This is a genomic window from Sedimenticola selenatireducens DSM 17993 (assembly GCF_000428045.1).
Classification (GTDB): Bacteria; Pseudomonadota; Gammaproteobacteria; order Chromatiales; family Chromatiaceae; genus Sedimenticola; species Sedimenticola selenatireducens.
Window position 1 is genome coordinate 115,344 of sequence record NZ_ATZE01000012.1, and the last position, 57,671, is coordinate 173,014.

At 58.4% G+C, this 57,671-nt stretch carries 48 protein-coding genes (2 of these 48 cut by a window edge); 33 read left to right on the top strand and 15 right to left on the bottom strand.

Annotation, left to right across the window (positions count from 1 at the left end):
- From A3GO_RS0111325 to A3GO_RS0111340, 4 genes are all read left to right on the top strand, one after another.
- Nucleotides 1-912 carry the 3' portion of a sigma-54-dependent transcriptional regulator gene (locus A3GO_RS0111325; RefSeq protein ID WP_029133497.1) on the top strand. 444 nt of this gene lie to the left of the window's left edge, so only the last 912 of its 1,356 coding nucleotides appear in the window; the start codon falls outside the window, past its left edge; its stop codon occupies nt 910-912.
- A gap of 231 nt (nt 913-1,143) precedes the next feature.
- Entirely contained in the window at nt 1,144-3,129 is a 1,986-nt protein-coding gene (locus A3GO_RS0111330) for a sodium:solute symporter family protein (protein WP_029133498.1), read from the top strand.
- Nucleotides 3,130-3,346: 217 nt separating this feature from the next.
- On the top strand, nt 3,347-3,580 hold the full coding sequence (locus A3GO_RS0111335) for a hypothetical protein (RefSeq protein WP_029133499.1): 234 nt from the start codon (nt 3,347-3,349) through the stop codon (nt 3,578-3,580).
- Nucleotides 3,573-4,268, top strand: a complete 696-nt coding sequence (locus A3GO_RS0111340; RefSeq protein WP_029133500.1) for a tetratricopeptide repeat protein — start codon at nt 3,573-3,575, stop codon at nt 4,266-4,268. Before A3GO_RS0111335 ends, A3GO_RS0111340 begins: the two co-directional genes overlap by 8 nt.
- 68 nt (nt 4,269-4,336) lie before the next feature.
- Here the strand turns inward: A3GO_RS0111340 and A3GO_RS26355 are convergent, their stop codons facing one another.
- Nucleotides 4,337-4,501, bottom strand: a complete 165-nt coding sequence (locus tag A3GO_RS26355; RefSeq protein WP_169720399.1) for a hypothetical protein — start codon at nt 4,499-4,501, stop codon at nt 4,337-4,339.
- Nucleotides 4,502-4,621: 120 nt separating this feature from the next.
- Here A3GO_RS26355 and A3GO_RS23645 point away from each other — a divergent pair, with 120 nt between their 5' ends.
- The 5 genes from A3GO_RS23645 (at nt 4,622) to A3GO_RS0111370 (ending at nt 13,033) form a co-directional block, all read left to right on the top strand.
- Entirely contained in the window at nt 4,622-6,502 is a 1,881-nt protein-coding gene (locus tag A3GO_RS23645) for a putative nucleotidyltransferase substrate binding domain-containing protein (protein ID WP_051302220.1), read from the top strand.
- A gap of 221 nt (nt 6,503-6,723) precedes the next feature.
- Nucleotides 6,724-7,359 carry a 3'-5' exonuclease gene (locus A3GO_RS0111355; RefSeq protein ID WP_470406612.1) on the top strand — a complete coding sequence of 212 codons (636 nt, stop codon included), beginning with the start codon at nt 6,724-6,726 and terminating at the stop codon, nt 7,357-7,359.
- Between the two features lie 119 nt (nt 7,360-7,478).
- On the top strand, nt 7,479-9,419 hold the full coding sequence (acs, locus tag A3GO_RS0111360) for an acetate--CoA ligase (RefSeq protein ID WP_029133502.1): 1,941 nt from the start codon (nt 7,479-7,481) through the stop codon (nt 9,417-9,419).
- 325 nt (nt 9,420-9,744) lie between these two features.
- Nucleotides 9,745-12,084 (top strand): alpha/beta hydrolase, encoded by a 2,340-nt coding sequence (locus tag A3GO_RS0111365; protein WP_029133503.1) that lies wholly within the window; start codon nt 9,745-9,747, stop codon nt 12,082-12,084.
- A gap of 130 nt (nt 12,085-12,214) precedes the next feature.
- On the top strand, nt 12,215-13,033 hold the full coding sequence (locus A3GO_RS0111370) for a LabA-like NYN domain-containing protein (RefSeq protein ID WP_037375220.1): 819 nt from the start codon (nt 12,215-12,217) through the stop codon (nt 13,031-13,033).
- A gap of 6 nt (nt 13,034-13,039) precedes the next feature.
- On the opposite strand, the gene A3GO_RS0111375 is transcribed toward A3GO_RS0111370, so the two are convergent.
- Entirely contained in the window at nt 13,040-13,612 is a 573-nt protein-coding gene (locus A3GO_RS0111375; protein ID WP_029133505.1) for an NUDIX hydrolase, read from the bottom strand.
- 166 nt (nt 13,613-13,778) lie between these two features.
- On the opposite strand from A3GO_RS0111375, the gene A3GO_RS0111380 reads away from it, so the two are divergent.
- The 9 genes from A3GO_RS0111380 to A3GO_RS23650 all read left to right on the top strand — a co-directional run bounded on the left by A3GO_RS0111380 (nt 13,779) and on the right by A3GO_RS23650 (nt 24,143).
- The gene (locus A3GO_RS0111380; protein WP_029133506.1) at nt 13,779-14,291 is read left to right on the top strand and encodes a SixA phosphatase family protein; all 513 of its coding nucleotides are present in this window, start codon (nt 13,779-13,781) and stop codon (nt 14,289-14,291) included.
- A 152-nt stretch (nt 14,292-14,443) separates the two neighbouring features.
- Nucleotides 14,444-15,964, top strand: coding sequence for an exopolyphosphatase (gene ppx / locus A3GO_RS0111385; protein ID WP_029133507.1), 1,521 nt, complete (start codon nt 14,444-14,446; stop codon nt 15,962-15,964).
- 178 nt (nt 15,965-16,142) lie between these two features.
- On the top strand, nt 16,143-16,685 hold the full coding sequence (locus A3GO_RS0111390) for a LemA family protein (protein ID WP_029133508.1): 543 nt from the start codon (nt 16,143-16,145) through the stop codon (nt 16,683-16,685).
- Complete coding sequence (locus tag A3GO_RS0111395; RefSeq protein ID WP_029133509.1) at nt 16,685-18,604, top strand: DUF2207 domain-containing protein; 1,920 nt, start codon at nt 16,685-16,687, stop codon at nt 18,602-18,604. Before A3GO_RS0111390 ends, A3GO_RS0111395 begins: the two co-directional genes overlap by 1 nt.
- Before the next feature lie 67 nt (nt 18,605-18,671).
- On the top strand, nt 18,672-20,138 hold the full coding sequence (locus A3GO_RS0111400; RefSeq protein WP_037375246.1) for a helicase HerA-like domain-containing protein: 1,467 nt from the start codon (nt 18,672-18,674) through the stop codon (nt 20,136-20,138).
- A gap of 290 nt (nt 20,139-20,428) precedes the next feature.
- Entirely contained in the window at nt 20,429-21,061 is a 633-nt protein-coding gene (locus A3GO_RS0111405) for a tellurite resistance TerB family protein (RefSeq protein ID WP_029133511.1), read from the top strand.
- A 227-nt stretch (nt 21,062-21,288) separates the two neighbouring features.
- The gene (locus A3GO_RS0111410) at nt 21,289-22,206 is read left to right on the top strand and encodes an AEC family transporter (protein ID WP_029133512.1); all 918 of its coding nucleotides are present in this window, start codon (nt 21,289-21,291) and stop codon (nt 22,204-22,206) included.
- Nucleotides 22,207-22,458: 252 nt separating this feature from the next.
- Nucleotides 22,459-23,064 (top strand): hypothetical protein, encoded by a 606-nt coding sequence (locus A3GO_RS0111415; protein ID WP_029133513.1) that lies wholly within the window; start codon nt 22,459-22,461, stop codon nt 23,062-23,064.
- Nucleotides 23,065-23,456: 392 nt separating this feature from the next.
- Nucleotides 23,457-24,143: a PRC-barrel domain-containing protein gene (locus A3GO_RS23650; protein WP_037375223.1), complete on the top strand. Its 687-nt coding sequence runs from the start codon at nt 23,457-23,459 to the stop codon at nt 24,141-24,143.
- 354 nt (nt 24,144-24,497) lie between these two features.
- Here the strand turns inward: A3GO_RS23650 and A3GO_RS23655 are convergent, their stop codons facing one another.
- Entirely contained in the window at nt 24,498-24,782 is a 285-nt protein-coding gene (locus tag A3GO_RS23655; protein ID WP_037375225.1) for a hypothetical protein, read from the bottom strand.
- On the opposite strand from A3GO_RS23655, the gene A3GO_RS0111430 reads away from it, so the two are divergent.
- The 3 genes from A3GO_RS0111430 (at nt 24,781) to A3GO_RS23660 (ending at nt 27,504) form a co-directional block, all read left to right on the top strand.
- Nucleotides 24,781-26,256 carry a hypothetical protein gene (locus A3GO_RS0111430; protein ID WP_037375227.1) on the top strand — a complete coding sequence of 492 codons (1,476 nt, stop codon included), beginning with the start codon at nt 24,781-24,783 and terminating at the stop codon, nt 26,254-26,256. The two genes, A3GO_RS23655 and A3GO_RS0111430, sit on opposite strands and share 2 nt — an antisense overlap.
- 61 nt (nt 26,257-26,317) lie before the next feature.
- Entirely contained in the window at nt 26,318-26,572 is a 255-nt protein-coding gene (locus A3GO_RS0111435; protein ID WP_029133515.1) for a Rho-binding antiterminator, read from the top strand.
- Between the two features lie 326 nt (nt 26,573-26,898).
- On the top strand, nt 26,899-27,504 hold the full coding sequence (locus A3GO_RS23660; protein WP_037375228.1) for an NUDIX domain-containing protein: 606 nt from the start codon (nt 26,899-26,901) through the stop codon (nt 27,502-27,504).
- A 161-nt stretch (nt 27,505-27,665) separates the two neighbouring features.
- Here the strand turns inward: A3GO_RS23660 and A3GO_RS0111445 are convergent, their stop codons facing one another.
- From A3GO_RS0111445 to fdhD, 10 genes are all read right to left on the bottom strand, one after another.
- Nucleotides 27,666-28,070, bottom strand: a complete 405-nt coding sequence (locus tag A3GO_RS0111445) for a DoxX family protein (RefSeq protein ID WP_029133516.1) — start codon at nt 28,068-28,070, stop codon at nt 27,666-27,668.
- A 139-nt stretch (nt 28,071-28,209) separates the two neighbouring features.
- Entirely contained in the window at nt 28,210-28,722 is a 513-nt protein-coding gene (locus tag A3GO_RS0111450; protein ID WP_029133517.1) for a gamma-glutamylcyclotransferase family protein, read from the bottom strand.
- A gap of 5 nt (nt 28,723-28,727) precedes the next feature.
- Nucleotides 28,728-29,342, bottom strand: a complete 615-nt coding sequence (locus tag A3GO_RS0111455) for a LysE family translocator (protein ID WP_029133518.1) — start codon at nt 29,340-29,342, stop codon at nt 28,728-28,730.
- A 180-nt stretch (nt 29,343-29,522) separates the two neighbouring features.
- Complete coding sequence (gene cspE, locus A3GO_RS0111460; protein ID WP_029133519.1) at nt 29,523-29,726, bottom strand: transcription antiterminator/RNA stability regulator CspE; 204 nt, start codon at nt 29,724-29,726, stop codon at nt 29,523-29,525.
- Nucleotides 29,727-30,023: 297 nt separating this feature from the next.
- Complete coding sequence (locus A3GO_RS0111465) at nt 30,024-31,019, bottom strand: aldo/keto reductase (RefSeq protein WP_029133520.1); 996 nt, start codon at nt 31,017-31,019, stop codon at nt 30,024-30,026.
- A 225-nt stretch (nt 31,020-31,244) separates the two neighbouring features.
- Nucleotides 31,245-34,952, bottom strand: coding sequence for a DUF1631 family protein (locus A3GO_RS25365; protein ID WP_169720400.1), 3,708 nt, complete (start codon nt 34,950-34,952; stop codon nt 31,245-31,247).
- A gap of 254 nt (nt 34,953-35,206) precedes the next feature.
- On the bottom strand, nt 35,207-36,082 hold the full coding sequence (locus A3GO_RS0111475; RefSeq protein WP_051302224.1) for a DmsC/YnfH family molybdoenzyme membrane anchor subunit: 876 nt from the start codon (nt 36,080-36,082) through the stop codon (nt 35,207-35,209).
- The gene (locus A3GO_RS0111480; protein WP_029133522.1) at nt 36,079-36,726 is read right to left on the bottom strand and encodes a 4Fe-4S dicluster domain-containing protein; all 648 of its coding nucleotides are present in this window, start codon (nt 36,724-36,726) and stop codon (nt 36,079-36,081) included. Before A3GO_RS0111480 ends, A3GO_RS0111475 begins: the two co-directional genes overlap by 4 nt.
- Complete coding sequence (locus A3GO_RS0111485; protein ID WP_029133523.1) at nt 36,723-39,485, bottom strand: molybdopterin-dependent oxidoreductase; 2,763 nt, start codon at nt 39,483-39,485, stop codon at nt 36,723-36,725. The genes A3GO_RS0111480 and A3GO_RS0111485 overlap by 4 nt, the downstream gene beginning before the upstream one ends.
- Entirely contained in the window at nt 39,485-40,297 is an 813-nt protein-coding gene (gene fdhD / locus A3GO_RS0111490; RefSeq protein WP_245621728.1) for a formate dehydrogenase accessory sulfurtransferase FdhD, read from the bottom strand. Before fdhD ends, A3GO_RS0111485 begins: the two co-directional genes overlap by 1 nt.
- Before the next feature lie 564 nt (nt 40,298-40,861).
- On the opposite strand from fdhD, the gene hcrC reads away from it, so the two are divergent.
- The 10 genes from hcrC (at nt 40,862) to A3GO_RS0111540 (ending at nt 55,078) form a co-directional block, all read left to right on the top strand.
- Nucleotides 40,862-41,341 carry a 4-hydroxybenzoyl-CoA reductase subunit gamma gene (gene hcrC, locus A3GO_RS0111495; RefSeq protein ID WP_029133525.1) on the top strand — a complete coding sequence of 160 codons (480 nt, stop codon included), beginning with the start codon at nt 40,862-40,864 and terminating at the stop codon, nt 41,339-41,341.
- Nucleotides 41,338-43,650, top strand: a complete 2,313-nt coding sequence (gene hcrA, locus A3GO_RS0111500; protein ID WP_029133526.1) for a 4-hydroxybenzoyl-CoA reductase subunit alpha — start codon at nt 41,338-41,340, stop codon at nt 43,648-43,650. The genes hcrC and hcrA overlap by 4 nt, the downstream gene beginning before the upstream one ends.
- Nucleotides 43,647-44,624: a 4-hydroxybenzoyl-CoA reductase subunit beta gene (gene hcrB, locus A3GO_RS0111505; RefSeq protein ID WP_029133527.1), complete on the top strand. Its 978-nt coding sequence runs from the start codon at nt 43,647-43,649 to the stop codon at nt 44,622-44,624. The genes hcrA and hcrB overlap by 4 nt, the downstream gene beginning before the upstream one ends.
- Before the next feature lie 10 nt (nt 44,625-44,634).
- Nucleotides 44,635-45,666 carry an XdhC family protein gene (locus tag A3GO_RS23670; protein ID WP_051302226.1) on the top strand — a complete coding sequence of 344 codons (1,032 nt, stop codon included), beginning with the start codon at nt 44,635-44,637 and terminating at the stop codon, nt 45,664-45,666.
- Nucleotides 45,653-47,293, top strand: coding sequence for an NTP transferase domain-containing protein (locus tag A3GO_RS0111515; RefSeq protein WP_029133528.1), 1,641 nt, complete (start codon nt 45,653-45,655; stop codon nt 47,291-47,293). Before A3GO_RS23670 ends, A3GO_RS0111515 begins: the two co-directional genes overlap by 14 nt.
- Entirely contained in the window at nt 47,281-47,748 is a 468-nt protein-coding gene (locus A3GO_RS23675; RefSeq protein WP_051302228.1) for an iron-sulfur cluster assembly scaffold protein, read from the top strand. The genes A3GO_RS0111515 and A3GO_RS23675 overlap by 13 nt, the downstream gene beginning before the upstream one ends.
- Nucleotides 47,749-47,879: 131 nt before the next feature.
- Nucleotides 47,880-49,781 (top strand): PHA/PHB synthase family protein, encoded by a 1,902-nt coding sequence (locus A3GO_RS0111525; protein WP_335340037.1) that lies wholly within the window; start codon nt 47,880-47,882, stop codon nt 49,779-49,781.
- A 443-nt stretch (nt 49,782-50,224) separates the two neighbouring features.
- On the top strand, nt 50,225-51,214 hold the full coding sequence (locus A3GO_RS0111530; RefSeq protein ID WP_037375252.1) for an HlyD family secretion protein: 990 nt from the start codon (nt 50,225-50,227) through the stop codon (nt 51,212-51,214).
- A 2-nt stretch (nt 51,215-51,216) separates the two neighbouring features.
- Nucleotides 51,217-53,955: a ribosome-associated ATPase/putative transporter RbbA gene (gene rbbA, locus A3GO_RS0111535; RefSeq protein WP_037375229.1), complete on the top strand. Its 2,739-nt coding sequence runs from the start codon at nt 51,217-51,219 to the stop codon at nt 53,953-53,955.
- A 1-nt stretch (nt 53,956) separates the two neighbouring features.
- A complete protein-coding gene (locus A3GO_RS0111540; RefSeq protein ID WP_029133532.1) occupies nt 53,957-55,078 on the top strand; it encodes an ABC transporter permease in 1,122 nt (373 codons plus the stop codon).
- A gap of 45 nt (nt 55,079-55,123) precedes the next feature.
- Here A3GO_RS0111540 and A3GO_RS0111545 read toward each other — a convergent pair whose 3' ends face one another.
- Both A3GO_RS0111545 and ald read right to left on the bottom strand, forming a co-directional pair.
- Nucleotides 55,124-55,588, bottom strand: coding sequence for a MarR family winged helix-turn-helix transcriptional regulator (locus A3GO_RS0111545; protein ID WP_037375230.1), 465 nt, complete (start codon nt 55,586-55,588; stop codon nt 55,124-55,126).
- Nucleotides 55,589-55,715: 127 nt separating this feature from the next.
- Nucleotides 55,716-56,834: an alanine dehydrogenase gene (gene ald, locus A3GO_RS0111550; RefSeq protein WP_029133534.1), complete on the bottom strand. Its 1,119-nt coding sequence runs from the start codon at nt 56,832-56,834 to the stop codon at nt 55,716-55,718.
- 348 nt (nt 56,835-57,182) lie between these two features.
- Between ald and A3GO_RS0111555 the strand changes: the two genes are divergently transcribed.
- On the top strand, nt 57,183-57,452 hold the full coding sequence (locus A3GO_RS0111555; protein ID WP_029133535.1) for a DUF211 domain-containing protein: 270 nt from the start codon (nt 57,183-57,185) through the stop codon (nt 57,450-57,452).
- Between the two features lie 24 nt (nt 57,453-57,476).
- Nucleotides 57,477-57,671, top strand: partial view of a VIT1/CCC1 transporter family protein gene (locus tag A3GO_RS0111560; RefSeq protein ID WP_029133536.1) — the 5' end (the start) only. 384 nt of this gene lie beyond the right edge of the window; 195 of the gene's 579 nt are visible here — the first part of the coding sequence; the start codon lies at nt 57,477-57,479; the stop codon falls past the right edge of the window.

Sequence of the window (57,671 nt, forward strand, 5' to 3'; positions counted from 1 at the left end):
TGTCGGCGGGTCACCAAGGTAGCCCCCACCGACACCACCGTGCTGATCCTCGGTGAGTCCGGTACCGGTAAGGAGCTGGTGGCGCGCGCCCTGCACGAGCAGAGTCTGCGCAAGGACGCGCCAATCGTCACCGTCAACTGCGCCGCCATTCCGGAAACCCTGATCGAATCGGAGCTGTTCGGCCACGAGAAAGGCGCCTTCACCGGGGCCGACGCCTCCAGAACCGGACTGATCGAAGCCGCAGAGGGGGGCACCCTGTTTCTGGATGAGATCGGTGAACTGCCCCTGGCGGCCCAGGCGCGATTGCTGCGGGTGTTGCAGAACGGCGAGATCCGCCGGGTCGGTTCCGAGCAGTCACGACTGGTGGATGTGCGCCTGATCGCCGCTACCCATCGGGACCTGAAACAGCGCGTCCAGGAGGGCGAATTCCGCAGTGACCTCTACTTCCGCCTGCGGGTGGTGGAGCTCAACCTGCCGCCCCTCAGAGAGCGGGGGCACGATGTGGTGGAACTGGCCATATTTCTGCTGGAGAAGACCCGCAAACAGCTCAACCGCTCCCCCATGACCCTGAATCAGTCCGCCATTGAAACCATCACCACCTACGGCTGGCCGGGCAACGTGCGGGAACTGGAAAACGCCCTGGAGCGGGCGGTCATCCTGTGCGAAGAGGATGTCATCACCCCGGACCTGCTGGCCATCGAGAGCGCCCATTCAGCCGCCAGTCAAACGGCCAGCCTGAATCCGGCAAGCGCTGACCTGTCGCTGGAGGAGTATTTCCGCCAGTTCGTGCTGGAGAATCAGGAACAGCTGACCGAAACAGAACTGGCCAAACGGCTCGGCATCAGCCGCAAGGCGCTGTGGGAGAGAAGGCAGCGGTTCGACATCCCTAGAAGCAAGAAGGGCGGCGGCTGAGACTGTCTGTTACCGAACCACACAGAATTGTCACTTATGGTAACGGGCAGGGGTAACACAGGCGTCATGAAATTGGCCAAGTCATTGAGCTCAATAGCTTTAATTACCGGCACATTTCTCGCATAATACCGACTGTTTTGAATCCCGGACAAGCGTTCCACGCCGAAGCAGATTCAAAGAACAGAAATAATAACACCACTTGATTTTTACTACTGAGGGGGAATACGACCAATGGACGCAAAGGTTGTCTGGTTGTTTGTATTCGTTGCGCTTTACTGGTCCTACTGCATATTCTGGGGTATCAAAGGCGCGCTGTCGGCCAAGACCGCCAGCGATTATTTCGTCGCCGGACGACAGATATCGCTCTGGGTGTTCATCCTCGCCGCCACCGCCACGTCGTTTTCCGGGTGGACCTTCATGGGACACCCCGGCCTGATCTACCGGGACGGTTTTCAGTACGCCTACGCTTCCTTCTATGCCATCACCATCCCATTCACCGGCGTGCTCTTTCTCAAGCGCCAATGGATGCTGGGCAAACGCTTCGGATTCATCACTCCAGGCGAAATGATGGCCTACTACTTCCGTTCCGACATGATCCGCATCCTGGTGGTACTGGTGGCGCTGATCTTCTCGGTGCCCTATCTCGGTATCCAGTTGCGCGCCTCCGGCTTCCTGTTCAACGTGCTCACCGATGACATGCTGAGCACCACGGTCGGCATGTGGTTGCTCTCTATCGTGGTGATCATCTATGTCGCCTCCGGTGGCCTGCGGGCGGTAGCCTATGTCGATTCCGCCCAGGCGATCCTGCTGGGGGGCGGTATTGCGGTGATCGGCATTATCGCCCTGCACGATATCGGCGGATTCACCCGCCTCAATCAGGGTATTGCCGCGCTGACCCAGATCGACCCGGCCACCGGCAAGGCCATGTTCGGCAAGACCACGCCGGACGGCTACAGCGCCTACATCGCCATCCCCGGCGTTATCCAGTTCAGTGCGGGCCTCGGCACCGACAGCGCGCCGATCGGCGGAGCCTGGACCGGCGTGATGATACTGACCTACATGTTCGGCCTGATGGGCATACAGTCGGCACCGGCCTTCTCGATGTGGGCCTTTGGCAACAAGAGTCCGGAACCATTCGCTCCACAGCAGGTATGGGCCTCCTCCCTGGTGATCGGCTTTATCCTCATGTTTTTCACTGCCATTCAGGGTATCGGCGCCCACTTCCTTGGCGCCGATACCGAATTCATGACCCGCTTCCCCGACCTGGTCAACAATGTCATGGGCGCCGGTCTGGGCGGGATCGACCTGATGCAATCCGAGGGCAGGGGCGACATGCTGGTACCACAACTGGTCTATCTGATGTCCGAGACCGCCCCCTGGATGGTGGGCCTGCTGTCGGTCTGCGCCCTGGCCGCCATGCAGTCCACCGGCGCCGCCTATATGTCCACCGCAGGCGGCATGCTGACCCGCGACCTGCTGAAGCGCTTTATCATCCCCAATGCCAGCCATGCCCAGCAGAAGCTGTACGGCCGCCTCGGCGTTATCCTGATTGTCATCGCCGCGCTGGTGGTCGCCACGACCTCGACCGACGCACTGGTGCTGCTGGGCGGACTGGCCGTGGCCTACGGCTTCCAGATGTGGCCGGCCCTGATCGCCGTCTGCTGGTGGCCCTATCTGACCCGGCAGGGCGTCACCGTCGGTCTGATCGCCGGACTGATCGCGGTCACCCTGACCGAGAGCATCGGCGCTGAATTCATGCCCTGGGGCCGCTGGCCGATGACCCTGCACTCCGCCTTCTGGGGCATCCTGTTCAATTTCAGCCTGACAATCATCATCTCTGCCATGACCCAGAACAGCAGCGAGCGCGAGCACCGAATGGTGTTCCACAACTTTCTGCACGACCACGCTTCGCTCGCTCCCGAGAAGCGCGGTCTCATCCCGGCCGCCTGGATTCTCACCCTGGTCTGGTTTTTCTTCGGCATCGGACCCGGCGCGGTGATCGGCAACTGGATATTCGGCGACCCGACCAATGCCGCTACCTGGACCTTCGGCATGCCCTCGATCTGGGCCTGGCAACTGCTCTGGTGGCTACTCGGGGTCGCCATGATGTGGTTTCTCGCCTATCACATGGAACTCTCCACCGTGCCGCACAAGGAGGTGGTGGCACTGCATGAGGATATCGGCGATATCCAGCTGGACCTGGACAAACCGGGCTGAGACAGGCCGCTCACCGACGCCATCACCGCCCGCGGCGTCAGGCGGGAATGAAGATTTAAATCATCAGTTTCGTAGGGTGGATAAGCCGGTAGGCGCATCCACCAAGGCAATGGTGAATGCGCTGTCGCCTCTCCACCCTACGAAAGTACTTTATCAAACTAAGGTAGTACCAGATTGGAGCGGAAGCCCCGGCAGGGGCCAAGAGCTGAATCAGACAATGAATCCGATGTTCTATCTCTGGGTCGCACTGCTGGCAGTGCTGCTGTTCTTTCCGGTCAGCAACATCATCTGGGTCACCAGTGTGCGCCGGCTGCAGCGAAAACTGGGCAGGGAACTGGCCACGGAAGAGCTGCGCGGACAAAAAAACCGGGCGCGTTTTATCAGTCTCCCTCTGGTGACACTGTTTTCCTGGTTTTTCAATCTGTCGATTTCCGGTGCGGCCCATGGGTGAGAAGACCTACCGGGTACTGCGCTACACGGCAATTGTTCTCACGGTTGGGTGGATAGGCTGGACACTCTACGACAGCGGCCCGGGTGAATCGACAGCGCTGGGACGGGAGCTGGCGGCGGCCGGCAGATATCTGGAGGATGGCGAACTCGAGCAGGCACTGGGCCTCTTCAGCAGGATCTCCACGGAGCAGCCGGACAATATCGGCGCACTGCGGGGCAAGGCACAGGCACTGATGCGTATCGGCATACGCCAGTCCGTCGATGCCGGACGACTGAACCCGGCCAAGCAAGCATTTGAGATCAACAGACTGCAACGGGAATCAAACCAGCAGCTGCGGCTGGCCCTGGCTCTTTATGACCAATCGATTGATCGCGAGACTGCACGGGGAACAACCGAATCGAATCGGCGCGCACTGGGCGTCGCCTTCGCCAATCGCGGCATCCTCAAGGATCAGTTGGGTGACTATGCCGGGGCACTGTCCGATTACCGGGAGGGTTTGCGCCTGGAACCCGAGCTGGCGGAAGGACCGGGATTTCTCACCCGGTTTCTACGCAATCAGTCCGAGCGGCCGCCCAGCATAGCAGATCGCGCCCGCTACCTGGCCGAGCAGCTGGCGAAGCCGCCAGCGGAGCGGTTGATGCGGGTCCCGGAACAGGACCACCAGCAACGCGCGTATCTTCTTGAATAGCGCTGCTGCTCCGGATGGTGGTCAGGCCAGGCCCGCCCTCGGGCCGATTCGCGGCGAGGGCGCCGCTCCTACAATAACATGAGGATATCGACAAACAGGACACGGATAAAAAACAGCAGGGCAATCGCACCGAACAGCAGATGGCCGATATCGTTTCCGCCATCTTCATTGCGATGGGTCAGGGCGTGCCAGGCAATCACGGCGGTAACCAGCAGGAAGATCCAATCGATCAATTGTGCACCTTCATCGACGGAGGTCGAAAATCAACGGGAAGGGAAAAATAGCAGTTTTCGCTCACCGGTAACAGCGCCGGCGAGGGCCGACAGTAAGGATTAAAGACAAAAAACCAACGCATGAAACAGCAGAGAGAAACAGTCACCACCGAGCAGATACTTGCCGCCACCCGCACCTTCAGGGATGTCCCGATGGAGACCCTGCGAGCACTGGTGGCCTGTGCGAGCCGGCGCGTCCTGCCCGGCGGGGTGGCCCTGTTTCGTCCCGGCGAAGCGTACAAGAAGGAGATCTACATCCTGTTGGACGGCAGTGTGGTGATGCACCGCCCCACCGGGCGCCAGGACACGGTGCTGCCGGGCGATCTGATCGGTCTGGCCAACTATCTCGACAAGAACGATTACACCACCAAGACCATAGCCACCAGCCAGTCGGAGATCCTGGCGATTCCGGAAGATCGCTTCAAGACACTCGAAGAGACACAGCCGGAGCTGTTCAATGCACTCAACCGGGTAATCGCCACCAAACTCCGGGAGCGCAGCCCGGACCGCTCCATATCCACCGGCGTGCTGGCCCAGCCGGTCACCCGGGTGATGCACTCACCCGTCGCCTCCTGCACCCCGGAAACCACCCTGCAGGAAGCCTTCGGCATCATGAAGGCGCGCAAAATCGGCAGCCTGGTGGTCACCGACCACCAGGGCCTGCTGCGCGGCGTACTCACCTATGCCGGACTGGCTGAAGCGGTGATGCTCAATGGCGCGGAACCGGAGAACCGGGTAACCCAGGTGGCAGCAGAGACCCCCCGCGTGATCGACCCCGAAACCGCCCTCTGGGAGGCGGAGGAGATCATGAAGCGGCACAGCGCCAAGTATCTGATCGTACTGGAGGATCAGTGCCCCATCGGCATCGTCTCCCAGACCGATATCCTGCGCATCCTTATCTCGCGCCCCAGCACCCTGACCAACCGGTTCCGCGAAGCCGACAGCATCAAGGAGCTGGCGGGTCTGACACCGTTGCTGGTGGACGCCGCCATCGATATCCAGGAGACCAACCACCGTCCCAGCAGCGCGGTCCGACTGCTCAGCGAGTACCACCTGATCGCCCAGCGCAGGGCGGTGGAACTAACCCTGCGCTGGATGGAGACCAGGGATCTGGGCAAGGCGCCGGTCGGTTTCAGTGTGCTGATCATGGGCTCCGGCGGGCGGCTGGAGATGTTGCTCAATCCGGACCAGGATAACGGCATTATCATTGAAGACACCCCAATCAGTGAAAGCAAGGCGGTCAAGGAGTGGTTCGATCATTTCTGTAACCGACTGAATCTGAACCTGGATCGCATCGGCTACCCGCTCTGCCCTGGCGCCATCATGGCGCGCAATTCGCTCTATAACAAAACCCTGTCGAAATGGAAGCAACAGATCAGCCATATCGCGGACCATCCCACCGAGAAGGCGGCACGCTGGTCCAATGTGGTATTTGATTTCGACACCCTGTACGGCGACGACTCCCTGACCACGGAACTGCGCCGCCATGCGTTGACCGAACTGAAGGAGAAACCGCGGCTATTGAAGATGATGTCGGATCATGACGCCGAGGGAAAACCCGCTATCGGCTTCTTTAATCAATTGGTTACCATGAAGGACGATCAGGGTGAATATATCGATATCAAGCGCAACGGCTTGCGGATTATTGCCGACGCCGCGCGCATTTTCTCCCTGCAGAATGGTATCGCAGCACAGAACACCACCGATCGGCTGAATGCATTGATGCGCGTGGGAAAGCTATCCACCGATTTCAAGGACTCTGTGCAGGAGGCGTTCGAGGAGCTGCTGGACCTGCTGCTGACGCACCAGATCGAACAGGGAAAATCGGGCAGGGAATTGAACAAGCTGATCAATCCGGAGCGCCTCTCCCCACAGTCACGCAGCACCCTGCGCATGGCGATGCGGGCGGTTAAACGATTTCAGGAGCGACTGCAGGACGACTACGCAACAGATATATTCTAAAAACATGAGGAGTGGCGGAAACAGCCGACCAGCGGTTTTGCTGACATCAATCCGTTCCGGCCTATGGCCTGAAACACTGTAAAAAATACGGATATTGTGTCGCATCGGACAGGGGATGCCGAATAGATATGGCAAGTGAACAACTTGGTGAGTTATTTGGAAGAATACATGCGGGATTCCGGCGCACCCTGAGCAAGGGCGCACTGCTGTCCGATCCGGGGATGCTGGCATTGCATAGACGCCTGCTGTCAGTCGATCCGAAAAAGCTGGTAACCCGGCCGCTGGAGGAGACCCGGTTTGTCGTGCTGGACACCGAGACCACCGGGCTGCAGGCCTATGCCGGAGACGAGATCTGTTCCATTGCCCTGATCGAGATGCAGGGTTTTGAACTGACCGGCCGGGAGTTCAATACATTGATATTTCCAGGGCGCAAGATTCCGGCCGCCTCGACCCGGATTCATCATCTGACCGATGCGGATGTGAAGGACGCGCCGCTGATCGAAGAGGTGATGCTGGAGATTGCCGATTTTATCGGCGAGAGTGTGCTGGTCGGGCATCATATCNGATTCGATATCCGGTTTCTGAACAGGATTCTGCAGCGGGAGTTGCTTTGCCATTTGAAACATCCATGGTTAGATACCATGCTACTCTATCTGGTTCATACCGGCCGGGTTGGACACTACACACTGGAAGAGGTCGCCGACTACGCGAAAGTAGAGGTACAGGGAAGGCACACTGCGCGGGGTGACGCCATCACCACCGCCGAAGTATTCAGAAGAATCGCAGCAGTATTGACGGAATACAACAATCCGGTGGACAAGTTGATTCACCGGCAATATGAATTGGGACATTTTTAATATTTCCGATAACCGGATGATCCATGGATCATCCCAAGCAGTTCAGCAGAGCAACTACACTAAATGAGAGAAGCGACCGAACCGTCGGTCAATGTAATTTAAAGAAAAGGAGACAAGCCATGTCCGAAGAGAAAGTCTATCCGGTAAGTGCTGAGACAGCTGCGCATGCCCACATTAATGCGGCCAAATACCAGGAGATGTATCAGCGCTCAGTGAAAGACCCGGATGGTTTCTGGGGCGATGCCGCGGAGGAGTTTCTTACCTGGTCGAAAAAGTGGGACAAGGTGAGTGATTGGGATTTCAATGAGGCCAACATCAAGTGGTTTCAAGGCGGCAAGCTGAATGTCTCCTACAACTGCCTGGACCGCCATCTGGAGACCCGTGGCGACCAGACCGCCCTCATCTGGGAGAGTGACAATCCCAATGAGGACAAAAAGATCAGCTACCGCGAACTGCATACTGAAGTGTGCAAATTCGCCAATGTGCTGAAGGATCGTGGGGTCAAGAAAGGCGATCGCGTCTGTATCTACATGCCCATGATCCTGGAGGCAGCTGTGGCGATGCTGGCCTGTACCCGTATCGGTGCGGTGCACTCCATTGTATTCGGCGGCTTCTCACCCGATGCCCTCTCCAGCCGCATCCTGGACTCCGACTGCCAGACCCTGATCACCTCGGATGAGTCGGTGCGTGGCGGCAAGAATGTCCCGCTCAAGGCCAACGCCGACATCGCCCTGGAAGATTGCCCCAATGTTCGGACCTGCGTGGTGGTCAAGCGCACCGGCGGCAAGGTAGCCTGGAAAGAGGGCCGGGACATCTACTATCACGACGCCATGGCCAACGCCTCCGCCACTTGCGAGCCTGAGGAGATGGACGCGGAAGATCCCCTGTTCATCCTCTACACCTCCGGCTCCACCGGACAACCCAAGGGGGTACTTCACACCACCGGCGGTTATCTGCTGTTCGCCGCCATGACCCACAAGTACACCTTCGATTACAAGGAGGGGGAGGTCTACTGGTGTACCGCGGATGTAGGCTGGGTCACCGGTCACACCTATATCGTCTATGGACCACTGGCCAACGGTGCCATCAGCCTGATGTTTGAAGGTATTCCCACCTATCCCGATGCCGGACGCTTCTGGGCAGTATGCGAAAAACACAAGGTCAACACCTTCTACACCGCACCCACCGCCATCCGCGCCCTGATGCGGGTTGGTGAAGAGCCGGTGAAAAAGCATGACCTCTCCTCGTTGCGCCTGCTCGGTTCCGTGGGTGAGCCGATCAACCCGGAAGCCTGGGAGTGGTACTACCGTGTGGTTGGCGGCGAGCGCTGCCCGATCGTCGACACCTGGTGGCAGACCGAGACCGGCGGACATCTGATCACCCCGCTGCCCGGCGCCACCGACCTGAAACCGGGCTCTGCCTCCATGCCGTTCTTCGGGGTGGTGCCGGCAATTGTTGATGCCACCACCGGAGAGGTACTGGAAGGTGAGTGCGAAGGTGCCCTGATCATGACACGTCCCTGGCCCGGCATGATGCGTTCGGTCTATGGCGATCATCAGCGCTTCAAGGATACCTACTTCTCCCAGTACCCCGGCAACTACTTCACCGGGGACGGTGCACGCCGCGACAAGGATGGCTACTACTGGATCACCGGCCGTATCGACGATGTGCTGAACGTCTCCGGCCACCGCCTGGGTACCGCCGAAATCGAGTCAGCCCTGGTCCTGCACGAAAAGGTGGCCGAGGCTGCAGTGGTGGGCTATCCCCATGACATCACCGGTCAGGGGATCTATGCCTACGTCACGCCGATGGCCGGTGTTGAACCGACCGACGAACTGAAGGCCGAACTGGTCAAACTGGTGCGCGACGAGATCGGGCCGATCGCCAAGATCAACCTGATCCAGTGGGCACCCGGCCTGCCCAAAACCCGCTCCGGAAAGATCATGCGTCGCATTCTGCGCAAGGTAGCCTGCAACGAGATCGACACCCTGGGCGACACCTCTACCCTGGCCGATCCCGGTGTGGTGGATGATCTGATCGAGAATCGCGCCAACAAGTAATTCCGGCGCGCATGACCGAGACAGGGCGGCCCCGGCAACGGGGCCGCCTTTTTTGGGTTTCAGCCAGTCAACAAAGAGCCATAAGGCGCCCCGTGGTCGCCGGGGATCGTTTCACCGACCACCCTGGTCAACCGGGACCGGGCTTGTTCGATCAAACCTTTCTCTCCTCCCCCATTAGCGCACTCCCTCCGCCACGACAGCAGACACGGCACTCATCAAGGCCTATACTTTTTGCTATAAAACAATCGGGAGAGTCAGCCTTGAGCGGTATCACTTTGTTTACAGGAACTCAGCGGCCAAGGCATCCGTGTCAGGGGGGACCGGTTTGACGGATCGGCAGGACGAAGTAAAAATCAATATCTCCACCTACCAATGGTCGGTGCGCATCTTTTCCACCATCAAGCGGCTGTTAAGCGTCAATATCAAGATGCATCACGACCGGGGGCAGGTGGCCGAGGGCGAGATCTTTCTGTTCAATCACTTCGCCCGATTTGAAACCTTCATCCCCCAGTATCTGATCTATCAGGAAACCGGAGCCTATTGCCGCGCAATTGCTTCCAGCGAGTTTTTCGCCGGGGATGACACGCTGGCCAACTATCTGCTCAACGTGGGCGCCGTACCACACAACCATCCGCGGCTGATACCCTATCTGGCGGAAGAGATCCTGCGCGGGTACAAGGTGATTATTTTCCCCGAAGGCGGCATGGTAAAGGACCGACGATCCCAGGATAAACGGGGCGGTTACAGCATCTATTCGCGCACCGCCCTGGAACGCAGAAAACACCATACCGGCGCAGCGGTATTGTCACTGGCGGTGGATATTCTTAAACAGTCGATACAGCTCGCCTTTGAACAGGACAATCAGTCACTCATCAGCCACTGGATGAACAAGCTGGAGTTTGCGACACCAGAGGCTCTGCAGTCGGCGGTAGAGCGGCCCTCCACCATTGTGCCGGCAAACATCACATTCTATCCGATGCGGGTCAGCGACAATCTGCTGCACAGCGGATTTGAACTGATCAATCGCGGCATCAGTCGCCGCCTCTCGGAAGAACTGCTGATCGAAGGCAACATACTGCTGAAAAACACCGACATGGATATCCACCTGGGGGATATGCTGTACAGCCGGGATTACTGGAGCTGGTGGGTCCGGCCGATCGTTAAACAGTTAGCCCCGAACATGGAATCGCTGGATGAACTGCTGAGCCGTGAGGCATCCCAGCGGACGTTGAAACATCGCCTGCTCACCAGTCGTCTGCGCCAGAATGCCCTGCGCCTGCGCAACGACTACATGAAAGCGATCTACAGCGAGGTGACCATCAACCTGAGTCATCTGGCGGCACTGATCATCTACCGGCTGCTGGAGCAGGGACAGCAGGCGGTTGATGTGAACCTGTTCCATCGTATGCTCTATCTGGCCGTCAAGTCCGTGCAGAGGCTGCCCCGGATCAATCTGCAGCGCAGTCTCAAAAACCCCGACTGTTATAGCGAGCTGATGATGGGCCAGTGTGCCGGCCTCGATCAGTTCTTCCTTACGGCCGCACAACTGGAGTTGATCGAGCAGGAAGGCGGCCACTACCTGTTTATGCCCAAGTTGTGCCAGGAGCATGAATTCGATCAGATCCGGCTTGAGAACATGATCGAGGTCTATGCCAACGAAGCGCGCCCGGTTGCCGGCATGAACGAGGCGATCGACAGGGTAATCAGCCGCGCGGAAACGACCGGTCCGGTGCAGCTTGCCGAGCTCTATTTTGATGATGAGCGAATGGCCTATCAATGGGATAAAGCCAGCTTTTCCAAGCCGCGGCACCAGGAGGTGAACAGCCGGGAGACGGCCACCCGGAGCGCCGATCCATTCCTGATTCTGCCGGAAAAGCCCAACCGCCTGGGTGTTGTACTGGTACACGGGTTCCTTGCCTCACCGGCCGAGGTCAGGCTGTTTGCCGAAAAGCTGGGACATCTGGGATTCGCCGTCATAGGTCCACGGCTGAAGGGGCACGGCACCTCACCCTGGGATCTGCGCGAACGCAGCTGGGAAGATTGGCTCACTTCGGTACAGCGGGCCTACCGCATCATGCAGAGCTATTGTGACGATATCTGTCTAGTCGGCTTCTCCACCGGCGGTGCCCTTGCACTGCTGCAGGCGGCCGAACAGCCGGACGGACTGGCCGGTGTGGTGGCCATCTCCACACCGGTCAAGTTCCGCAACAAAAATATGATATTCGTGCCACTGGTGCATCATGCCAACAAGCTGGTGAGCTGGCTGCGCGCCTATGAAGGGATCATGCCGTTTCGTCCAAACGACACCGAACACCCGGACATCAACTACAGCACCATGCCAGTACACTCCCTGTTCGAGTTGCGCCTGATGGTCAACCAGCTGGTAAAGCGCCTGCAGGATGTACACTGCCCTGCCCTGATCATCCAGGGTGACGAGGACCCCGTGGTGGTACCAGACAGTGCAAACCGGGTTTATGACAAAATCAGCAGCAAGCTGAAACGGCTAGAGTTCGTGCACTCACAGCGGCACGGCATTCTTAACGAGAATATTGACAATACCCAGGGAGTCGTTATCCAGTATCTGAAAATTCTGGAAGAGAGTCTGGTCAGCGCATCCACAGAACAGGAGGCATTGCCGGCGATTGAGCCGCCCCTGACCATTTGATGTATTATGGGTTTCCCTCGAGAATGGATGATCTTGGTGCGTAGAGTGGGCACGTCGTCTATGCACACCCTGGTTGCTTGTCGAAGACCGAATCGTTACTCCCAAAAAAATAAAACAATGGATTCAAGAGATGCTTAAAGTTGGTGTTTTTGTCGACGCGGAAAACGTCAAGTTCAACGGCGGCTACCAGCTGCGTTACGACATCCTGCGTCGTTTCGCGGCGCGCGATAACGGTACCCTGCTACGCCTGAACACCTACCTCGCGTTTGACCAGGAGCGCGCCAGGGACGACAACGAATACGCAAAAAAATCCAATATTTATCAGCAGATGGTGCGCGACTACGGCTGGAAAATTATTGTCAAGCACGTTAAGCGCTACACCGACGAAGAGGGCAATATCACCACCAAGGCCAATGCCGACCTGGATCTGGCGGTGGACGCCATGCTGCAGGCGGAGAACCTGGACCTGATTCTGCTGGTGACCGGCGACGGAGACTTTCTCCAGGTGGTCACCGCTCTACAGAATCGCGGCTGTCGGGTGGAACTGCTGGGCTTCAATAACGTCTCCAAGCAGCTACAGCGTCAGGCCGACGCCTTCTATCGCGGCTATCTGATACCGGATCTGCTGCCGTTCTCTCATGAGCCGCGGAATGAATGGGGCAAACCCGGCTCCTGCGTGCGCGGTGTCTGCACCAAATGGTTTCAGGACAAGGGGTACGGCTTCCTGCGCTTTATCCGTGAAATATCTCCCAACCTCTGGATCACCGATCCACGCGCCTCGGAGTCTCCCTACGAGAGTGTCTTCTGTCATATCAATGAACTGGCGGACGAAGTCACCGCGGAACTACTGATGAACCGGGAGACCATTGTCGAGTTCTATCTCAAGGAGAGTGATGTGGATGAAGGCCTGATCGCCACCAACGTGCGGCTGGTCTACGCGCCTACCTGATTTTGACTATTCGTGCAGGGTGGTGCGGTAGCGCCGCTGCTCGCCAGGCAGACGTTCTATCACCCCGGAGCGCAGACGGAAAACCCCGCTGCGCTGGTCCATGAAGTAGTACTTGAGGGTCTCCACCATCACTTGAAACGCCAGCTCTTCCCAGGGGATCTCGGCCTCCCCGAACAGCCGCACCTCCAGGCTCTCGTCGCCGGGTGAAAAATCCAGATCTAGCAATGGCCCGCGAAACAGCATATAGACCTGACTGATACTCGGCAGGCTGAACAAAGTATAGAGCGGCCCGACCGCGACCCGGGCATTGGCCTCTTCCAGGGTCTCACGCAGCGCCCCCTGCTGGGTCGACTCACCGTTTTCCAGAAATCCGGCCGGCAGGGTCCAGTAACCCTTACGCGGTTCAATCGCGCGCCGGCAGAGCAGCACCTTACCCTCCCACTCGGGAATACAACCGGTCACCACATTGGGGTTCTGGTAATGGATCACCCCGCAACTGCTGCAGACATGACGCTCCCGGCTGTCGCCTTCAGGTATCCTGATTTCGATGCTGTTGCCGCACTGGCTGCAATAATTCATGCTGTTATCCGTATAACCAAGGGGTCATGACTACATGTTATAAATATACACTGACAATACAGTGACAAATGCCCCCGACAAACAGGTGCCATATCATGAAAAACCAGTGTAGTCTTATATTTTAACCTGTTTTCTCTGTTCAACCGGACTGACCGACCCAGCAGATATGAAAATTATCTTCATCAGACACGCCATCGCCGAAGACCGGACCGCGTTTGCCAAAATCAGTAAGAATGATGGACTCCGACCGCTGACGGAAAAAGGCATCAAGCGTATTGAACAGTCACGTCAGGGACTCAAGCGGGTCGAACCCATCGCCGATTATATCTTCAGCAGCACGCTTGTTCGGGCCATTCAGACCGCCGATCTCATCGGTGAACTCTACCCGGAGGCCACCCGCAAGGCGATTACCCAACTGAACCCGGGATCAGATCCCGCCAAGCTGAACAGCTTGCTGGCGGATCTGCCTCCGCAGAGTACGGCGCTGCTGATCGGCCATGAGCCGGACCTGTCCGAACTCATCTCCTGGTATACCAACGGATCCCATTTCAACTTCCTGCAACTCAAGCGTGGCGCGGCCTGTCTGCTGCAGTTCAAGGACACCCCCAAACCCGCTTCGGCTGAAATGATCTGGCTGCTGCCCCCCAGACAACTGCGTAGTCTGGGGCAGAAAAAATGATCCGGCCGATCCGCAGGCCTGCCAAACCCAGGCACAGCGAGGCTCCAGCAGACAGGCCCGACAGGCAGTGCAGCGGCAATCAATACCGCGGTTTCAATCGACTAGATCCGGTGGTAGCATGCCGGTCCCGTTTGTCATAAAGCTCCAATCCCATGCTGCGTTATATTGCCAACATCGCCAACTTGTCAGACACCGTTGCGGCGGTGGATCTCGGCTCCAACAGCTTTCATATGATTGTGGCCAAGGTGGACAACGGTAACTTCCAGGTAATCGACCGGCTGCGGGAAATGGTACGCCTGGGGGCCGGTCTGCAGGAGAACAAGGAGCTGACCCCGGAGACCGAAGCGCGCGCCCTGGACTGCCTGGAACGTTTTGGCCAGCGCCTCAAATCACTCCCCCACGGCAGTGTCCGGGCGGTCGGCACCAGTGCCCTGCGCCAGGTACGTAACTCCACCCGCTTTCTGGCAGAAGCCGAAGCGGTCCTGGGCCATCCAATCGAGATCATTGCCGGACGTGAGGAGGCGCGTCTGGTCTACCTGGGCGTGGCCCACGGGCTGGCCGCCGGCAACGAACGCCGGCTGGTCATCGATATCGGCGGCGGCAGTACCGAACTGATTGTCGGTGACGGCTTCCAGCCACGCCGCACGGAAAGTATCCACATGGGCTGCGTCAACATGACCCGCTGGCACTTCAGCGACGGCAATATCAGCGCCGAGGCCATGCGCTCGGCCGAATTGAACGGTGCGCTGGAGATGCTGCCGGTGAAGAACGAATACCGCAGCGCCGGCTGGGAAGTGGCGGTCGGCGCCTCCGGCACCATCCGGGCCATTAACAAAGTAGTCCAGGCCGCCGGATGGGCCGGTGAGCAGGAAGGTATTACCTATCAGGCGCTGAAAAAACTGCGCAACGTGCTGATTGAAACGGGCCATGTGGACAATATCCAGCTGGAGGGTCTGAGCGGTGAGCGCAAGGCGGTATTTGCCGGCGGCGTCGCGGTATTGCGCGCCGTGTTCAAGGCGCTGAACATCAGCCAGCTCAAGGTTTCCGACAAGGCACTGCGAGAGGGCCTGATCTATGAAATGCTGGGCCGCACCCAGTACGAGGATGTGCGGGAAAGCACCGTGCGCGCCCTGTGCCGCCGCTATGACGTGGATATGGAACACGCCAACCGCGTCGAATCCACCGCCCAGTCCCTGTTCAACCAGGCGGCAGATGCCTGGCAACTGCGTGAAGGCGAATATATCGATATGCTCTGCTGGGCCACCCGCCTGCATGAGATCGGCCTGACCGTGTCGCACAGTCAGTACCACAAACACGGCGCCTACCTGATTGCCAACTCCGACATGCAAGGCTTCTCACGCCAGGAACAGCGGGTGCTGTCGGCCCTGATCCGCGGCCACCGTCGCAAATTCCCCTTCGATGTCTTTAATGAACTGCCGCAGGATATCTCCCTCACCACCCTGCGCCTCTGCATCCTGTTACGCCTTTCCGTACTGCTGCACCGGGCACGCTCTGCCGCCACCCTGGTTAAGGTGGCAATCGAGGTCGCCGACAACCACCTGAAGCTGACTTTTCCCCATCACTGGCTCACCACCCATACCCTGCCCCGTGCCGAGCTGGAACAGGAGGCGAGGCAGCTGATGGGACGCGGTTTCGAATTGCAGTTCAGCTGATTACCGGCACGCACGCACACCCGCGAATTCCGCCCGGGGCGGGCCTCCTACAGGGACCGTGCAGCGTTAAACCGCCCCCCAAAAGAAAAATTTGAAATCCCGTCGGCGAGCACGCACACTGGAATCAGTCACCGGTTACACCGGATAGAACAAGATAACAAACAGGATCACGGGCGCGATGGAAATCATGCTGTTGCTGCTGTTGCCCCTCGTTGTCTGGGCAATCATCATCTACAACAAACTGGTCAGGGATAAAAACCGGGTACTGGCGTCCTGGAGCGATATCGACGTACAGTTGAAACGGCGCCACGACCTGATCCCCAAGCTGGTGGACGCGGTGCAAGCCTACAGTCACTACGAGCAGTCCACCCTTGATCATATCACCCATCTGCGCAGTGCGGCCGCGGCCACCACCACGCCGGGCGAACGGGAACGCCTGGAGGGCGGCCTCAGTGAACAGGTCCACTCCCTGCTGCTGATTGCCGAGGCCTATCCCGATCTCAAGGCCGGCGATCAATACCTGGATCTGCTACGGCAACTCAGCGACGTGGAAAACCACATCCAGTATGCACGCCGTTACTACAACGGTGCGGTGCGCAATCTGAACGTGCGCATCGACTCCTTCCCTGACCTGCTGATAGCCCGCTTTTTCCGCTTCCATCCTGCCGCCTTTTTTGAGTTGGAGAGTACCGTGGAAGTCGACCCACCGGAGGTACGTTAGTGGCCAGGATCATCCTGCGATTGTGCCTGCCGTTGCTGCTGGCCCTGTCCAACCCTGGTATGGCTCGGGAACGCATACTCGACTACTTCAGTGACATTCAGGTACAGCGCGACGGCAGCATGGTGGTGGAAGAGGCCATCGAGGTGCGCGCCGAGGGCAACAAGATCCGACGCGGTATCTTTCGTGATTTTCCCACCGACTACAAAGACCGGCTGGGCAAGCGTTACCGGGTCGGCTTCGAACTGCTGGAGGTACGGCGTGACGGTCACACCGAGCCCTACCACACGGAAGCCCAAAGCAATGGTATCCGCATCTACATCGGCAACAAGAACGTCATCCTGAAACCGGGTGTCTATCGCTATACCCTGCGCTACCGCACCAACCGGCAACTCGGCTTCTTCGATGACCATGACGAACTCTACTGGAACGTCACCGGCAACGGCTGGGACTTCCCCATCGAGCGGGCCGCCGCCCGGGTCACCCTGCCGCCGGGTATACCTGTCGATGCTATTCAGGTGGAGGGTTATACCGGCGCCAAGGGCGACCGGGGCAAACAGTATAGTGCCCGGGTGGACGGAAACGGGGATGCCCTGTTCGAGACCACTACCCCCCTGCCCGTGCACCATGGCCTGACCCTGGTCACCAGCTGGCCCAAAGGCCATGTGATTGAGCCGGACACACAACAGCGCCTGACCTGGTTTCTCTCCGACAACCAGGGCTTTCTGATCACGGGTGGCGGCATTCTGTTACTGCTGGGCTACTTCACGGCAATCTGGTACCGGGTCGGGCGCGACCCGGATATCGGCGTCATCATCCCACTCTACACCCCACCCAAAGGCTACTCTCCCGCCGCCATGCGCTACATAAAGCAGATGGGCTATGACCACCAGGCCTTCGGTGCGGCCGTGGTCAACATGGCGGTCAGCGGTTACCTGAGAATCAAGGAAGACAAGGCGGGAAAATTCACCCTGGAGAAGACCGGCAAGACGCCGACCCTGGCCCCCGGTGAGGGTGCCATTGCCAGCGCCCTGTTTGGCGGCGGCAACCACAAGATCAGACTGCACCACACCAATCACCAGAAAATGTCCAAGGCGCTGGAGGCCCACAAGACCTCACTGAAGCGGGACTACGAAAAGACCTACTTCGTCACCAACAGCGGTTTTATCGTACCGGGCCTGCTGATCACCCTGGCCCTGCTCGGCGCCGGATTGTGGAACGTCGGGTCGGAAGAGAAGCTGATCATGGGCGCCTTCATGATGGTCTGGCTCTCGATCTGGAGCGTGGCGGTGTTCAAGATGGCGGTGGGCATCTACCAGTCCTGGCGCGATGCGCGCAGTTCCGGTATCGGCAGCTATGCCAAGGCGATTGGCAGCACCCTGTTTGCCCTTCCCTTCTTTGCCGGTGAAGTGTTCGGCATCGGCATGCTCACCTTCGCCATCTCACTCCCCTTCACCCTGATGCTGCTGCTCGCCATCGCCATCAATGTGCTGTTCTATGAATGGCTCAAGGCCCCGACCCGGGCCGGCCAGCAACTGCTGCAGAAGGTGGAAGGGTTCAAGCAGTATCTTGGCGTTGCCGAACGGGACGAACTGAATTTCAAACATCCGCCGGACAAGACACCGGCGCTGTTCGAGGCGTATCTGCCCTATGCCCTGGCACTGGGAGTCGAGCAGCAGTGGGCGGAGCGCTTCAGTCAGGTGCTGGCCGCCGCCGGACAGGATGGTCACGCTTATCATCCAGCCTGGTACAGCGGCAAAAGCTGGAACAGCCACAACCTGACCGGCTTCAGCGGTGCCGTGGGCAGCGCCATGAGCTCGGCCATCTCATCATCCTCCCACGCGCCAGGCTCATCATCCGGCAGTGGCGGCGGTGGCTCCTCCGGCGGCGGCGGAGGCGGTGGCGGTGGTGGCGGCTGGTAGTCACTCCAGATCCGGAATATAGGGGTCCCGACTTATTTGATCAAAGGAGAGGTTCACAGTGGAACAGATGATCTACGTGGGTTGCAGTGATAAAGATGTCGGGCTGCTGCCGAAAATGGCCAACCGTCACGGCCTGATTGCCGGCGCCACCGGCACCGGCAAGACCGTCACCCTGCAGGGGCTGGCCGAATCCTTCAGCCGCATCGGAGTGCCGGTATTCCTGGCCGATGTGAAGGGCGACCTGTCCGGTCTCAGCCAGCCAGGCAAACCCCATCCCAAGGTCCAGGAGCGGCTTGATCGCATGCCGCTGGATGACTTCACTTTCAAAGGCTTCCCGGTCACCTTCTGGGATATCTACGGCAAACAGGGCCACCCGGTACGCACCACCATCTCGGAGATGGGCCCACTGCTGCTGGCGCGTCTGCTCAATCTCAACGATACCCAGCAGGGGGTGCTGGCGCTGGTGTTCCGGGTCGCCGACGAGAACGGCTGGCTGCTGCTGGACATCAAGGACCTGCGTGCCATCCTGCAGTTCGTGGCCGAGAACGCCGCAGAATTTCGCACCCTCTACGGCAATGTATCCGCCGCCAGCGTCGGCGCCATCCAGCGTCGCCTGATCAGCCTGGAGGACCAGGGCGGCACCCTGCTGTTCGGAGAACCGGCACTCAATCTTCCGGACCTGCTGCAGACCGACGAGAACGGGCTGGGAGTGATCAATATCCTGGCCGCTGACCAGTTGATGAACGCCCCGCAACTCTACAGCACCTTCCTGTTCTGGCTGCTCTCGGAGCTGTTCGAACAGATGCCAGAGGTGGGCGACCCGGAAAAACCGAAACTGGTGCTGTTCTTCGACGAGGCCCACCTGATGTTCGACGACGCCCCGGAGGCGCTGCTCGACAAGATCGAACAGGTGGTCCGGCTGATCCGTTCCAAGGGGGTCGGGGTCTACTTCGTCACCCAGAATCCGCTGGACATCCCGGACAGCGTGCTCGGGCAACTCGGCAACCGCATCCAGCACGCCCTGCGTGCCTACACCGCCAAGGACCAGAAGGCGTTGCGCGCCGCCGCCCAGACCTTCCGCGACAACCCGGCGCTGGATACCGAACAGGTGATCAGTGAACTGGGACTGGGCGAAGCGCTGGTCTCCACCCTGGACGCCAAGGGCCGCCCGCAGATGGTCGAGCGCACCCTGATCAGGCCACCCGAGAGCCAGATCGGTCCCATCACCAAACCGCTGCGCCAGACCATCATGGCCGGCTCACTGGTCGCCGGCATCTACGACAAGGGCGTGGATCGTCAGTCGGCCCATGAGATCCTCACCGAACGCGCCGCCAAACTGGCCGAAGAGCAGAAAGCCGCCGACGTGGAACAGGCCCGCCAGAAAGAGCTTGCCAAGGAGAAAAAGAGCAGCGGCGGTCGCGGTCGACAGTCGGTGATGGAGTCCTTCTTCAAAAGCGCCGCCCGCGCCGTGGGCAGCAGCATCGGCCGGCAGATCATTCGCGGGGTACTGGGGTCGATCATGGGGAAGCGATAACGGGCAGACAGCAACAAGTGATCGATTGATATGACCGATTGGAGATTCGGGTTAAAAACGAATCCCAACACCCTGATAACGGCTACTGCGAGAACTGTAACTGCAAACCGTTGGGGTTCGCAGGCTCACTCCAACCTACGGACCTACGAATTCGACTCACCAAAAACACCGCGGCGAATCCACGAAATCCTTACCGCCCCGCATGATCCACCAGGGATAAAAATTCAGCTTCAGTTCAGTCGTTCGAGTAATAATTGGTCATTTCAACCTATCCCTGTAAGGAGTTAAACATGGATACCCGAGGTTTGCTTGATCAACTGCTTGGTGCCGGAAAGTCGTTTCTCAACGATTCCGGAATAACCACATCGCAAGGAGGTATCACGGACTATGGCAAGGGCGCAGCCACCGGCGGTCTGGTCGGTCTGCTGTTGGGCAGCGAGACCGGCCGCAAGCTGGCGACATACGGCGGCCTGGCTGCGCTGGGAGTCATGGCATGGCGCGCCTACAACCAGAATAACTCCGCAGCATCCGACAGTAGCCCACCGGCGCCCGTGGCAAACGCGGCCACCGAGAGCCGCGTCGTACTGCGCGCCGTGCTGGCCGCGGCGCGGGTTGACGGTCATATTGACGAACGTGAACGCGCCCTGATCGATCAGGAGATCGCACGCCACGGCGGCGAAGGGTCACTACGCACCTGGGTGGAGGCGGAACTGCACACCCCGCTCGATCCACAGGCGATCGCCGCGGAAGTCGCGGGTGACAAACTGCTGGCCAGCGAGGTCTATCTCGCCAGCGCACTGGTGATTGGCGAAAGCGGGTTTCTCGAACGGACCTATCTCGACCATCTGGCCGAACATCTTGGCCTGGATACCGAGCTGAAACAGCGCCTGGAGCGGGAGGCGTTGGGCAATCCATCGAATTGAACCGCAGAATTAGAGTACGTTGGGCAACGCGACAGCCAGGGTCGATGAGCCCAGGCTGGATTTCGGGGTCGTTCACCCAAACGTCAAGAACGACCGACCCCGTTGCATAAAATATCGTTAAAGAATGGACCAGCCGGATACAGTATAGCCTCTCTGCCAACTGGACGACCCGACTAATAACCGGAATAATCCCACCCCTGGCGTAACCAACGAGTGACGATGGCCCGATGAGCGATATCGCAATGGCCCTGGCCCCTATCCTGGTTCTGATTCTGATCGGATACAGCCTGAAGCGGAGCCATTTTTTACCCGACGACGCCTGGTCCGGGATGGAGAAGCTGACCTACTTCGTCCTCTTCCCCGCACTGCTTGTCCGCACCCTGGGCAATCAGAGCCTCGCGGGAGCCCCTTGGTCGGCCATGCTGCTGGTGGTAGTGGGGACTCTGCTATTGGCCGCGGCACTGCTCATCGCCTGGCGGCAATTTGGCGCGGCGGTGGATGGCGCAACCTTCACGTCGATCTTCCAGGGCGGTGTCCGCTTCAACACCTATATCGCGCTGGCGGTGGCCCAGGCCTTTTTTGGTGTGGACGGGCTGGCGATGGGTGCGGTGACGGCCGGATTCATGATCGTTCTGATCAACCTGCTTTGCATCTCCGCCTTTGCCGTCTGGGGCACGCGCTCACGCAAGGGGTGGAAACTCATCATTCGTGACGTAATAGGAAACCCTTTAATCCTTGCCTGTGCGTTGGGTTGGCTCCTGAGCCTGAGCGGTATCGGGGTGCCCGGTATAGCAGAAGATATCCTGGAGATCATCGGCCGGGCTGCCCTGCCCTTCGGCCTGCTCGCGGTGGGCGCCGCCCTGAAACCGGAAGCAGTACGCGGACATATCGGCCCTATCCTGGTTTCCTCAATTATCCAGTTCGGATTGAAACCCACCGCGACGGCGTTGCTCATTGTTGTCACAGAACTCTCTGGCGTACCCGCTGGTGCCCTGGTTATCTGTTTCATGGTACCGACCGCCCCATCGGCCTATATTCTGGCTCGGCAATTGGGCGGAGATACCGCTACCATGGCATCCATAATCACTTTTCAGACACTTCTGGCCTTCCTGGTCATGCCGTTTATTGCGCGGCTACTACTGTGATCAGTCCCGGTCATCCCATTCACAGAGCTAGACTGTATTGAGTCTACACCTGGTAAGGTGTAGTGCATTTTGAAACAGGCTTGTCGTGGCCATGCACATGACTGAAGTTGTAGATGAATGGAATATATTCTATAAACCGGCATCAAACTTAAAAATATTTTAAGTACGACATATACAATTAAGACAGACGCCCACATCTCAAGCTGTTTTTTAGGACGTTACAAAGCCAACCAATTGTAGGAGCCTGATGAGATGTCAAAAACAGAGACTTCTGAAGCGGACAGCGACCCGAAAACACCACAATCCTCAGCACTACTCATCACAATCCTACTGGTTATAAGCATTGTCTTATCGCTCCTGTTCATTGCCTTTGCCGTGGGCTCCATTCTGTTATCAGCAGGGACAGTCGGCTTGTGGCCTCTGGTTAAGGACTGGGTTGAAAACCCCATCATCAAACTGGGAATAGCTTTGTCGTTCCTGTCATTCGGCGTCGTACTTTTTCATATCAAATCCGGCTACCCAAGGTTTTTTATATTCCTGGAAATTGTGTTTGCCGTCACTTTGGCATGGGTCGCCTTGGGTGAGTCAGATGCAAGCCGACTGACCGTGAGCCTGGCAATCGCCGCCACAGCCTTTGCCACCGCAGACATAGTCAAAGGATTACAATCGCTGGGAGGCTCCAGTACTGAAACCACATCTTTCAATCCGAGTTTTGGTTTTGACCGGAACAATATCCGTGTATACCAGGGAGAAAAACTTATTTGTACCATCCCAAAAGGCATTAACAATGCTGCATATAAAATTGACCTGGAAAAACTTCAACAGCGCATTAAAGTCCTCGAGGATCGTCCCGGTTAAACTGGCAAGCCGCCTGGTTTCCCAGGCTCGCCCCAACCTATAGGCTGAAAGCAACTAAGGGGTTGGTCAGGGAATGAAAAAGGCACACTGAACAGTAATTTTTTCACTATTCCTGTTGACCATCACCCGTTAGATATGCCCCAACGCCGGGTTAAATCCCCCACTGTATTGATAGCGCGCGCATAATTTCCCCATAGTCGGTCATCTTCCTGTTCTGATCTGGTCCGCCTGAATTCCCCACCATTACCCCGTACTTAGAGTATGGAATGACCAAGCCAAAAAAAATGGCATCTGAATTGCTCACTTCAAAATATCAGTAAAATGTCACACGGTATTGATCCGGGTGCCATATCTTGAACCACATCGAAACAGGGAAACCACGGAGAAGACAGATGAAAACATCTTTTCGAAAACAGTTGATCTTTGCGGCAGTTTCACTGGTATTGAGCTCAGGGGTTCTTGCCGCCGGTAATGATACCCCGGAAGCAAGTGCGCTCGATCGGCGTGAGCCGGATAAAATCATGGACTATACCCGCCCGGTGGTAAGCGGTGCGCTGTTGAATCGACAGGTTGGCCAACTGAAAGGCATGGATCTGTATAACATGAAGGGCGAGGAGATCGGCGAAGTGAATAAAGTCGTGCTGGACTCAAAGACGAACAAGTTATACGCCATCATTTCAGTGGGCGGTCTGTTTGGAATTGGTGACACACTGACTCCGGTAGCGTTGGATCGAGTGGATTATCGCGACGATAAACTGTACATCGCGACATCGATGAACGAATACGACCCCCAAAATGCCAAGCCCTACAATGATGCGAAATACCTGGATCTGGAAGATGACCAGTTGCTGAGCGATCTGGATATCCGCTCGGACAATTTTGCCCTGCTGGATGAAAACATGGATGGAGCCATCACCAAGGATGAGGCGCTGAAATACAATGAACCCATGATTAAAGATTGGGAGAATCTCGATACTGATGGCGATCATCGGCTCAGCCGTTCAGAGTTCAGTGCCTTTGAGCAGATGGAGGATAATAAGCCGACTGAGCATCAGGAACAGAAGGACAAGGCTTATTGAGTTGATATTCCCACAACTCTGCAAGCGGTCCGGCACACCCTTGCATAGCCTTTGTTATCGCGAAAACTGATCCTGTGTTGACAGGGGGAGACTTGCGGTCTGGAGCATTTAAGTGAGGTATGCCATGTATAAACTTGGTCTGGTTATTTTATTAGCAGTGTCGACCCTCTCTCTTGGACCAACAGCGTGCTCAACGAGAGAGGTGGCAGCTGGTGCGATTGTCGGTGGTGCCGCCTACGAATACTCCAACAAACGCGCCATGGATTCACTGCGGGAAGATTATCGTGAAGGTCGCATAAACGAGTAGGAATATGAACGACGCAAACAGGAAATCGAGGATCGTTCCCTGGTTTATTAAGTCATTGTGATTACCGGCGGTTGTTGCCCGGGCGTGACACGGAGGGCCGCCTGAGGTAGCACCACCGGTAGCCATGGCAACCGGAACCGGCAGGCTTTCATCAATGGTGGTGGCACAGTCATTCCTCTCGCCAGCCGAAAAACGCTTGCAATGCCATTTCCGTACAAAGTGATTTTTATATCTATAATGACGGAATGTGGTAGAAATTCTTCAAGGTTGAAGAGGCGTTCGATGTATATAAGATCAAAAACCTGTGCAATCACCATCGCTTTATTGTTCATGCCAACCACTAATGCGGGCACCATCAATATGGGGACACCCGAGTCGGGGGTCGAGTTGGGTCTGGGCTGGGACTCACAACGCGCCGAGATCATTCCCAACCGCTGCATCCGATTTGCCCCGGTCAAGGAAGAGGGTCAAACCATTCGCATGCAATTAAAAGAGGTATCCGACACATCTGAACTGATGGAGCAGCTTAGTGTTTCGGCGGGCATGTCGATCAAGTCTGCTGTTGGCTCCGCCAGCGCGCAGGGAAAATTTGCCTCAAACACCAAAGTGACCAGCTCCTCCAATACTCTGCTGATTCATGCGACCGTGGATAATGGGGTATTGTTTGTCGGACCATCGCAGCCGTTGGATCCGGTCCGGTCAGCCTTCCCATTGCACGGAAACAGCAGCACCAAGGCGCCCTGGTGGGTGAATAGCAGTGAGGTGTCTCCCGTAATTCACCTCACCGAAGAGGCACGGGATATTCTGGGTGACGGCAGTGCCAGGAATATTCGAGAATTTGAACGTCTCTGCGGTGACTCCTTCGTATCGGCGATATACAGCGGTGCGGAATTGATTGCTGTCATGACCGTGAAGTCGAAGAGCCGATCCAAGGCCCAGTCGGCGCAAGGCTGCGTGAAAGCAAAGTTATCTGCATGGGGTGCCAAGGGGGAGACCAGCGCCTGTGCTACTGCGGCGACAGACCAGAAAAATGGCTCAACCGAAGTGGCCGTGGATTTTACCCAGATCGGTGGAGCCGGAGGCAAGATACCCATGAATCAGGAGGGGTTTCTCAACAAGCTCAATGAACTCCCCTCTGAAGCACAAGCCGGTCCCCAGTTTCACAGCATGAACCTGACTGCTTACAGCGATCTGCCTCACTGGCCTCACGCCATTGCCATGAATACCGCGGATGATCCGGAAGACGCCCTGCTGGTCAATTTCTATTACACCCTCACATCCGTTCAGCACACCCTTCAGGACGCACTCGATAATCCGGACCAATATGTGGGTGAAGATGAAGAGCAGCTGAAAACGCTACAAGATCAGGTGATTCAGTACCGCCGGGACATTTTTGGCACCCTGCAGGATATTCAGCGCCTGGCTGGCATACCAACCGAAGTGCCTGTTTTCTTCGGACTGATTTCCAGAACTGATCCTGACGCCGTGCATCAGAAAGAGCAACTGGAGGCCATGGTGCAGGAGCAAAAAAAACGTCTTATCAGTTTCAATGGCGGCAGCGAAAATCCTAACCTGATCAAGTTAAAACTACCCTTTCCCTGTGTTGCGGTTGAGAATTGCACCCAGGTCAACTGTGACATAACCGGCAAGGATATTGTCGAATACTATGTGGGTCGCCAATCCCGGCGCACCTGCCAGACTGACTCCGCCTCAATGGAGTGCCTGAATAATATGCAGCTGGACAGTTTGGCCGAAAGCCTGGACTCAATATCCGCAAAACAAGACGAGTGCAATAGCGAAACCTGACCGCAATCAGTTCCATCACGAAAAGGGATATTTAAAGCTGAAGTAAAAAAGGTAATCTCAAATGATTTCTTGTGCCCAACATGATTATGTTGAAATTGCTTGTATGTACAAGTTGCCAGTGATCCTGACGCTGAGTTCGGGTGAAGAACTGGCTGGTGTAGCTATAGATACAGTGAGCAATCAGGATCGAGCGGAGTGCCTCAAACTCAAAACAGGAAACAATGAGCAACTGGTGGTTTTGGACCAGATACTCCGCATGGTCGCCACTAAGCCCAATTCGCATTTCGAGAAGGTGGATTTTGATAAACGGCTTTAAGCCTTATAAAAAGGCGACTGTCACTATCTGTAATGGCGGGTTTTTCACAGACTCGCTAGCCACTAAATGCAATTCTCTATTTGCAAACACTCCCTGATTGGTGTGATTTTTTGCCATGATTGATTTCAAATACGACAAGAACTACTAAACCCTCTTCAATTTAACAAGCGTGGGATTAATTTTATTGCTGTACGGCAGCTATCGGATAATCCTGATATGTTGGAAAATCCGATATGGAGCATAGCACCTGTGTCATTCGGGTCAGAATCCCTGAACAATAGCGGACAGCATGTGACAAAGGGGATGGAAGGAATAATAATTACCCAATGGCAGACAAAAAACTAAAGGCAAATATTCTCGACACCCGCGCAGCCTACACGGGTTTTTTTGAATTGCGCCGTCTTACCATAGTGCATGACCGCTTTGACGGCGGCACCATCGGTCCGTTGGTGCGTGAAGTGCTGCATCGGGGTGACGTGGTCGCCGCCCTGCTCTACGATCCGTCCGCCGACAAGGTTGTGTTGGTGGAGCAGTATCGTGCGGGCGCACACGTCGCCGGTGTTTCCCCCTGGCTGATCGACATCGTGGCCGGGCGCATCGAGCCCGGACAGACACCACTCGAGGCGATAACACGCGAAATCACCGAAGAGTCCGGGTTGACGCCCGACTCGATTGAATTGATCGGCACCTATCTCACGGCTCCGCATTTGTCGAGCGAGCAAGTATATATCTATTGCGCCACAGTAGATGCGTCATCGGCTGCCGGATTTCATGGGTTAGGGCATGAGGGGGAAGATATACGTCCACTGGCACTGGACCGAACAGAGGCGCTCGACTTGCCACAGACACATCCACTTTCCCTGTGGGCCGGCCTGGCGCTTGGGTGGCTGAGTAATACTCATATCGATCAGATGAAAGGAAACCCCTCCTGATAATTTCTTTACAACGGCATGTCTGCCTCACGCAGTCCCCTGAACAAACCAGGTAGCCGGTTCGTAACATCACAGCCTGTAAAACAGGGCGGCGTTCCCTGCCTTGCGCATGCCGCACATCATAACCGCTGCATACGGGGCACGCCCACTTGAGCATCTGCTCAGTCTGGCTTGAGCGCGATGCGCCCGCTGCCCAAAAAGAGCACCGCCAGCGCAGCAAACAGAAACATGCCTTGCAGCTCCAGTTGCCAGCCTCCGTTCTCCGTGAGCATAAAAACTTCACCGGTATGGACCAGGAGAAATGCGACCAGCATATTGCCCGCCATCAGCAGGCCGGCCAGGCGGGTATGCCAGCCGATGATGGCCATCAGGGGGGCGATAACCTCGCCAATGAGCACGCCATAGGCCAGAAACGCCGGAAGACCATAGCCGGCAATCATGTCACTAATCCAACCCAGGGAGCCCGGGTTCAGCAGCTTCGAGACACCATGAAACAGTATCAGGACCGCGACAGACAGGCGCAGGATTAACTTGCCGAGGGCATCGTTATGCAGTGCTCGAAACATCGGTTTTTCCTCTTTGCAGGGGGTACATGATGACGTAGTACCTTTTTCTTCCCAAGTAAAGGAATAGTAGCTCAAAGTGAAACAATGGTGAGTCAATCAAAACCGGCGCAAACGCCCACCAGCCCAGTAGGCGTTTAGATCAGCGAAAGAACCTCTCTTCAGGATCATAGATCAGCAACTCCCGCCGGTGGCGTTCCCGGTCAGGGTCGTCCAGCGCCGGAATCGCCTCCAGTTGCGCGATGTAGTCATCAGGCAGTCCATGCTCATAGGCACCTTGCAGCACGTGGGTCTTGTACCAGAGAAAAGGTAATGCGGAGGCATCTATCTGTGTCGCCTGATAGGTGAAGGCCTGTACGAACTCGCCTGAACGGAGCATCAGCCGCACATTGATCACCTCATACCCGGCCCCTACCCCTTCAATCCGGTCGAGCAGTGGCCGCTCCTCCGGCGCCATTTCGTACAGCACTCCCATCACCGCAAGGGCGTCATCACCGGCATGGGCGGCATCGCACTTGCCTGAACCATCCCGCCCCTGCTTGTGCCAGCACAAACGGTGCCTCGGCAGGGTCGCGACCGATACCGGGCGGGCCGTACTGAGCCGTTGCTTCAACCGTCGGGTCGACATGTTGGATCCATAGGCGAAGTAGTACATGTTAACTACCGTTCAGCCATCGCCAGTCGGGCCCCCAGGGCGGCAAAGGCCACGGCGAAGCTGCGCTGCAGGTGGTTGAGAATACGGGGAGAGTTAATGACATAATCCCGAACCGTTCCGGCAAACAGACCATAGAGCAGGAACACACCCAGGGTGATGAGCATAAAGATGCCACTCAACAGGATCAGGTGAAGTACTGGCGAAACCGAACCGACCGGCACGAACTGCGGCAGAAAAGCGATAAAGAACATGGAGAGCTTGGGATTGAGAATATTGATCAGAAAACCCTTGACGGCAATCGCCCGCATACCCCGTTGGCAGCGCTTTTCCTCGATGTTCAGACGACCGGTGTCCCGCCACATGGTCCAAGCGACATAGAGCAGATAGGCCGCGCCCAGATACTTTAGCACCACAAACGCCTGCGCACTCAAATGGAGAATCGCCGACAATCCCAGAATGCTCACCAGCAGATGCGGGATGCTGCCAAAGGTGCAACCCACTGCGGCCGCAGTGCTGGCGCGTCGGCCAACAAACAGACCGGTAGAGATGGTGTAAATAACCCCGGTGCCCGGCAGCATGACGATAATCAGTGAAGTGATGAGAAATTCCGTTGTGAACATGGTGACTCCATCCGATTCGTGCTGAGTTCTGCATCTACCATCCTGAGTGTAACAGAGCTTATTGGATCGGCTTTTTGTGCCCAACCTTTTTGACTATGGCTTGTCCGTGGAAAACAGGCAAAAAAAAAGCCCCGCCATCCGGCGGGGCTTTTCAAGGATGCCAGGCATCCTGATCCCGTTTTACTGGGCGACGACGTTGGTCGCGCTGGGGCCTTTCTGACCCTGCTCGACGTCGAAGGAGACGGTCTGGCCTTCAGCCAGTGACTTGAAGCCACCGCCCTGAATGGCGCTGTGATGAACAAATACGTCCTTGGAGCCATCGGTCGGGGTAATGAATCCGAAGCCTTTTTCGTCGCTGAACCACTTAACTGTGCCTGTAGCCATGTTGCTAAACCTCTGTAAAAATTAATCGTTGATATGCAGACGCTTGCCAAGCGCTTACGGAAGAATCTGCCACGAACTGCGAGAGGATAACTGCCGAAAAACTACAAGTACACTGCAATGTAGCGCACTCTATTGAAAACTCAATAAAAAAACAAGCGACTTTTTCTATTATAGGACAACCGGGACCAATAATCGCCCTTGCGACGGAATTGGGCAGTCGGCGCCCGCAAGCATCATCCTTTAGTAGATCAGCGCTGACCGGGTGTGAGGCAGGGCATCCCCTGGAGCCGACTGACCTCAATCTTTCTCAGAATCGATCGATGCCATCAACTGGGCGTTATAGCGCGCACCCTTGACGGTCCGGTCATTGATCAGCCCATCCAGCCGCTCCACCACTGCTGGCTCCAGGCGGATATCCCCCGCGGCGGCATTCTCCCGCATGTACTCGATATGCTTGGTACCGGGAATCGGAACCAGCGTCCCATCCTCACGCGCCAGCACCCAGGCAATGGCAAGCTGGGCCATGCTGCAGCCCTGCTCCCGGGCAATCTCGCCAAAGGGTTCCAGCAACTGCTGATTGGCGGCGAAGTTTTCCGGCTCAAAACGTGGACGGGCCACATTGGTGCGAATATCCCCCTCTTCCAGATTGGTCACATCCCGGGCGCAACCGGTCAGAAAACCGCGGCCGAGCGGAGAAAAGGGGACAAAACTGACCCCCAACTCCCGGCAGGTCGCCAGCATCCGGCGTTCCGGGGTTCTGACCCAGAGAGAGTATTCCGACTGCACCGCGGTGATGGGGTGCACCGCATGGGCCCGGCACAGGGTCTCGCTGGAGACTTCGGAGAGTCCAAGGCTGCGCACCTTGCCCTCGGCCACCAGTTCCGCCAGTGCCCCGACGCTCTCCTCTACCGGCACCCTGGGGTCCAGTCGATGCAGATAATAGAGGTCGATCACGTCGGTCTGCAGCAGTTGCAGACTTTTTTCACAGGTCTGTTTGAGTATTTCCGGCCGGCCGTCCACACTGAGGTTACCGTCTTCGCCCCGGGCGATACCGCATTTGCTGGCCAGGACAAACTCGTCGCGCCGATGGCTGAGGGTACGACCGATCAGTGCTTCATTGTGTCCCATGCCGTACATAGCGGCCGTATCCAGGAAGGAATAGCCCGCATCCAGCGCCTCCTGCAGCAGCTGTTCAGAGGTAACATCGTCGGCTGCGCCGTAGCCCCAGGACATGCTCATGCAGCCAAGTCCGACGGCTGAGACCGTGAAAGGCCCCAGTTTTCTTGTGTGCATATTGTCGCCTCCCTGTAGGCATCGTGCTGCTAATATCCGGGACTATACCAGATAGCTCCGGTAGCAAGATCAGGTCGCCTGAACGATAAATAAACTAACTGATTGTCAATCTGACCGGGCTGTATATGGAAAAAGCATGGAAGCGAAAGATGGGTCGTGGCAACTGCCTCAACAGGGCGGCCGGCCTGCATCGACACCTCGGCGATGCCCCGGTTACCGGTTGAATCAGATTACCGGCTGGTAACGGGAAAGCAGTTTCAACGCCCCCGGCCGTCCGATACAAAAACCCTGGGCATAATCCACTTCCAGCCTGCGCAGCGCGTTCAATATCGCCTCGGTATGGACAAATTCGGCCACTACCAGTTTGCCCATGTGATGGGCAACCTCGGTGATCGATTTCACCATGGCATAGCTCACCTCATCCTCGTGAATATCCTTGACGAAGATACCGTCAATCTTCACCACATCCACCGGAAACTCCTTGAGATAGGAGTAGGACGCATAGCCGGTACCGAAATCATCCAGAAAGAATTGACATCCCAGTGCCCTGATCTCCTGCATCAGCGCCCTCACCTGCCCCATCTGGCTGACCATGGCCGTCTCGGTAATCTCGAAAGCCAGTTTTTCGGGAGGGATGGAGGAATGCTGTACCTGTTCCTTCAGGAACGGGATAAAGCTCTCATCCGCCATGGACTGTCCGGAGAGATTGATACTGAAGCCGCCCAGCTCGGTGGCGCTGCCTCTGGCCAGTTCGCTGTTGGCCCAGTTGAAAAAGCGCTGTACCACCCAGCGGTCAACCGCCTGCATCCGTTCATAGCGTTCCGCAGCCTCGATAAACTGATCCGGACTGGCCGGTTGATTCTGTTCATCCATCCGCCGCAGCAGCACTTCATGGTGGTCCGACAGGCCATCGCCGACAAACACCGGCTGGATCAACTGCGCGAACAGCTCCAGTTGATCATTTTCCAGCGCCTTCTCTATCAGGGGGACCGACTGCACCAGAAGCTTTTTCTGCGCATACACCTCGCCCTCATGCTGATAGCAGCGGCAGCGGTTCCTGCCTTCGTGCTTGGCTTCCTCACAAGCCGACTGGGCGGCCTGGCCCAGCTCATCGGCCGGCCCGCTGTCACTATTGATCTCGGCCAGACCGACACTGACCGTGACCGAAATCCGCTCGCCACTCCACTGAAAATGGTAATGCTGAATCGTCTTGCGCAGGTTTTCCGCGAAGCTGAACCCCTCATCCAGACGACACTGTTTCAGAAGGACACTGAACTCGTTGTCACCGGTACGGGAAAGCGTGCTGTCCCCACTCAGGAAGTTTTGACAGATACCCGCAAGATTCGCCAGGAACTGATCACCGCCATCGGTACCACAGAGCTCGTTCACCAGGGTGAACTTGTCCACATCGAAACAGATCAGGGTGTGGCGGTTTTTTGTCTGACGGCTGTTTTTCAACAACCGCTCCAGTGCCCGCCTGAAGGCCCGGCGATTCATCAGGCCGGTGACAGGGTCCAGGTCGCTCTGTTCACGCAACTGATCAAAACTCTGCCTGAGCGCCCGCTCCACCGCCCGCTCCACCATTGGCAGCCCTGCATTCTCCACCAGCGAAAGCTGTCCCGACTGGAGTCGGCGCAGCAACTCCGGCGAGTTGCAATCCAGTGCCTTGACGCCAAAACTGTCAACAAACAGATAGCGTCCGTCGGACGCCTCATGCAACGCCAGGTTGAGCATGCGCACATGCCCCTGCAGCCGCTGCTCGGCAATCCAGTCACCTACCCGAATTTGCTCCAACTGACGCACCGATTGCGGATCCAACACTATCGTCTGGTCGGCTGTAGCATCGGTTTGGGCGGTAACCGGCAACAACTGATCAAAATAGTCGTCATCAATCTCAATACGACGTTCGTTGTACAGACTGTAACTTTCGCTGCCCTTTTCAAGGCACTCGCCAAACTGTGTTATCAGCGCATGGGATTGTTCACGATAGAGCGGATAGGCCTCAAAACCCTTGTTCAGCACCCGACTCACATCACGCCACTTTTCCGTCTTCAGATAGGCGTTTCGTGAACCCGGCTGCAAAGCCTGATTAAGCAGCATCAGGACACTCTTGTAGCTCTGCAGATGCTTGGCCCTTTTCTCCCCCTCGGTCGCGGTCTGGATCAATAGCCCGACCCACCCCAGGTGCAGCAACTGGTCCACCAGCACCGAGATTGACCCGGTCAACTCCTGTTGCAGAAACTCTCTGATCTGTTGGCTGATTGCCGCCGTTTTTTGCTCCTGGGCACAGGCCGTCAACACCTGTTCAAGATTGGCGCTGAAGGCCGACTTTTGCTCGGTCAAAAGCTCTGCCACCTTCCGCGATACGGCGTCCAGGTCGGCCTTTCCACCCGCCACCTCCAGCGACCCCAATACCGATTCCAGACGCTCGTTGACACCCCTGGAGATTGCAGAATCACCACTCGAGGGCGTGAACAGCGCCAGTTGGTCAAGGTCATTCAGCAACTGGTGTGCGGGATGAGATGCATCATTCAGAACGGCCGGATCATCAATCGCCGCCCGGGCCAGCGGTAGCTGTACCTGACGCAGAATCCGCCGCATGGTGCTGTTATGGCGCGGGTCCTGCTGCGCCATCCGCAGAAGCTGTTCCGTGGCATCTATAATCTGTCGGCTCTCAAGTGACAACTCCACCCCGCCACCCGCACCGGTATGACCACCCAGTGACTGTTCGACCCTATCCGCAAGGTTGCGCTGATCACCCTGGACCATGTCATCCAGGGCATGAGCGACCGCCGTTTTGCTGGAGACTCTGTGAGCAACCGTCGCCGATTCATCGGGTGCTTTTTTTCTGCCGATATAGGACGACAGTGTCTCGATCAGGGAGCGAGGTTTCGGTCGAGTCTGCCGGCCCGCTGATTCTTGCTCAGCCGCTTCCGGCAGCGCCGGTGACTGTGGATGCAGTTTTTCATTGCGCGTGAAACCGTGCTGTTCAAGCAATTGATAGATCTGGTGATAGAGCGGATCCAGTGTCGCCAGTATCTGTTCCGCAAATACCCGGTAGGCGGTACGCCTGGCAGGCACACTCAACTGCATTTCATCCTGCGCTTTTTTGAATGCCCAGAGCAGGCAATAGGGGGAGAGGGGATTGTTTTCATTATTGACCGGCGACTTGATCATATAAGCGATCGCCTGGGAAAGACTGAACAGGGTTTGCGACAACCGGCCCTCCAGGCGCCGGGCGGTAGCCACCACGGCGGCCCACTCGTCAAACTCGTCCTGATCCACCAACTCCAGACTCTGGTTGTCAGTCATTGGCAGATTCGTGCCGACATCCGCATATTCAAGCTGCTGCCAGTTGCCGGCAACCTCGGCGATGAAACGCTGCCGCAGCCCAGTCGCATCCGTCTCCATGGCCTGTCGCCCATGGCGCAGATCGGGCTGCTCCTGTTGCGACGCCTGGTCCTCCAGTTCCAGAAAAGTCTCCGTCAGAATTTTGATGAAACCGTCATAGCGGTTGATCAGGGCTTGCTGCAGCAGCGACTGGATCTGCCGCAGTATCCTGAATGAAGCAGGATCGGTTGAACGATGTCCTTCGGCCAGAGAGGTCCGCGACAGATAACCGAGTACCCGTTGATCCGGTCGCATGAAGACGGCACCGACACCCTGGTCCGAAGCGAATACGATACGCACCGGTATCCGGTGCTCCTCGGTACCCTGATCCGACCTCAACAGCACCTCGGCGTCCACCGCATGCGATGCATCGAGCCGGCCTTCACGTCTGACGGCACGCAGCAACTCGCTATCGATGGCGAGCGAGAGCCCACCCCGGGAAAAATTGTTAATCAGGCAGTCGGTGACTGCTGAGCCATGGAATATCAGCTGCGCGGGGTGGCTGGTTTTGAAGCGTGGATATTTACGTCGATCCTGAGTCAAAAGGCGCTCCATTGCAGGTTTTTTTTATTCCGGATCAGGGAGAAGCCGTGGCTAACTGTCCCGGTGATCTAAAACAAGCGGGATAGAAAAATTTGCTTGTCTAGCAGAATATCACAAAACCATGCCGGGTCACCCACCTGCAACCGGTGACCCGTTTACAGCCTGACATCTATATTTTTGTCACAGACGGGGTGTAGCGGAGCGGTGAAATTCACCCGAAGCGCGCTGTGTCCACCGATACGGCCACCGGGCCATCAGGCGACCCGCTTACGCACCGCGGCATTGGCTGACGGCTGACCACGCACCGGCAAATGCTGCATAGTAAAGCCCTGGGTAAAGGCCGCTCTGGTGATCAGGATGTATTTCATCCAGGCACCGGTCAGCAGCACGATGGCCCCGGCAACCGTTGCCACTACCGGCACAACCAGCGCAAGACCAAGCAGCAGCCCCGGCAGCAGATGGCCACCCCAGAAAAAACCTGTGTCGATGGCCGCCAGTCTTTTCTGGCTGGCGAGCGGCGCCTTCGCCTCGGCCAGTCCGTCGCGGTAGTGACGCCAGGCAAAGGCACGCAGAGCCAGCAGAATCAGCAGCGCACCCCAGGCCAGGGGCTGCGGTTGATCAAACAGCGGCAGCAGCAACACCAGCAGGCCGGCTCCTTCGGTGAGGCCGGTCACCACCACCAACAGTCCTGCCCGTGGATGACGCCAGGCGGGTATGCCCTTGTCGGCGCGCAGGATACGCGACTGACTGTAGAGAAACGCCCCCGCCAGCAAGGCGGTCGGCCAGAGCAACAACGGAGTGAATAACCAAGCGGCCAGACCAGAGAGAAACAGCAGCGGAGCAACCCAGGCCTCGCGTGACATCCAGGAGCTGGAGACGTGCTTGAGCACATTGAGCGCGCGCCAGGGGCGGCCAATCTCCAGCCAGACGCAGAACAGGCCGCCGGCCACCAAGGCCAGGCCGGTCACTAACAATGGGATGACATCATAGCCCAGCGGGCTCAATAGCGCGGCCCATAGGATCAAGCCGCTGCCGCTGCCACCCCCGACGAAATTACCGGCGGCGCGCCAGTCCCAGTTGCGTTGTACACGGGAGGAGATCGGATTCGTTGAGGTGATGCCGTTCATCATGCTTTATCCCATAGGTAGTAGACGCCGGGTCCGGTGCCCAGTTCTTCGTTCTGAAGGAAGCTTTTGGTCTCCTTGAGCAGCCGCGACAGGTTGCTGTCGGGATCGTCCAGATCACCAAACACCATTGCCCCGGAGATACAGGAGTTTACGCAGGCCGGGGTCACCTCATGATCCACACCCGGGATCTGGCCGGTCTCTGCTGCCAGATCGATACGCTCGATACAGAAGGTGCACTTGGTCGCCACATTGATACGTTCCGGATCAAACATCGCCTGTTCATTCGCCATCGGTTGGTCGCCATAGGCGAAGCGCGCCTCATGCACGATGGAACGCGCCTCATAGGGACAGGCCATGATGCAGTTGGCGCAGCCGATACAGAGATCGTACTTGATCTCCACCAGGCCATCCGCACGCTTGCGGGTGGCCGTGGTCGGGCACACCTCTTCGCAGGGTGGCTCATCGCAATGCATACAGGCGACCGGCATGAAGCTGCGCCGCACGTCGGGAAATTCACCGCTCTCCACGTCCAGCACCCGGCGCCATTGCACACCGGGTGGAGTGGCATTTTTCTGCTTGCAGGCTGCGGTACAGGTCTGGCAGCCGACACAGCGGCGCAGGTCCACGGCCATGGCATAACGGGTCATTGGACACCTCCGGCAACCTTGCTGATGCTGACGCGGACAATGTCGGCCCCGGAGCCGGTGGCGTCGGTCAGCTCCAGCGACATCGGGGCGATGGTGTTGAGACTGGGCATCTCCAGCCCCTTGGCATAGGGGGTGGCCCAGTGGTCGAACTGGCCGACGATCACCAGGGTATCGGGGCGTACCCCGGCCACCAGTTCGGCGCGTCCATAGGTGACACCGATATGAGAACGGATGGCGACCCGGTCGCCATCGGCGATACCCAGTTTCCCGGCACTGCGGTTGTTCATGATCACCCCGGTATGGCCACGCACGTTCTGTGACACCTCGCGCATCAGCTGGATGCTGACGTTGGCGCCGGTATGGTACTGCATGCTCTTGGTCGCCAGCAGCCAGAACGGGTAGTCGGCCGGATCGGCGCCTTCGTTGATCAGCGCCCGCTCCCAGCGGCCGGGAATATCGTGCCACTCCGGCAAGGCCGAGTACTCGGAGAGCTGGGCGTCCCACCAGGCGATCTGTTTCTCATGCAGCCGGTTGCCCAGCTCCTTGCCGATGCGCAGCAGGCGCTCCTGGTAGGGCATCTCGAAACGCAGGCCCTGGGCTCTCAAGGTCGGATAGAGATACCAACTCTTTTGCGATGTCTCTTTCAGGTAGAGGCCGTTCTGTCTGAACCACTCCAGGTCCTTCACATCCCGGCTGTCGCTGAGCTGGGCGCTGGCCGCCTTGCAGACCGCATCCCAGATCTGCTCCGGTGGATTGACCGTCTCCGTATCCAGGGAGAAGTCATAGCCGTCGCCCTTCAGCGGTGCCACCCCGCCGGCACCGCGATTGATTGCGCTGTTGTACTTCTCCAGCAGACCGGTGCGACACGCCAGTTCGGTGGATATCCAGGTGAAGTCCCTCGCCTCGCCCTGGGGCTCGACCACCTTTTGGCGCAGCAGCGCTCCCTGGTGTTTCCAGAACTGCTCCACAAATTTGGTACCACCCACCGGGATCAGCTGGGTCGCCTCCAGGTCGGTCGCCTCCGGCAACAGCAGGTCGGCCATCCAGTTGGTCTCGTCCACCGTGTAGGCAAAACAGACGGTGTAGGGGAACTGGGCGATCGAGTCATTCAGACTGCGGGTATCCCAAAACGAAATCGCCGGGTTGGAACGGAACACGAACCAGATATCCGGCAGGGTCGGCTGCGGCAGGTTGAAATTTTCCGGCTGTTCGCGCTGGAACATCCAGGCCAGCTGGGTCGGCCCCAGCGCCTGACTCCAGGCGGAGCTGCCGACAATCGGCACCAGGGTACGATGGGCATTGCGCCCGGTTGGCTCGGCCACCCAGTTGGCCTTGTCGGTGGGGTTCAGCTTCTGCGCCATGAAGCCATCCTCACCCGGTTTCACGCTCTGATGCCGATCCTCATGCGGACGATTCAGCCGGATGGTGGTGCCGAGCGTGCCGCCCGGCACCTCCAGCGCACCCACCAGCACCGCCATCAGGGTGCGCGCCCAGCAGCACTCGTAGGCACCCCAGCCATTGTTCACCGACTTGCCCAGGGTCACCGCCACCGGGCGGTAGGGTAAAGTGTCACCATCCACCTCGATGGTCTCGCCGACACAGGCATTGTCCAGATACTCCCCGGCGATACGACGGATGGTTTCGGCCGGGATATCACACACCTCGGCTGCCCACTCCGGGGTATAACCGGCGACATGCGCCACCAGTTTACTGAAGGCGGTGATGCCCTCCACATTCTGTAATTCACTGCGCTGATCATCGGCGTCGATGCTGATTGCCTGTGCAACCTTGAATTTACCCTCCAGCGCCGGCACGACGCCTGGTGTGTCGAACGCCACCGCCTGCTGCCCCTGCTCATCCCACACCAGGGGTTTGCCGGAATCGGCATCGCGCAGATAGAGTCCATCCGGCCCCACCAGGTAAGGTGATGAGGTGACATCACGCAGGAACGGCCGGTCCAACCGATCATTTGCATGCTCATGCAGCAGACAGTGGATCAGGGCGAACAGGAAGGCGGCGTCGGTCTTGGGCCGGATCGGCACCCACTCGGATGACGTGGACCCGGTGATGGACTGGTGCGGCTCCACCTGAATCCGCTTGTAGCCGCGCACCCGGGCATCGGCATGGCGGGCGACGGCGCAGGGACCGCCGGTGGCATCCACATTGCTGCCGATGGAGAGCACGAAGCGGGTATTCGGGGTATCCGCCGCGACGGTAAAGGCGCGATGCCAGAACTCCCCATAGAGATGCTCGGAGTGAACACATTTGACGCCCTGACCGGAACCGAAACTGAAGTCAATCGGTCCGCCCCAGGAGGCGAGAAAGGCCGGAAAGGTCCCCATGTAGTAAGCCGGCGTACCGCCATGACCGAAGGTAGCGGCTACCCGGGGCATTCCGGCCTGATCAACCAGGCCCCGCTCACGAATGCCATTGAGCTTGTCACTCAACAGCGTCAGCGCCTCATCCCAGGAGATCGGCTCAAACCCTGGATCCTCCTTCATCCCTTTTTTGGGATTGGTACGCTTCATCGGCTGCAGGATACGGTTGGGGTTGTAGGTCTTCTGCACCAGGCCATATGCCTTGACGCAGGGGCGGCCACGACCGGGGTGGGTCTGTTCTGCATCGAAGTTGGGCATCACCTGGGTAGCCACCCCGTCCACCACCTCAACCCGCATGGGATCGGGACCGGAGACGCAGTTATAACAGTAGGTCGGCACCGTTGTTTTTTCGGCGCTGTTTTGCTTTATCGGGTTATCCATTAAATGATCCGCTCGGGGTGGGAGTAGACACAGAGACTGGCATTGCGGGCGAAGCCGATCAGGGTGATCCCCTGCTCTTCCGCCAGACGGATAGCCATACCGGTAGGGCCGGAGACCGCGGCCACCACTGAGATACCGCAGGCGGCGGCCTTCTGGACGATTTCATAACTGGCCCGGCTGGTCATGATCAGCATGCCGTCACGCAGTGTGTGGCCACCCACCAGACAGTGGCCCACCAGTTTATCGAGGGCGTTATGGCGACCCACATCCTCACGCAGGGCAATAATATTGCCCTCCGGGTCGCACCAGGCGGCGGCATGCACCGAACCGGTCTTGTTGAACAGGTGCTGCTGGCTGTTGATGTGATCCAGCGCCAGCCGTAATGCCGTGCTACTGATCTGCTGGCCGTTCTGCAGGGGATCGAGGGTACAGGCCATCTGTGCCAGACTCTCCTTGCCACAGATTCCGCAACCGGTGCGCCCGGCCAGGGCGCGGCGTTGTGCTTTCAGCGCCCAGAAACGGGACTGGGCAATCTCCAGTTCAACCTGGATACCCTCGTCCAGCTCCGTCACCTCGATGTCATAGATTTCATGGGGTTGTTCGACAATACATTCGGTGAGGGTGAAGCCACGGGCAAAATCCTCCAGATGCTGCGGGCTGCACATCATCACCACATGGGAAAGGCCATTATAAACCAGTGCCACGGGGACCTCTTCGGCTACCCAATCATCGGAAACCGCCACCGCACCGGCATGCCACCGGTTGACCTGGTACTGCTTCATCGCATCGGCCATTACGGCCATTTTCTGCATCAGCACACCCGCCTCCTTCTGCCTATGTATGGGTTAAACCGAGATTCACCCAACTATAATAATGTTTATATTGATACATAATCTGACTATCTATTCAATATCTACGTATCGTTTTTTATGAGTATTTCCTGAATGAATCATTTTAGTTTCAAAAGATTCTATTAATATCAGTAAGTAACATTACTTAATGTTTTTATTGTTTTTTATGATTTTTTTAAATAATTAAAAAAAGCCATTAGTAAACAATGAAACTATTATCTAAAGACCGGTAAAATCTGATAAATGTCATTTTTAATATCGTAATGATACGTATATGTAATATTTAAATAGACTATTTCGCATAGATAAAAGACCGCTAACAAGCCGCCACTCCCCTTCCCCTCTCCCGCCTAACTATCCTGAAAAGCTGTATTCCCGCCCGCGCATTCCCAGCATTTATGGTTTTCAACAAATTGTTTGATATCCATTTGTTTTGTGTTAAATATACGCCCCAGCAACTGGATCGATACCACACGGCATTGCTCCAGCGATGAATCAGAGAGGCAGACAAGGGGTGCAACAGGCATGAAAAAACAGCTGATATCGCTCAGGGTGAACGGGCGCGACAGAGAGGATGCGGTGGCCGACAATATGCTATTGGTCGACTACCTGCGCGACCAATTGGGTCTGACCGGCACCAAGCAGGGCTGTGACGGCGGCGAGTGCGGCGCCTGCACGGTACTGGTGGATGGACGGCCCCGCCTCGCCTGCTGCACCCTGGTACAGAGTGTGGATGGTTGCAGCGTGGAGACTGTTGAATCCCTCAGCCATAACGGTCGTCTCAGCGCCCTGCAGCAGGCATTCCACGAAAAGCTCGGCACCCAGTGCGGCTTCTGCACGCCCGGCATGCTGATGGCTTCCGAGGCACTGCTGCGCCAGAATCCGGATCCGGACGTGGACGCCATCAAGGGTGCCCTGGCGGGCAATCTCTGCCGCTGTACCGGCTATGTAAAGATTATCGAATCGGTACAGAGTGCCGCGACCAACCGGGAGATCGCGCCATGAACGCACCGCTTCCCAGACTCACCAAGGGTCCGGTGGGGGTCCGCACCCCGCTGGTGGACGGTATCGACAAGGTCACTGGCAAGGCCCGATACACAGCCGATATCCCCCGGGTGGACGCCCTGGCCGGGCGTATTCTGCGCAGCCCAATCGCCCATGGACGCATCCTCTCCATCGACACATCCGCCGCCGAGGCACTTGAGGGTGTGATTGCCATCTGTACCGGGGATGACTGCAAGGTTCCCTTCGGCGTGCTGCCGATCGCCGAGAACGAATTCCCCCTGGCCCGGGACAAGGTACGCTATCGGGGCGAGCCGGTGGCCGCCGTGGCCGCCATCGACGAGGCCACCGCCGAACAGGCCATGGCCCTGATTAAGGTCGAATATGAACCACTGAAAGCCTACACCGAGGCGCGCAAGGCGATGGCCGAGGGCGCCGAGGTGATTCATGACGACAAACCGAACAACGTGCTGCGCAAGGTGCACCAGGAGTTCGGCGATGTGGACGCCGGTTTTGCCCGGGCCGACCTGATCCAGGAGCGCACCTACCGCTTCGCCGAGGTCAATCATGTGCATATCGAGCTGAACGCCACCCTGGCTGAATATGATCCGGAACGGGAGTGGTTGACCCTGAATACCACCACCCAGGTGCCCTACTACGTGCACCTCAAGGTGGCCCACTGCCTGGAAATGGACGAGTCCCGGGTGCGGGTTATCAAGCCGTTTCTCGGCGGCGGTTTCGGTGCCCGCACCGAGGCGCTGCATTTCGAGATTATCGCCGCCCTGCTGGCGCGCAAGGCGCGCGGCACAGTGCGCCTGACCCAGACACGGGAGGAGACTTTCATCGCCCATCGGGGTCGTCCCGATACCGAGATCAAGATCCGCATGGGCATGACCCGGGACGGACGCATCACCGCGGTACACAACGAGGTGATCCAGCGCGGCGGTGCCTATGCCGGTTACGGCATCATCACCATTCTCTACACCGGCGCCCTGATGCACGGCATCTACAACCTGCCGGCTATCCGCCACGACGGCTGGCGCGTCTACACCAACACCCCGCCCTGCGGCGCCATGCGCGGCCACGGCACGGTGGACCCGCGTGCCGCATTCGAGGCACTGATGAACGAGATGGCCGAACAACTGGCACTCGATCCTTTTCAGGTACGGCACGTCAACCTGCTGCAGGCCCCCTGCACCACCCTGTACGCCCAGAAGGTACTCAGCTACGGACTGCCCGAGTGTCTGGATAAGGTGTTGAAGGCCTCCGGGTGGGCCGAGCGGCGCGGCCAACTGCCGAAAGGACGCGGACTGGGCATGGCCTGTTCCCATTTCGTTTCCGGCACGTCTACACCGAAACACTGGACCGGGGAGCCTCACGCCACGGTCAACCTGAAACTCGATTTTGACGGCGGCATCACCATCCTCACCGGGGCCGCAGATATCGGCCAGGGCTCTAACACCATGGTCACCCAGGTGGTGGGCGAGGTACTGGGGGTGGAGATGGGACGGCTGCGGGTGATCTCTGCCGACAGTGCCCTGACCCCCAAGGATAACGGCAGCTACTCCTCCCGGGTCACCCTGATGGTCGGCAACGCCGCCAAGCACGCGGCGGAGCAACTGCGGGATATTCTGATCGAGGCCGCGGCCCGCAAACTGGAGGTGGCACCCAACCGGATCGAGTGCGGGCATGAGTGTTTCCGCATCAGCGGTGAAGCGGACAAGACACTGGACTTCGCCGAGACGGTGCGAGCCGCCATGGTGGACAGCGGCACCGTCACCGTCAAGGGCACCTTTACCTGTCCACCCGAATTCCAGGGTGACAAGCAGATTCGCGGCAGCGCCATCGGCGCCACCATGGGCTTCTGTTACGCCGCCCAGGTGGTGGAAGCCTCGGTGGACGAGGTCACTGGAAAAGTAACCGCCCACAAGGTATGGGTGGCAGTGGACGTGGGGCGCGCACTCAACCCGCTGGCGGTGGAAGGCCAGATCCAGGGCGGTGTCTGGATGGGTATGGGCCAGACCGTCTCGGAGGAGACCCGCTTCGACCGGGAACGCATGATCCACGGCAACCTGCTGGATTATCGGGTACCAACCATTGTCGAGAGTCCCGACATCGAGGTGCATATCGTCGAGAGCATCGATCCCAACGGACCCTTCGGCGCCAAGGAGGCCAGCGAGGGGATGCTGGCCGGTTTCCTGCCGGCCCTGATGGACGCGGTACATGACGCCACCGGACTGCGCCCCGACGCCCTGCCCCTTACACCAGAACGTATGAGTGACTGGCTGGAAGCCCAGGAGAACGCATCATGAGCCTGCTTAACGAATTCCGCTTTATCCGTCCCGAGACCACCGCACAAGCGGTCACCGCCCTGGCAGGCAGCACCGACACCCGAGTCCTGTGCGGCGGCACCGATCTGCTGCCCAACCTGCGCCGAGGGCTGGTCAGCCCGGGAGCGCTGGTTGACGTTTCGCGCCTCGAGTCCCTGCAACAGATCAGCTGGGAGGATGACCGACTGACGCTGGGTGCCGCCATCACCCTGGAGGAACTGGCCAACGAACCTCGACTTAATCGACACTTCCCGGCCCTGGTCAAGGCGATTCTCTCTGTGGCCGGTCCCAGTCATCGGGCTGCCGCCAGCCTGGGGGGCAACCTGTGCCAGGACACCCGCTGTATCTTCTATAACCAGAGTGACTGGTGGCGGCGCAGCAACGACTACTGCCTCAAGTACCGCGGCGAACTCTGCCATGTGATGCCGAAGGGGGATCGCTGCTACGCCACCTATCACGGTGATATCGCCCCGGTGCTGATGGCGCTCGGCGCGCAGATCGACATCATCGGTCCCGGCGGCAGCCGTCGACTGCCCCTGGACGGGCTTTACCAGGAGAACGGCAGCCATCACCTTAGCCTGGAGCCCGGAGAGCTGGTCAGCACCATCATCCTGCCACGGCATGTCCAGTGGCACAGCGGCTATGAGAAGGTACGGGTGCGGGATGCCATCGACTTCCCGTTGGCCGGTGTGGCCGCCGCGCTAAGGCGCGAAGGCGACACCCTGGCACAACTGAGACTGGTGGTGACCGGCACCAACTCCATTCCGATCCGGGTCGATCTGAGCCAGTTGGAGGGCGGGACCTGGAGCGACGAAGCGGCCGAGGAGATGGCCAAGGCGATCCGCAAGGCGGTCAATGTGTTGAAAACCACGGTGACCGGTCCCAAGTACCGTCGCCGGGTAGTGATGGCCATGGCAAAACGGCTGGTATCCCAGCTCTGGCAACAGGCCGCCTGAGGCAACAGTCATGCAACCACTGACCGCAACCACTCCCTGGGGTCCCGAACTTGAACAGCTGACCGAGTGGCTGGAGTGCGGGGAACGCACAGCCCTGGCCACGGTGGTCGCCACCTGGGGCTCCTCACCCCGGGCGGTGGGCAGCCACATGGTGATCCGCGCGGACCAGCAGTTTGCCGGCTCGGTCTCCGGTGGCTGTATTGAGGGTGAGGTGATCCGTGTCGGCTTGTCGGTGATCGATTCTGGCGAGCCCCGACTGCTGCGGTTCCAGGTCGCCAATGACCGGGCCTGGGAGATGGGTCTCTCCTGCGGCGGCCAGGTGGAGGTGCTGGTGGAGGCGGTTGATCAGGATCATCCCGTGATCCGGCAGATGCAGGAGCCCCCCCCCGCCGGGCCAGTCTGGCGGCTGCTCGCACTCGACACCGGGCGGCAGTGGTTGATCGAGGCAGACCTGCCGATAACTGGCGAGCCCATTCCAGCCTCAATAATTGAGCCGCTCAACGACGCCATGCAACAAGGTCATTCCCTGCGGTTGGATGATGACTACTTCCTGCAAGCCTACGCAACACCGGCCCGGCTGTTCATCGTCGGCGCAGTCCACACCGCCCAGCACCTGGCCGCCATGGCCGGACGCTGTGGACTGGCACCACTGGTAATTGATCCGCGCCGTGGCTTTGCCCGGGCTGACCGCTTTCCCGATACAGCGCTGGTGCGACAGTGGCCGGACCGGCTGTTCAAGGAACAGCCGCTCGGGGCCAACAGCGCTCTGGTGACCCTGAGCCACGACCCCAAGATCGATGACCCGGCGCTCTGCGCCGCTCTCGACAGCAAGGCGTTCTACATCGGCGCCCTGGGCAGTCGCAAGACCCACAGGGAACGACTGCAACGACTGACTGAGAAGGGTTATGGCGACCGGCTGCAACGCATCCACGGCCCCGTTGGGCTGCACCTGGGCGGCCGCGCCCCTGCCGAGATCGCCATCGCCATCCTCGCCCAACTGATCCAGGCCCGTTACCGGAGGGAACAAAATGCAGCGGCTTGAACTGTCCACCCGGCAAGCACTGGGCCACTATCTGGCCCACACCTTGCGCACCCCCAGCGGCGTCATCGGCAAGGGGCGAGCACTGCAACAGCGGGATATCGACCGCCTGCAGCGTGCCGGTATCGAGCGGCTGCAGGTAATCCGCCTGGACAACGCTGATCTGCACGAGGACGCCGCCGCCACACAACTGGCAACCCGGCTTTTGGGAAGCGGGCTGGCACTGGCCCGGGCCGAGGCCGGACGCTGCAACCTGATTGCCACCCACCGGGGTCTGCTACAGCTGAATGAGGTACAGATTCACGCCCTCAATGAGCTGCACGAGTCTATCACCCTGGCCACCCTGCCACCCTGGTCCATGGTGGAGCGGGGCCAGGTGGTGGCAAGTCTCAAAATCATCCCCTTCGCCATCCCACGGGATCTCATCGGGCAATGGCTGGGACAGCTCGCCCCACGGGCAACACCCATCAGGATGCGCCGACTCAAAGCCCTGCCGGTGGCCCTGCTACGCAGCTACAGCGGGGATAGCGCGCCGGAGCGGGGTGATCGTTTCGAACAACTTACCGCCCGTCGCCTCGCCTACTACGGCTGTGTGATGAGCGAGGTGCGCCACTGCACACATGACGCGGAGGCCATGGCCCAACAGCTGGCCGAGATGAAATCCCGCTGCCGGCTGATTCTGGTGGCCGGCAGTTCCGTCACTATGGATCGACAGGATGTGGTGCCGACGGCACTTGACCAGGCGGGCGGCGAGACCCTTCACTTTGGCCTGCCGGCGGAGCCGGGCAACATGCTGCTGTATGGCACCCTGGATGATACCCGACTGATCAGCCTGCCCGGCTGCGCCAAATCGGCGGCACTGAATGGACTGGACCTGCTGCTGCCACGACTGGCCGCCGGCCTCCCGCTAGAGCGTAGCGACCTGACCCGGCTCGGCGTCGGCGGCCTGCTGCGCAACCAGCAGCGGGAGTTCAGCCAGCAGAGCCTGCGACCGGTCGCCAAAACGGCGGCAGTGGGAGCGACCACCAGCACTGCACCAGTCACCGCACTGGTGCTGGCGGCCGGCAGTTCGCGACGAATGGGATGCAACAAGCTGCTGCTGCCGCTGGATGGACGCCCGATGATCCAGCACACCCTGGACGCCCTGCAAGGCAGTGGCGTGGTCGGGATCACTTTGGTGAGCGGCCACCAGTCGCTGCTGCTGCGGAATACCTTGCACAACCACCCGTTGTCAGAACAGCTTCACATTATCAACAATCCCGGCCATGCCAGTGGGCTGGCCAGTTCGCTGCGCCACGGCCTGACCCATTTGCCGCCCGGCCACGGCGGACTGCTACTGATGCTCGGCGACATGCCCCTGCTCACTCCGGCACTGATCGATAAACTGCTGACCCGCTTCCACGAACTGGATGGCGAGAAGATCGTCATCCCCTGCTACCGGGGCAAGCGGGGCCATCCGCGGATCTGGCCTGCCGCGCTGGTGCCCATGATGGCACTGGCCAGCGGTGATCGCGGCGCCGATTTTCTGATCCGCCAGAACCCCGCCTGGGTGGAAGAGCTGGAGCTGGACGACCCGGCGGTAATCCGCGACTTCGACACACCGGAGGCACTCTCCCAATGGCAACCGTAACGGCACAACCGGCCCAGGCCGACTTCTACAACAGCCGCATCAAGGCACTGGCGGCAACGGCCAGGCAAACGGGCCTGCCAGACAGGGACTCGCTGTTGGACGGGGTTGAACGGCGCCGCGCCAGCATTGACAACCCGCTTTGCGGCGACCAGATCGAGGTTGATATCTGGAGCCGGAACGGTCGCATCATCGAGCTCGGTTTTGATATCCGCGGCTGCCTGCTGGCCGAGGCCTCCACCGCTGTAATGCGGCAACTGGCCATCGGCCAGACCTATGCCGAACTGGATCAGCGCATTGAACAGCTGGAGGCGTTCCTGGACGGCGAACAACCGCTCCCCCCCGCCTGGGCAACTGCGCTCGACTGTTTCACCCCGGTGCAGGCCCACCCGGGCCGTCACGACTGTCTGCTATTACCGTTTCTGGCGATACAGATGGCACGCGCAGCACAGACATGAGTTGCGACAGGTCATATCACCCTCATTCAATACTGTCGCATCCGCCTACACACCTTCCTCCCCCATATAAACAGTCGTACACTCATTCTGCGGGTAAGGCATTCGCCATTAATCCGGGAGCTACGTAACTGGTGAACCTCCCAGCGGAATTCGGTCAGAAGGGTTACCAGATATTGTTCACCGCCGATGAGGCATCCGTCATGACAAAACCGTCCGACACCACAAGCCCAACCGTCACAGCCGATGAAAAGCCGGCCTATCAGAAGCAATCCGCACCCGCAGACATTGACCCGGTCACTCCGGAACCATCCACTGTTCATGACCTCGCGGTAACCCTGGATAAGGCATTCAAGGCCAACCTGGCACGAATGACGGCGGGTATCAGTCCCGCTGGACTGGCCAAGGTCTATTTCGATTGGCTTTCACACCTTGCGCTCTCTCCCGGTAAACAGTTGGAACTTGCCGACAAGAGCCTTCGCAAACTGACAAGGTTTGCCCGTTACGCAACCCAGTCCACGATCAATCACGAGACACCTCCCACCATTGAGCCACTGCCACAGGACCGGCGCTTTTCCAACAGCGCATGGCGGAGCTGGCCTTACAATCTCTACTATCAGTATTTTCTGCTCAACCAGCAGTGGTGGCACAATGCCACCACGGGAATCGATGGCATGTCATCCGGCAGCGAACGCGTGGTCTCGTTCATCACACGCCAAATGCTGGATCACTGGTCTCCCTCCAACATACCCTGGCTGAATCCCGAGATCAGCCAGGCGACCCTGGCCAGTGGTGGCACGAATCTCACCCGGGGCTGGCAGAACCTGGTGGAAGATCTGCAGCGAATCGCCACGGGCAGGCCGCCGGTTGGCGCCGAAGCCTACCGGCCCGGTGAAAATCTCGCCCTCACCCCCGGCAAGGTGGTCTACCGCAACCACTTGATCGAGCTGATTCAATACAGCCCGACAACGGAACAGGTGTATGCCGAGCCGGTGCTGATCATGCCAGCCTGGATCATGAAGTACTACATACTGGACCTGGAGCCGGAGAATTCGCTAACCAGGTACCTGGTCAACCAGGGCCATACAGTGTTCATGATCTCCTGGCGCAACCCGGATACGGAAGACCGCGACCTTGGCATGGAGGCATACCGAAAACTGGGCCCGATGGCTGCGCTGGACGCCATTTCGGCCATTGTGCCGGAACAAAAGATTCATGCAGTCGGCTACTGTCTCGGTGGCACCCTGATGTCCATTGCCGCCGCCGCCATGGCCCGGGATGGTGACCAACGCCTCGCCTCCCTGACCACCCTCGCCACCCAGGTCGACTTCTCCGAGGCGGGTGAACTGATGCTGTTCATCGGCGAGAGCGAGGTGGACTACCTGGAGAGCATGATGTGGAAACAGGGCTACCTGGATGGATACCAGATGGCCGGGGCCTTTCAGATCCTGCGCTCCAACGACCTGATCTGGTCGCACATGATCCATGCCTATCTGCTGGGGGAACGCCAGCCGATGAACAGCCTGATGGCCTGGAATGCGGATCTGACCCGCATGCCCTATCGCATGCACTCGGAATACCTGCGCCAGCTGTTCCTGGACAACGACCTGGCCAGCGGACGCTACCAGGTGGACGGCCATCCTGTGGTCATCAACGACATCCGGGCACCGATGTTTATCGTCAGTACCCTGAAGGATCACGTCGCGCCCTGGCAGTCGGTGTACAAGATCCACCTACTGGCCGATACCGACGAGGTCACCTTCCTGCTCACCAGCGGCGGTCACAACGCCGGTATCGTCAGCGAACCCGGCCATCCCCACAGACGCTACCAGATGCGTACCCACCGGGAGGGTGAGTGTTACATCAATCCCGACGTCTGGCAGCAGACCACCCCCGTTTCCGAGGGCTCCTGGTGGCCCGCCTGGCAGGCGTGGCTGGCCGGTTATTCATCGGACAAGGCGAACCCGCCCAGCATGGGAAACGCAGCGTACCCACCCCTGTGTGATGCACCCGGTGAATATGTGCAGATGAAGTAGATGAACGGTTGAAGTAAGGGGGGCTTCAAAACAGCCCTTCACTTCAACCTGGGCAGATACCCTGGTCCGGTTTTTTTGGGCTCTGCCCCAATTATGTGTTGGTGGTGTTTTTGCTTAGCTTGGCGATTCGGCCGGTAGGAGCGGCGCCTCGCCGCGAATTCGGCCCGGGGGCGGGCCTCCTACAGGCCAAACCCCTCTCCGGCGGCCATGCGTAGCGGCAGGAGTGGCTTCAGCCACCCCAGCAGACCCGGCCACTGAATTGGCTCGCTTCGCCGTATAACAGTAAAGGTGCGCCGGATCATCTGATTACAGGGTACGCAACGATATAATTACCCTGCTGAGAAAAGACAGCCCATCATACCCTTCGGGTTATGCAAAAAAGTAAAAATCAGCTCAATGACACATTTTCCAATCTGTTTCATTCAGGTCCGGAGCCTCCCGCCATGCGCGATACAGCATTAAACAAAATCTTTATCACACTCATCGTCGTAGCCCTGGCCGGCGGGGCTGGCTGGTATCTCTGGACGACCAACTACGCCTCCCGGTTACCGGAGAACGTAGCCTTCGGGAATGGTCGTATCGAGGCGACCGAGTACGACATCGCCACCAAGTATGCGGGCCGGGTCCTGACCGTATCGGTACAGGAGGGCGACATGGTGGAAGCAGGTCAGGTGCTGGCCACCATGGACACCGTGGACCTGCAGGCACAACTGCGTGAGGCAGAGGCGTTGCTGCGCGAGGCACGCGAATCACGCGAATACGCAGCGGCCATCGTGCTGCAGCGGGAGTCGGAACTGACCTTCGCCCAGGCGGAACTGAATCGTTCGTTGAAGCTGATTGATCAGGGACACGTTTCACAGGAGCGGGTGGACCAGCAACGCACAGCGCTGCGCTCTGCCCAGGCCGCACTGAAGGCGGCCAAGATCCAGGTGGTACAGGCTGAAGCCGGTATCGAGGCGGCCGAGGCGCGGGTTGAACGGCTGCAAGGCAATATTGCGGACAGCCAACTGGCAACCCCGATCAGCGGGCGGGTACTGTACCGACTCACCGAGCCGGGCGAGGTGCTGGCGGCCGGCGGCAAGGTGCTGTCGGTACTGGATCTGACCGATGTGTACATGACCATCTTCCTGCCCACCGCGGAAGTGGGCAACCTGATCGTCGGCTCGGAGGCGCGTATCATTCTGGACGCCATTCCCCAGTACACCATCCCGGCAACAATCTCTTTCGTGGCACCCCAGGCACAGTTCACCCCGAAGGCGGTGGAGACCCGTTCCGAACGGGAGAAACTGATGTTCCGGGTGAAAGTAAAAATCGATTCCAAACTACTCAAACAGCACGTGGAGAAGGTAAAGACCGGCGTGCCGGGGATCGCCTACGTGCTGTTGAAACCGGATGCGGAATGGCCCGCTGAACTGCAGGTCAGGCTGCCCTGACCATGTCCGTCGATTCTGCCACTGTTGTCAGCATTAGCGGGCTGACTCACCGTTACGGCGGCAACCCCGTGTTGAGCCATATTGACCTGAGTTTTCCCGCTGGTCAGATGGTGGGATTGATCGGCCCGGACGGCGTCGGCAAGTCAACCCTGCTGGCGCTGATCGCCGGTGCCCGAACGCTGCAGGAGGGCCGACTGGAGGTATTGGACGGCGAGATGGGCAATAGGCGCTTCCGGGCTTCCGCCTCGCCGCGCATCGCCTATATGCCCCAGGGCCTCGGTAAAAACCTCTATCCCACCCTGTCGGTATATGAAAATGTCGACTTCTTTGGCCGCCTGTTCGGACAGGATCGCCAGGAACGCCGACAGCGTATTCATGATCTGTTGCAAAGCACCGGCCTGGCACCGTTTGCCGACCGCCCGGCAGCCAAGCTCTCCGGTGGCATGAAGCAGAAACTGGGCCTCTGTTGCGCGCTGATCCATGATCCCGAACTACTGATCCTGGATGAACCGACCACCGGTGTCGACCCGCTCTCCCGGCGCCAGTTCTGGGAGCTGATTGAACGTATCCGCAGCCGCCAGAGCAGCATGAGCGTGCTGGTCGCCACGGCGTATATGGAAGAGGCGGAAAACTTTGACTGGCTGGTGGCCATGGATGACGGCCAGGTACTCGGCAGTGGCACGCCCTCCGAACTGAAACAGGCGACCGGGCAAGAGACCCTTAACGAGGTATTTATCGCCCTGCTGCCCGAACAGAAAAGGCAACAGCATCAGCGGCTGGTGGTTCCACCACGGCAACCGGTTAAAGGCGAACCCGCAATCAGCGCCAGCGGACTGACCAAGCGCTTTGGCGATTTCACCGCGGTGGATCATGTCAGCCTGGAGATCGAGCGCGGAGAGATTTTCGGCTTTCTCGGCTCCAACGGCTGCGGCAAGACCACCACTATGAAGATGCTGACCGGTCTGTTGCCCCCCACCGAAGGCGAGGGAAAGCTGTTCGGTCGCCAGGTGGATGCGCGCGACATGGCGACCCGGAACCGGGTCGGCTATATGTCCCAGGCGTTTTCACTTTACAGCGAACTGACGGTGCAGCAGAACCTGGAGCTGCATGCACGGCTGTTTCATCTGCCCGAAGGCGGAATCAAGTCCCGTATTGATGAACTGACCCAACGCTTCAAGCTGGAGAACTACCGCCACAATCTGCCGGGAGACCTGCCGCTGGGAATCCGCCAGCGCCTGTCACTGGCGGTCGCCGTGGTGCATCGTCCGGAGATGCTGATCCTGGATGAACCCACTTCCGGGGTCGACCCGGTAGCGCGGGACGGCTTCTGGCAATTGCTGGTCCAATTATCACGGGAGGAGGCGGTCACCATCTTCATCTCCACCCATTTCATGGATGAAGCGACCCGCTGCGACCGCATCTCCCTGATGCATGCAGGCCGGGTGCTGGCCAGCGACACACCCGCAGGACTGTGTCGGGCGCGAGGAGTCGATTCGCTGGAGCAGGCATTCATCGGCTACCTGGAAGAGGCAACCGCGTCGTCATCGGCCAACACCAGACAGGCACCGGTTAGTGCCACCAATACTGACAGGCGCCCTCTCCAGCCACCCAGCCGGTTCAGTCTGCAACGCCTGTTCGCCTATGCCCATCGCGAAACGCTGGAGTTACTGCGCGATCCAATCCGCCTCACCTTCGCCCTGCTGGGTTCGGTGATTCTGATGTTCATCCTCGGCTATGGCATCACGCTGGATGTGGAGGACTTGAGGTTTGCCTCGCTGGACCTGGATCAGACCCCGCAAAGCCGGGACTATATTGAGCATATTGCCGGTTCACGCTATTTCATCCGGCAACCGGATATAACCGACACCGCAGCCCTGGAACGGCGCATGGCCAATGGTGAATTGAGTCTCGCTATTGAAATACCGCCCGGATTCGGACGACAACTGAAGCGTAATCGAAATCCGGATATCGCCGTGTGGATCGACGGTGCCATGCCGTTTCGGGCCGAGACCATCTACGGTTATATTCAGGGCAGCCACCTGGCATACCTGACCGACCTGTCACTGCGCACCTATGGCATCACACCCAGCCTGCTGCCGGCGGATATCGAGTCCCGTTATCGCTACAACCAGGATTTCAAAAGTCTGGATGCCATGGTGCCCGCGGTTATTCCCCTGCTGCTGGTGTTCATCCCGGCCATCCTGATGGCCCTGGGCGTGGTACGCGAAAAAGAGCTGGGATCGATCACTAACCTGTATGTCACACCGGTCACCCGGCTTGAGTTTCTGATCGGCAAACAGCTTCCCTATATCCTGGTCAGCATGATCAGTTTCATCGGGCTGGTCGGTTTGGCGGTATTCGTACTGGGGGTTCCACTGAAAGGAAGTCTGGCGGCCCTTAGCCTGGCCGCGCTGCTGTATGTGACAGCCACCACCGGTCTCGGGCTGCTGATGTCCGCGTTTACCCAAACCCAGATCGCGGCATTGGCCGGCACCTCGGTGTTGACCCTGATGATTGCCATAAATTTCTGCGGTCTGATCCATCCGGTCAGCTCCATGGAAGGCGCCGGGGCGATCATCGGCCAGCTGTTCCCGACCACCTATTTTCTGGAAGCAAGTCGTGGTGCCTTCACCAAGGCGCTCGGTTTTTCCAGCCTGTCACAACATCTGCTGCCACTGGCCGCCTTTATTCCGGTACTGACCATCGCCAGCGTGCTCTCTCTGCGTAAACAGGACCGGTAAGATGGGATTCGGCGACAACATTTTTCAATTGGGCATCAAGGAGCTGCGCAGCCTGTGGCATGACAAGGTACTGTTGGTTTTTGTCCTGTTCGCCTTCAGCGGCATGATCTACAGCGTTTCATCCAGCACCTCCATGGAGCTCCACAACGCCCCAATCGCCGTGGTCGATGAAGACCAATCGCCCATCTCCAAACGCATCATCCAGGCCTTCTATGGCCCCTACTTCAAGGCACCGGATCTGATCTCACAACGGGATATGGACCGAAGCATGGACAGCGGACAATACACCTTTGTCATCTACATACCACATCGCTTCCAGCGCGACCTGCTGGCCGGCAAGCAACCCGGTATCCAGATCAATATTGATGCCACCCGTATGGGCCAGGCCTTTATCGGTGACAACTACATCCAGTACATCATCAGCGGCGAGATCAACGAAGCTATCAAGGGTTACCGCTCCGAGTACCAGTTGCCCATCACCCTGACCACCCATATCAAATTCAATCCAAACCTGACCAGCGCCTGGTTCGGCAGCGTGATGGAGTTAATGAATGTCATCACCATGATCTCGATCATCCTGACCGGTGCGGCGGTAATCCGGGAACGGGAACACGGCACCCTGGAGCATCTGCTGGTGATGCCGATCACACCGCTGCAGATCGTCAGCGCCAAGATCTGGGCAAACGGCGTGGTGATACTCTTAGCCACCATCCTCTCCCTGCTGCTGGTGATCCAGGGTCTGCTCCAGGTACCGATACATGGCTCAATCGCACTGTTCCTGTTTGGCGTGACGGTCCACCTGTTCGCCACTACCTCACTGGGTATTTTTCTTGGCACACTGGCGCGGACCATGCCGCAGCTGGGGCTGCTGATGATCCTGATTCTGCTGCCGCTGGAGATGCTGTCGGGAGGAATCACACCGCGTGAAAGTATGCCCGTCCTGGTACAGGATATTATGCAGCTGGCACCCACCACCCACTTTGTGAGTTTTGCCCAGTCCATTCTTTATCGGGGTGCCGGTTGGGATGCGGTCTGGCCGCAGTTCCTCGCCCTGCTGGGTATGGGCGTGGTGTTTTTTCTGGTTGCCCTGGCACGTTTCCGGAAATCGGTCGCCCTCGGCTGATCCCATCCCTGATGTCGCCTTGAACCGGAGCAACAGAAAGCAGGGCTAACGGGTTTCCGGCAGAATCTTGCCCAGCAGCTTGATCAGGGTGGCGTGCTCACGTTCAGAGAGGTTGCCGGACAGACGCGCCTCATGAGCTTCCACCAGCGGCGTCAGTTCACTCAGCAACTCGCGCCCCGCATCGGTCAGGGCCAGCGCATTGGTGCGCCGATCGCCCTCGACTCGCTGGCGCACCACCAGTTTCTGTTTTTCCAGTTTGTCGATCACCGACACCACCGAGGAGCGATCCAGACGCACCGCCTTGGCCAGTTCGGTCTGTTTCAGCCCAGGATTGGCATCGATAATCACCAGCACCGCATATAGACTCGGGGTGATCTGCGCCTCCCCGACTGATTCGGCAAAATCCCTGAATACAGCAAGCTGGGTCAGACGCAAATGGTATCCCAGAAACCCCGGCAACAGGCTGTTGTTGATTTTCTTTAGGTCGGTTTTCTTTTTGCTTTTGGGCATGATCTTGTGAACAAGCGCTGATTTGAGATCGAACCATTGTAAACCAAATGATTGCCGTGAAAAGAAAAAGCCTCTATTCAACCGGCAAACCCGGCACCCCCGTTCATCAACGGCTTCTCTATCGGATTCAGAGCGCCAGCGCCTCCCGGGCGGGCAGATAGTCATATCCGAGGGCACTGGCCACCGCTTCATAGGTGACACGACCCTTGTGTAGATTGAGCCCCTCCAGCAGACAGGGATCATCCGCCAGGGCCCGGGGGAAGCCCTTGTCGGCCAACGCCAGGGCAAACGGCAGGGTTGCGTTATTCAGAGCAAAAGTGGAAGTGCGCGCCACGGCACCGGGCATGTTGGCCACGCAATAGTGCACTATATTGTCCACGATGTAGGTGGGATCGGCATGGGTGGTGGCATGGGAGGTTTCGAAACAGCCCCCCTGATCAATCGCCACATCCACCAGCACCGAGCCGGGGCGCATGCGACCCAGCATCTCTCGGGTCACCAGTTTGGGTGTCGCCGCCCCCGGCACCAGTACCGCACCGATCACCAGGTCGGCGTCCAGCACGTACTCCTCCAGCGCCTCCTTGGTGGAGTAGATGGTATTAAGCCGGCCGCCGAACTGCAGATCCAGTTCCGCCAACCGCTCCAGGGAGCGATCCAGTACCGTCACACGGGCCTCCAGCCCCATGGCCATACGGATGGCGTTGGTCCCCACCACCCCCCCACCGATCACCAGCACATTGGCAGGTGCTACGCCGGGCACACCGCCCAGCAGCAAACCCGCACCCCCGTGGGACTTCTCCAGGCACATGGCACCCGCCTGGATCGACATGCGCCCAGCCACCTCGGACATGGGCACCAGCAGCGGCAGCCCGCCGTGCCTGTCGGTCACCGTCTCATAAGCGATCGCGGTGACACCGGCATTCAGCAGCAGTTCGGTCTGGTTGGGATCGGGGGCCAGGTGCAGATAGGTAAACAGCAGTTGCCCCTCCCGCAGCAGGCGGCATTCGGTGGGCTGTGGCTCTTTCACCTTCACCACCATCTCGGCCTTTTCAAAAACCGCCCTGGCATCACCCACGATTTCCGCGCCAACCGCCCGATAGGCGTCATCGTCCATGCCGATGCCGATACCGGCCTCACTCTCTACCACGACCTGATGCCCGTGAAGGATCAGCTCACGCACACTTGCCGGAATCAGACCCACCCGGTACTCGTTATTTTTAATCTCTTTTGGTACTCCAATCAGCATACTCGTGTCTCCCGGCTGTCTGGTTCCACTAGAATTCGTGAATAAAAATCGCTTCTCTGCACAGTTAAAATCCGGCCTATTTTTCTACTGTCATTTTTCATTCTTCCTGACGCCACCAAGGCGACCCGGTGCTGAAGGACTCCACAAGACTATGATCCACTCCCACCGCTGCCGGATACCGGGTAATCCCGTAGCAATGTTAAATAGCATACAATAACTGATCAGCACGAACTCAGATCATACGGATTTCTGGAACAGTGCAACTTCAGACCCCCACAGATTAATTGAGCCACAAACCCGCCCATGGCCGATATGGGAAATTTACTCTGACAACTAGAAGGGAAACCTATGATTCGCATTACTCATCTACTGCTAGATGTCCTCAAGCCCCTGCATCCTAACGTGATCGAATTCAGCAAGGCGCTGGCGAGAATGGGCAATTACCAGATTCGATTGTCGGTTGTGGAGATGGATTCCAAAACCGAAACCCTGCAGATAGAGATTGAGGGCAGCAATATCGACTATGAGCAGATACAGGCCGCCATCAGTGAAATGGGCGCCTCGCTCCACAGCATCGATGCCGTCGTGGTGGAAAACGATCCGACAGAGCTTGATTGAGGCTGACCGGGGCTTCACAACAAGATGCTTTTGCAAAAACTGGAACTCTGGCTCCATCTGACAAAATCCCACGGCATCATCCGCCGCTATTTCGTGGTCAACGGCTTTGATGGTGCCCTCACCATGCTGGGACTAATCACCGGCTTTTATCTGAGTGACCAAGCGGCACTGGGCGTGGTCATCAGTGCTTGCCTGGGTGCTGCCATCGCCCTGGGCATC

Bases quoted from the DNA above. Each gene is read 5' to 3' on its own strand.
- A3GO_RS0111540 (WP_029133532.1), top strand. From the start codon at position 53,957: ATGGGATTCGGCGACAACATTTTTCAATTGGGCATCAAGGAGCTGCGC.
- A3GO_RS0111555 (WP_029133535.1), top strand. From the start codon at position 57,183: ATGATTCGCATTACTCATCTACTGCTAGATGTCCTCAAGCCCCTGCAT.
- A3GO_RS0111410 (WP_029133512.1), top strand. From the start codon at position 21,289: ATGAGCGATATCGCAATGGCCCTGGCCCCTATCCTGGTTCTGATTCTG.
- A3GO_RS0111340 (WP_029133500.1), top strand. From the start codon at position 3,573: ATGGGTGAGAAGACCTACCGGGTACTGCGCTACACGGCAATTGTTCTC.
- A3GO_RS23675 (WP_051302228.1), top strand. From the start codon at position 47,281: ATGGCAACCGTAACGGCACAACCGGCCCAGGCCGACTTCTACAACAGC.
- ppx (WP_029133507.1), top strand. From the start codon at position 14,444: ATGCTGCGTTATATTGCCAACATCGCCAACTTGTCAGACACCGTTGCG.
- cspE (WP_029133519.1), bottom strand. From the start codon at position 29,726: ATGGCTACAGGCACAGTTAAGTGGTTCAGCGACGAAAAAGGCTTCGGA.
- hcrA (WP_029133526.1), top strand. From the start codon at position 41,338: ATGAACGCACCGCTTCCCAGACTCACCAAGGGTCCGGTGGGGGTCCGC.
- A3GO_RS0111480 (WP_029133522.1), bottom strand. From the start codon at position 36,726: ATGACCCGTTATGCCATGGCCGTGGACCTGCGCCGCTGTGTCGGCTGC.
- A3GO_RS0111370 (WP_037375220.1), top strand. From the start codon at position 12,215: ATGCTTAAAGTTGGTGTTTTTGTCGACGCGGAAAACGTCAAGTTCAAC.
- A3GO_RS0111400 (WP_037375246.1), top strand. From the start codon at position 18,672: ATGATCTACGTGGGTTGCAGTGATAAAGATGTCGGGCTGCTGCCGAAA.
- A3GO_RS0111415 (WP_029133513.1), top strand. From the start codon at position 22,459: ATGTCAAAAACAGAGACTTCTGAAGCGGACAGCGACCCGAAAACACCA.
- hcrB (WP_029133527.1), top strand. From the start codon at position 43,647: ATGAGCCTGCTTAACGAATTCCGCTTTATCCGTCCCGAGACCACCGCA.
- A3GO_RS0111455 (WP_029133518.1), bottom strand. From the start codon at position 29,342: ATGTTCACAACGGAATTTCTCATCACTTCACTGATTATCGTCATGCTG.
- A3GO_RS0111445 (WP_029133516.1), bottom strand. From the start codon at position 28,070: ATGTTTCGAGCACTGCATAACGATGCCCTCGGCAAGTTAATCCTGCGC.
- fdhD (WP_245621728.1), bottom strand. From the start codon at position 40,297: ATGCAGAAAATGGCCGTAATGGCCGATGCGATGAAGCAGTACCAGGTC.
- ald (WP_029133534.1), bottom strand. From the start codon at position 56,834: ATGCTGATTGGAGTACCAAAAGAGATTAAAAATAACGAGTACCGGGTG.
- hcrC (WP_029133525.1), top strand. From the start codon at position 40,862: ATGAAAAAACAGCTGATATCGCTCAGGGTGAACGGGCGCGACAGAGAG.
- A3GO_RS0111430 (WP_037375227.1), top strand. From the start codon at position 24,781: ATGCCAACCACTAATGCGGGCACCATCAATATGGGGACACCCGAGTCG.
- A3GO_RS0111530 (WP_037375252.1), top strand. From the start codon at position 50,225: ATGCGCGATACAGCATTAAACAAAATCTTTATCACACTCATCGTCGTA.
- A3GO_RS0111390 (WP_029133508.1), top strand. From the start codon at position 16,143: ATGGAAATCATGCTGTTGCTGCTGTTGCCCCTCGTTGTCTGGGCAATC.
- acs (WP_029133502.1), top strand. From the start codon at position 7,479: ATGTCCGAAGAGAAAGTCTATCCGGTAAGTGCTGAGACAGCTGCGCAT.
- A3GO_RS0111475 (WP_051302224.1), bottom strand. From the start codon at position 36,082: ATGATGAACGGCATCACCTCAACGAATCCGATCTCCTCCCGTGTACAA.
- A3GO_RS23650 (WP_037375223.1), top strand. From the start codon at position 23,457: ATGAAAACATCTTTTCGAAAACAGTTGATCTTTGCGGCAGTTTCACTG.
- A3GO_RS0111450 (WP_029133517.1), bottom strand. From the start codon at position 28,722: ATGTACTACTTCGCCTATGGATCCAACATGTCGACCCGACGGTTGAAG.
- A3GO_RS0111335 (WP_029133499.1), top strand. From the start codon at position 3,347: ATGAATCCGATGTTCTATCTCTGGGTCGCACTGCTGGCAGTGCTGCTG.
- A3GO_RS23645 (WP_051302220.1), top strand. From the start codon at position 4,622: ATGAAACAGCAGAGAGAAACAGTCACCACCGAGCAGATACTTGCCGCC.
- A3GO_RS0111515 (WP_029133528.1), top strand. From the start codon at position 45,653: ATGCAGCGGCTTGAACTGTCCACCCGGCAAGCACTGGGCCACTATCTG.
- A3GO_RS23660 (WP_037375228.1), top strand. From the start codon at position 26,899: ATGGCAGACAAAAAACTAAAGGCAAATATTCTCGACACCCGCGCAGCC.
- rbbA (WP_037375229.1), top strand. From the start codon at position 51,217: ATGTCCGTCGATTCTGCCACTGTTGTCAGCATTAGCGGGCTGACTCAC.
- A3GO_RS0111330 (WP_029133498.1), top strand. From the start codon at position 1,144: ATGGACGCAAAGGTTGTCTGGTTGTTTGTATTCGTTGCGCTTTACTGG.
- A3GO_RS0111485 (WP_029133523.1), bottom strand. From the start codon at position 39,485: ATGGATAACCCGATAAAGCAAAACAGCGCCGAAAAAACAACGGTGCCG.
- A3GO_RS23655 (WP_037375225.1), bottom strand. From the start codon at position 24,782: ATGAACAATAAAGCGATGGTGATTGCACAGGTTTTTGATCTTATATAC.
- A3GO_RS0111465 (WP_029133520.1), bottom strand. From the start codon at position 31,019: ATGCACACAAGAAAACTGGGGCCTTTCACGGTCTCAGCCGTCGGACTT.
- A3GO_RS0111545 (WP_037375230.1), bottom strand. From the start codon at position 55,588: ATGCCCAAAAGCAAAAAGAAAACCGACCTAAAGAAAATCAACAACAGC.
- A3GO_RS23670 (WP_051302226.1), top strand. From the start codon at position 44,635: ATGCAACCACTGACCGCAACCACTCCCTGGGGTCCCGAACTTGAACAG.
- A3GO_RS0111435 (WP_029133515.1), top strand. From the start codon at position 26,318: ATGATTTCTTGTGCCCAACATGATTATGTTGAAATTGCTTGTATGTAC.
- A3GO_RS0111375 (WP_029133505.1), bottom strand. From the start codon at position 13,612: ATGAATTATTGCAGCCAGTGCGGCAACAGCATCGAAATCAGGATACCT.
- A3GO_RS0111405 (WP_029133511.1), top strand. From the start codon at position 20,429: ATGGATACCCGAGGTTTGCTTGATCAACTGCTTGGTGCCGGAAAGTCG.
- A3GO_RS0111380 (WP_029133506.1), top strand. From the start codon at position 13,779: ATGAAAATTATCTTCATCAGACACGCCATCGCCGAAGACCGGACCGCG.